This is a genomic window from Tenuifilum sp. 4138str (assembly GCF_041102575.1).
GTDB classification, from domain to species: domain Bacteria; phylum Bacteroidota; class Bacteroidia; order Bacteroidales; family Tenuifilaceae; genus Tenuifilum; species Tenuifilum osseticum.
Window position 1 is genome coordinate 288,357 of sequence record NZ_JBGCUE010000002.1, and the last position, 57,671, is coordinate 346,027.

Annotated in this window: 49 protein-coding genes (2 of these 49 cut by a window edge); 14 read left to right on the forward strand and 35 right to left on the reverse strand. The window is 42.7% G+C overall.

All coding sequences use genetic code 11. The features are described 5' to 3' along the window. The 3 genes in view from recJ to lipA are tightly spaced (at most 49 nt apart) and all read right to left on the reverse strand, a layout consistent with a single transcriptional unit that may run on beyond the window. A protein-coding gene (gene recJ, locus AB6811_RS03125; RefSeq protein WP_369488956.1) for a single-stranded-DNA-specific exonuclease RecJ crosses the window boundary here: on the reverse strand, positions 1 to 428 show its start. The gene continues 1,291 nt to the left of window position 1, outside the view; 428 of the gene's 1,719 nt are visible here — the first part of the coding sequence; it begins with the start codon at positions 426 to 428; the stop codon falls past the left edge of the window. 18 nt (positions 429 to 446) lie between these two features. Beyond that, entirely contained in the window at positions 447 to 1,139 is a 693-nt protein-coding gene (gene lipB, locus AB6811_RS03130; RefSeq protein ID WP_369488958.1) for a lipoyl(octanoyl) transferase LipB, read from the reverse strand. 49 nt (positions 1,140 to 1,188) lie between these two features. Then, positions 1,189 to 2,055, reverse strand: coding sequence for a lipoyl synthase (gene lipA / locus AB6811_RS03135; RefSeq protein ID WP_369488960.1), 867 nt, complete (start codon positions 2,053 to 2,055; stop codon positions 1,189 to 1,191). A 490-nt stretch (positions 2,056 to 2,545) separates the two neighbouring features. Between lipA and AB6811_RS03140 the strand changes: the two genes are divergently transcribed. Together AB6811_RS03140 and AB6811_RS03145 are read left to right on the forward strand one after the other, a co-directional pair. Next, positions 2,546 to 2,728 carry a hypothetical protein gene (locus AB6811_RS03140; RefSeq protein ID WP_369488962.1) on the forward strand — a complete coding sequence of 61 codons (183 nt, stop codon included), beginning with the start codon at positions 2,546 to 2,548 and terminating at the stop codon, positions 2,726 to 2,728. A gap of 367 nt (positions 2,729 to 3,095) precedes the next feature. Continuing rightward, positions 3,096 to 3,278: a hypothetical protein gene (locus AB6811_RS03145; RefSeq protein WP_369488964.1), complete on the forward strand. Its 183-nt coding sequence runs from the start codon at positions 3,096 to 3,098 to the stop codon at positions 3,276 to 3,278. A 403-nt stretch (positions 3,279 to 3,681) separates the two neighbouring features. Here AB6811_RS03145 and AB6811_RS03150 read toward each other — a convergent pair whose 3' ends face one another. Then, the gene (locus tag AB6811_RS03150) at positions 3,682 to 4,317 is read right to left on the reverse strand and encodes an RNA-binding domain-containing protein (RefSeq protein ID WP_369488966.1); all 636 of its coding nucleotides are present in this window, start codon (positions 4,315 to 4,317) and stop codon (positions 3,682 to 3,684) included. Between the two features lie 40 nt (positions 4,318 to 4,357). Next, positions 4,358 to 4,915, reverse strand: coding sequence for a UbiX family flavin prenyltransferase (locus AB6811_RS03155; protein WP_369488968.1), 558 nt, complete (start codon positions 4,913 to 4,915; stop codon positions 4,358 to 4,360). A gap of 294 nt (positions 4,916 to 5,209) precedes the next feature. On the opposite strand from AB6811_RS03155, the gene rnr reads away from it, so the two are divergent. Together rnr and AB6811_RS03165 are read left to right on the forward strand one after the other, a co-directional pair. Beyond that, positions 5,210 to 7,492: a ribonuclease R gene (rnr, locus tag AB6811_RS03160; protein ID WP_369488970.1), complete on the forward strand. Its 2,283-nt coding sequence runs from the start codon at positions 5,210 to 5,212 to the stop codon at positions 7,490 to 7,492. A gap of 13 nt (positions 7,493 to 7,505) precedes the next feature. Further along, complete coding sequence (locus AB6811_RS03165; protein ID WP_369488972.1) at positions 7,506 to 8,732, forward strand: peroxiredoxin family protein; 1,227 nt, start codon at positions 7,506 to 7,508, stop codon at positions 8,730 to 8,732. A gap of 267 nt (positions 8,733 to 8,999) precedes the next feature. Here AB6811_RS03165 and AB6811_RS03170 read toward each other — a convergent pair whose 3' ends face one another. From AB6811_RS03170 to AB6811_RS03185, 4 genes are all read right to left on the reverse strand, one after another. Continuing rightward, on the reverse strand, positions 9,000 to 9,437 hold the full coding sequence (locus tag AB6811_RS03170; RefSeq protein WP_369488974.1) for a nuclear transport factor 2 family protein: 438 nt from the start codon (positions 9,435 to 9,437) through the stop codon (positions 9,000 to 9,002). Between the two features lie 222 nt (positions 9,438 to 9,659). After that, entirely contained in the window at positions 9,660 to 10,361 is a 702-nt protein-coding gene (locus AB6811_RS03175; RefSeq protein WP_369488976.1) for an Ea47 family protein, read from the reverse strand. Beyond that, positions 10,361 to 11,131 carry a DUF6602 domain-containing protein gene (locus AB6811_RS03180; RefSeq protein WP_369488978.1) on the reverse strand — a complete coding sequence of 257 codons (771 nt, stop codon included), beginning with the start codon at positions 11,129 to 11,131 and terminating at the stop codon, positions 10,361 to 10,363. Before AB6811_RS03180 ends, AB6811_RS03175 begins: the two co-directional genes overlap by 1 nt. 131 nt (positions 11,132 to 11,262) lie before the next feature. Next, the gene (locus tag AB6811_RS03185; protein WP_369489072.1) at positions 11,263 to 11,685 is read right to left on the reverse strand and encodes a tyrosine-type recombinase/integrase; all 423 of its coding nucleotides are present in this window, start codon (positions 11,683 to 11,685) and stop codon (positions 11,263 to 11,265) included. Between the two features lie 1,072 nt (positions 11,686 to 12,757). Between AB6811_RS03185 and leuS the strand changes: the two genes are divergently transcribed. From leuS to AB6811_RS03200, 3 genes are all read left to right on the forward strand, one after another. Continuing rightward, complete coding sequence (leuS, locus tag AB6811_RS03190; RefSeq protein ID WP_369488980.1) at positions 12,758 to 15,541, forward strand: leucine--tRNA ligase; 2,784 nt, start codon at positions 12,758 to 12,760, stop codon at positions 15,539 to 15,541. Positions 15,542 to 15,641: 100 nt separating this feature from the next. After that, complete coding sequence (locus AB6811_RS03195) at positions 15,642 to 16,061, forward strand: four helix bundle protein (protein ID WP_369488982.1); 420 nt, start codon at positions 15,642 to 15,644, stop codon at positions 16,059 to 16,061. A gap of 18 nt (positions 16,062 to 16,079) precedes the next feature. Further along, positions 16,080 to 16,958 carry a YitT family protein gene (locus tag AB6811_RS03200; protein WP_369488984.1) on the forward strand — a complete coding sequence of 293 codons (879 nt, stop codon included), beginning with the start codon at positions 16,080 to 16,082 and terminating at the stop codon, positions 16,956 to 16,958. On the opposite strand, the gene AB6811_RS03205 is transcribed toward AB6811_RS03200, so the two are convergent. The 5 genes from AB6811_RS03205 to AB6811_RS03225 are packed head-to-tail and all read right to left on the reverse strand — an operon-like array spanning position 16,955 to position 23,206. Further along, positions 16,955 to 18,493: a YifB family Mg chelatase-like AAA ATPase gene (locus tag AB6811_RS03205; RefSeq protein ID WP_369488986.1), complete on the reverse strand. Its 1,539-nt coding sequence runs from the start codon at positions 18,491 to 18,493 to the stop codon at positions 16,955 to 16,957. The genes AB6811_RS03200 and AB6811_RS03205 overlap by 4 nt on opposite strands. 46 nt (positions 18,494 to 18,539) lie before the next feature. Then, positions 18,540 to 18,908, reverse strand: a complete 369-nt coding sequence (locus AB6811_RS03210; protein WP_369488988.1) for a hypothetical protein — start codon at positions 18,906 to 18,908, stop codon at positions 18,540 to 18,542. A gap of 4 nt (positions 18,909 to 18,912) precedes the next feature. Next, complete coding sequence (locus AB6811_RS03215) at positions 18,913 to 19,554, reverse strand: DsbA family protein (RefSeq protein ID WP_369488990.1); 642 nt, start codon at positions 19,552 to 19,554, stop codon at positions 18,913 to 18,915. Then, entirely contained in the window at positions 19,529 to 22,642 is a 3,114-nt protein-coding gene (locus AB6811_RS03220) for an AsmA family protein (protein WP_369488992.1), read from the reverse strand. Before AB6811_RS03220 ends, AB6811_RS03215 begins: the two co-directional genes overlap by 26 nt. 18 nt (positions 22,643 to 22,660) lie before the next feature. Beyond that, positions 22,661 to 23,206 carry a peroxiredoxin family protein gene (locus AB6811_RS03225; RefSeq protein ID WP_369488994.1) on the reverse strand — a complete coding sequence of 182 codons (546 nt, stop codon included), beginning with the start codon at positions 23,204 to 23,206 and terminating at the stop codon, positions 22,661 to 22,663. A gap of 610 nt (positions 23,207 to 23,816) precedes the next feature. On the opposite strand from AB6811_RS03225, the gene AB6811_RS03230 reads away from it, so the two are divergent. Then, complete coding sequence (locus AB6811_RS03230; RefSeq protein ID WP_369488996.1) at positions 23,817 to 24,035, forward strand: hypothetical protein; 219 nt, start codon at positions 23,817 to 23,819, stop codon at positions 24,033 to 24,035. 367 nt (positions 24,036 to 24,402) lie between these two features. On the opposite strand, the gene AB6811_RS03235 is transcribed toward AB6811_RS03230, so the two are convergent. The 8 genes from AB6811_RS03235 to AB6811_RS03270 form a co-directional block, all read right to left on the reverse strand. Further along, the gene (locus AB6811_RS03235; RefSeq protein WP_369488998.1) at positions 24,403 to 25,890 is read right to left on the reverse strand and encodes a methyl-accepting chemotaxis protein; all 1,488 of its coding nucleotides are present in this window, start codon (positions 25,888 to 25,890) and stop codon (positions 24,403 to 24,405) included. Positions 25,891 to 25,894: 4 nt separating this feature from the next. Then, positions 25,895 to 26,314 (reverse strand): hypothetical protein, encoded by a 420-nt coding sequence (locus AB6811_RS03240; RefSeq protein ID WP_369489000.1) that lies wholly within the window; start codon positions 26,312 to 26,314, stop codon positions 25,895 to 25,897. A gap of 42 nt (positions 26,315 to 26,356) precedes the next feature. After that, entirely contained in the window at positions 26,357 to 27,505 is a 1,149-nt protein-coding gene (locus AB6811_RS03245) for a hypothetical protein (protein WP_369489002.1), read from the reverse strand. Between the two features lie 807 nt (positions 27,506 to 28,312). Beyond that, positions 28,313 to 29,308, reverse strand: coding sequence for a PorP/SprF family type IX secretion system membrane protein (locus AB6811_RS03250; RefSeq protein ID WP_369489004.1), 996 nt, complete (start codon positions 29,306 to 29,308; stop codon positions 28,313 to 28,315). A gap of 169 nt (positions 29,309 to 29,477) precedes the next feature. Further along, entirely contained in the window at positions 29,478 to 30,563 is a 1,086-nt protein-coding gene (locus tag AB6811_RS03255) for a T9SS type B sorting domain-containing protein (protein ID WP_369489006.1), read from the reverse strand. 100 nt (positions 30,564 to 30,663) lie between these two features. Next, a complete protein-coding gene (locus tag AB6811_RS03260; RefSeq protein WP_369489008.1) occupies positions 30,664 to 31,581 on the reverse strand; it encodes a hypothetical protein in 918 nt (305 codons plus the stop codon). An 847-nt stretch (positions 31,582 to 32,428) separates the two neighbouring features. Continuing rightward, positions 32,429 to 32,647: a hypothetical protein gene (locus AB6811_RS03265; RefSeq protein WP_369489010.1), complete on the reverse strand. Its 219-nt coding sequence runs from the start codon at positions 32,645 to 32,647 to the stop codon at positions 32,429 to 32,431. Positions 32,648 to 33,412: 765 nt separating this feature from the next. Then, a complete protein-coding gene (locus AB6811_RS03270; protein WP_369489012.1) occupies positions 33,413 to 34,504 on the reverse strand; it encodes a DUF1573 domain-containing protein in 1,092 nt (363 codons plus the stop codon). Positions 34,505 to 34,641: 137 nt separating this feature from the next. Here AB6811_RS03270 and AB6811_RS03275 point away from each other — a divergent pair, with 137 nt between their 5' ends. From AB6811_RS03275 to AB6811_RS03285, 3 genes are read left to right on the forward strand one after another with little or no spacing between them, the layout of a single operon-like run. Continuing rightward, entirely contained in the window at positions 34,642 to 35,010 is a 369-nt protein-coding gene (locus AB6811_RS03275) for a sulfite exporter TauE/SafE family protein (protein WP_369489013.1), read from the forward strand. Beyond that, positions 35,007 to 36,167: a M20 metallopeptidase family protein gene (locus AB6811_RS03280; protein WP_369489014.1), complete on the forward strand. Its 1,161-nt coding sequence runs from the start codon at positions 35,007 to 35,009 to the stop codon at positions 36,165 to 36,167. Before AB6811_RS03275 ends, AB6811_RS03280 begins: the two co-directional genes overlap by 4 nt. 4 nt (positions 36,168 to 36,171) lie before the next feature. Then, a complete protein-coding gene (locus AB6811_RS03285) occupies positions 36,172 to 40,407 on the forward strand; it encodes a two-component regulator propeller domain-containing protein (RefSeq protein WP_369489015.1) in 4,236 nt (1,411 codons plus the stop codon). Positions 40,408 to 40,459: 52 nt separating this feature from the next. Here the strand turns inward: AB6811_RS03285 and AB6811_RS03290 are convergent, their stop codons facing one another. The 4 genes from AB6811_RS03290 to sqr are packed head-to-tail and all read right to left on the reverse strand — an operon-like array spanning position 40,460 to position 43,230. After that, positions 40,460 to 40,963: a DsrE/DsrF/DrsH-like family protein gene (locus AB6811_RS03290; RefSeq protein WP_369489016.1), complete on the reverse strand. Its 504-nt coding sequence runs from the start codon at positions 40,961 to 40,963 to the stop codon at positions 40,460 to 40,462. 18 nt (positions 40,964 to 40,981) lie between these two features. After that, positions 40,982 to 41,293: a TusE/DsrC/DsvC family sulfur relay protein gene (locus tag AB6811_RS03295; protein WP_369489017.1), complete on the reverse strand. Its 312-nt coding sequence runs from the start codon at positions 41,291 to 41,293 to the stop codon at positions 40,982 to 40,984. 25 nt (positions 41,294 to 41,318) lie between these two features. After that, positions 41,319 to 41,987 (reverse strand): helical membrane plugin domain-containing protein, encoded by a 669-nt coding sequence (locus AB6811_RS03300; RefSeq protein WP_369489018.1) that lies wholly within the window; start codon positions 41,985 to 41,987, stop codon positions 41,319 to 41,321. A gap of 13 nt (positions 41,988 to 42,000) precedes the next feature. Then, complete coding sequence (gene sqr, locus AB6811_RS03305) at positions 42,001 to 43,230, reverse strand: type III sulfide quinone reductase, selenoprotein subtype (protein WP_369489019.1); 1,230 nt, start codon at positions 43,228 to 43,230, stop codon at positions 42,001 to 42,003. Between the two features lie 128 nt (positions 43,231 to 43,358). Here sqr and AB6811_RS03310 point away from each other — a divergent pair, with 128 nt between their 5' ends. After that, a complete protein-coding gene (locus tag AB6811_RS03310) occupies positions 43,359 to 44,057 on the forward strand; it encodes a Crp/Fnr family transcriptional regulator (RefSeq protein WP_369489020.1) in 699 nt (232 codons plus the stop codon). A 1-nt stretch (position 44,058) separates the two neighbouring features. Here the strand turns inward: AB6811_RS03310 and AB6811_RS03315 are convergent, their stop codons facing one another. Next, complete coding sequence (locus AB6811_RS03315; RefSeq protein WP_369489021.1) at positions 44,059 to 44,808, reverse strand: ABC transporter ATP-binding protein; 750 nt, start codon at positions 44,806 to 44,808, stop codon at positions 44,059 to 44,061. After that, entirely contained in the window at positions 44,805 to 45,554 is a 750-nt protein-coding gene (locus AB6811_RS03320; RefSeq protein ID WP_369489022.1) for an MlaE family ABC transporter permease, read from the reverse strand. The genes AB6811_RS03315 and AB6811_RS03320 overlap by 4 nt, the downstream gene beginning before the upstream one ends. Before the next feature lie 285 nt (positions 45,555 to 45,839). On the opposite strand from AB6811_RS03320, the gene AB6811_RS03325 reads away from it, so the two are divergent. Further along, positions 45,840 to 46,928, forward strand: coding sequence for a mannose-1-phosphate guanylyltransferase (locus tag AB6811_RS03325; RefSeq protein ID WP_369489023.1), 1,089 nt, complete (start codon positions 45,840 to 45,842; stop codon positions 46,926 to 46,928). A 71-nt stretch (positions 46,929 to 46,999) separates the two neighbouring features. On the opposite strand, the gene porN is transcribed toward AB6811_RS03325, so the two are convergent. The 7 genes from porN to topA all read right to left on the reverse strand — a co-directional run bounded on the left by porN (position 47,000) and on the right by topA (position 56,885). Continuing rightward, positions 47,000 to 47,872, reverse strand: coding sequence for a type IX secretion system ring subunit PorN/GldN (gene porN, locus AB6811_RS03330; RefSeq protein WP_369489024.1), 873 nt, complete (start codon positions 47,870 to 47,872; stop codon positions 47,000 to 47,002). A gap of 9 nt (positions 47,873 to 47,881) precedes the next feature. Beyond that, on the reverse strand, positions 47,882 to 49,522 hold the full coding sequence (gene porM / locus AB6811_RS03335; RefSeq protein ID WP_369489025.1) for a type IX secretion system motor protein PorM/GldM: 1,641 nt from the start codon (positions 49,520 to 49,522) through the stop codon (positions 47,882 to 47,884). 32 nt (positions 49,523 to 49,554) lie between these two features. After that, positions 49,555 to 50,796: a type IX secretion system motor protein PorL/GldL gene (gene porL, locus AB6811_RS03340; RefSeq protein ID WP_369489026.1), complete on the reverse strand. Its 1,242-nt coding sequence runs from the start codon at positions 50,794 to 50,796 to the stop codon at positions 49,555 to 49,557. 36 nt (positions 50,797 to 50,832) lie between these two features. Then, the gene (gene porK / locus AB6811_RS03345) at positions 50,833 to 52,161 is read right to left on the reverse strand and encodes a T9SS ring complex lipoprotein PorK/GldK (protein ID WP_369489027.1); all 1,329 of its coding nucleotides are present in this window, start codon (positions 52,159 to 52,161) and stop codon (positions 50,833 to 50,835) included. Positions 52,162 to 52,218: 57 nt separating this feature from the next. After that, positions 52,219 to 53,166, reverse strand: coding sequence for a PorP/SprF family type IX secretion system membrane protein (locus tag AB6811_RS03350; protein ID WP_369489028.1), 948 nt, complete (start codon positions 53,164 to 53,166; stop codon positions 52,219 to 52,221). Positions 53,167 to 53,391: 225 nt separating this feature from the next. After that, positions 53,392 to 54,549 (reverse strand): arginase family protein, encoded by a 1,158-nt coding sequence (locus AB6811_RS03355; RefSeq protein ID WP_369489029.1) that lies wholly within the window; start codon positions 54,547 to 54,549, stop codon positions 53,392 to 53,394. Between the two features lie 8 nt (positions 54,550 to 54,557). Beyond that, a complete protein-coding gene (gene topA / locus AB6811_RS03360) occupies positions 54,558 to 56,885 on the reverse strand; it encodes a type I DNA topoisomerase (RefSeq protein WP_369489030.1) in 2,328 nt (775 codons plus the stop codon). Positions 56,886 to 57,189: 304 nt separating this feature from the next. Here topA and AB6811_RS03365 point away from each other — a divergent pair, with 304 nt between their 5' ends. After that, positions 57,190 to 57,671, forward strand: the beginning of a protein-coding gene (locus tag AB6811_RS03365; RefSeq protein WP_369489031.1) for a penicillin-binding protein 1A. The gene runs 1,861 nt beyond the window's last position; only the first 482 of its 2,343 coding nucleotides appear in the window; its start codon is at positions 57,190 to 57,192; its stop codon lies beyond the right edge, outside the window.

Below are 57,671 nucleotides of genomic sequence, written 5' to 3' on the forward strand. Positions count from 1 at the left end.
TCCAGGGCAATAATGAGCGAGTAACCATTCTCAAAGGCAAAATCGATACCTTTGAACGAGATTCCGTATCCCTCATTGTACCTATCGGGAATGTAGTAACCAATTTTTGAGTACCTCTTGCGGAAAAAAGAGTACATTAGGGCAACGGCGGTAGTGCCGTCAACGTCGTAATCGCCGTAAAACAGTATTGATTCACCTCTACGAATAGCCTGCTCAATACGCTCAACCGCCTCGGCCATATCCTTCATCAGGAATGGGTCGTACAGGTCGGCAAGCGATGGCCTGAAAAAGCGTTTAGCTTTTTCAAAGGTATCAACACCACGCTGAACCAGTAGCGAAGCAATAGTTTCGGTAACGTTTATTTGCTTAGCAAGGGAACTTACCAATACAGGATCGCCCGGATCCTTTAGAACCCATCGTTTTTCCATTTCTGCATGTTTTAAAAGTTAAACAGTACCTACGCGGTTACATGCGAAATGAAACCGATGAGTAAAGTGGTTAAGGAGTTTAGCCTTAACCTCTTCCATATCAAGCTGGCGGTTAAGTTCCACCTGCATGGAGGTTACCCCCTTATCAATAAACCCGCAAGGGTTTATGTAGCGGAAGTAGTCCAAGTTGGTGTTTACGTTAAAAGCTAAGCCGTGCATGGTTACAAATCGGCTTGCCCTAACACCAATAGCGCAGATTTTGCGTTCGCGACCCTTTACGCCAGGGTCGAGCCAAACGCCGGTTGCTCCTTCGAGCCTATCGGCTACAATACCATACTCCTGAAGGCAATCGATTACTACCTGCTCCAGCAGGTGAATGTACGATTTCAATGTTAATCCAAATGCCTCCAGGTTAAATATGGGGTAGGCAACAATTTGTCCGGGGCCATGATAGGTTATATCGCCCCCTCGGTTGATGTGGTAGAACGATGCATTAATTCTTTTAAGCATCTCTTCGGGGATCAGCAGGTTGGCGTTCTCGCCACTTTTGCCAAGGGTATAAACATGCGGATGTTCGCAAAATAGCAAGTAGTGCAACTTGCCATCGCCGTTCAGCTTACGTTTGGTTACCTCGTCAAATAGTTTTTCCTGATAATCCCATGCCTCCTTGTAATCAACCGTTCCAAGATCATGAAACTTTACGTTTTGCATTATATATTGTTTTTCCTATTTGCATAGCAAGTCAACCCATTAAGGTTGATTACTTACAACACCCCTTAACCAGGTGTTGTGCCTTATCGGCGTGGTACGATGAACGCACCAGTGGGCCGCTTTCGGCAAATTCAAACCCCTTAGCTAGGGCAATCTGCTTATACTCTTCAAACTCCTCGGGGGTAACATAGCGTTGAACGGGTAAATTTGTGGGGCGTGGTTGCAAGTACTGGCCAATGGTAACCATTTTGCATCCCATAGCAAGCAAATCGTCAAGGGTTTGAATTACCTCATCGCGGGTTTCACCCAAACCGAGCATTATACCTGATTTTGCCCTAAAACCGCGCTTAGCAATGTGCTCCAGCACTTTCAAGCTCCGCCTGTAGCTTGCCTTTGTTCTAACAAGCGGGGTAAGGCGCTCCACGGTTTCAAGGTTATGACCTACTACATCGGGTTCCGATTCCAGGAAAAGGTCAATAAGTTCAGGCCTACCGTCAAAATCGGGTATTAAAACCTCTATGGTGGTGTTGGGGTTAACCCTTCGAATCTCCATAACAGTACTGCGCCAATGTCCAGCTCCATGGTCGGGCAAATCGTCGCGGTCAACCGATGTAATTACGCAGTAACTAAGACCCATTAGGCTTACCGTACGGGCAACCTTAGTGGGTTCATTAGGATCGGGAGGAAGCGGTTTTCCGGTTGCAGTAGCACAAAATTTACACGAACGGGTACATATATCGCCTAGGATCATTAAAGTTGCAACCCCATTCCCCCAGCACTCGCCAATATTCGGGCACATTCCACTGCTGCAAATTGTATGCAACCCATGTTTCTTAACAATGGAATTCACCTGGGCATACCCTTCGCCTCCGGGTAACTTTATCTTTAGCCATTCCGGCTTCCGTTCATTTCCCATCCCAAAAAATTTTTACAAAATAACTAAAAAAAATGCTCTTAAACGATTATTTAGTCATAAAAGTGATTGGTTAACAGTGAGTGGTTTGAAAAGGTTCGTAACTTGTTAGACGTTAAACGAAAGTATTCAGAAAATGAATATGTTAGAGGAATTTAAATTTTGAACCGTGTGACGTGAACCGTGAACCGTTAAACGAGAATAAAATACAGTAGGAGATGGGGTTATAGGGAGTTAGATGAAGTTAAAGGAAGTTAGATGAAGTTAGATGAATTTTAAACGCCCTGAAAGGGCAAATCACATTAGCCCTGGGTTTTAACCCAGGGGATTGAGGTATTCCAAATATTTGGCGAAGCAAGCTATCGCATTCCAAAGAGCAATACCGAAACGTTGCATCGCAAAGGAAAAGTATAGCAAAGAGCCATTTTTACGTTCTTTCTTGTCTTGATACAAGAAAGAACCAAAGAAAATCAAGGCTGAAAAGCCCGACCCGATGGGTACCCCGTGGGTGAAACTGCAACGCGATTCTATTCGCCACGCCTGCGCCGTGACTCATGTGGTATCGCTTACTATACCCACCGCCACGTTCCACCCCCGACCCATTGCCGGGTCATGCTTTTATGCCTCTGCTTGCTTCTTCCGATCCATTCCCTATCAGGAATATGGCTTAGGGTAAGGTCGTATCCACATTCAACCTAGATGACCCCTCTAAATCTCCCCTGAGAGGGGAGACTTTAGCCCTGCAATAAGGTTTCCTAATTGCTTCTCCCCTCTCCTGTCAGGAGAGGGGCGGGGGTGAGGTCAATTTCATGAACCAAGGAGCAACGAACAACGAACATTGCTTCCAGCCCCGTAGGGGCGTAATATTTGTAACCCAATGGCTCCCTCCTCCATGTATTGCGATGCACGCAATGTAAAGCCCAAAGAGCAAGGAGGAAACGTTGCATCGCAAAAAAAATCATTACAAAGAACGATTTACACGTTCTTTCTTGTCTTGATACAAGAAAGAACCAAAGAAAATCAAGGCTGAAAAGCCCGACCCGATGGGTACCCCGTGGGTGGAACTGCCACGCGATACTATTCGCCAAGCCTGCGCCGTGACTCATGTGGTATCGCTTACTATACCCACCGCCACGTTCCACCCCCGACCCATTATCGGGTCAGGCTTTTATGCCATTGCTTGCTTCTTACACTCCGTTCCCTCTCAGGGAAAAGGGCTGGGGTAAGGTTGTTTCCCATATTCAACCTAGATGACCCCTCTAAATCTCCCCTGAGAGGGGAGACTTTAGCCCTGCAACAAGGTTTCCTAATTGCTTCTCCCCTCTCCTGTCAGGAGAGGGGCTTGGGGTGAGGTCAATTACACGAACAACGCTTCCAGCCCCTTAGGGACGCAATATTTGTAACCCTATGAATACTCCCATATGTAAAGCGATGCACGCAATGCAAAGCCCAAAGAGCAAGGAGGAAACGTTGCATCGCAACAGAAAAGCATGGCAAAGAGCCATTGCCAGATAACCAATCAAAAGGGGATGAAGGAATATTGAGATGCTTCGACTGGGCTCAACATGACAATACTGCCTAACCCTGAAATTTACTGGTGTACAAAAGATATTGCCAATCAGCAGCAAACTACTCAGGGCTCCTAAGCGAAAAGTGATCCTCGTTGTTCAAGTTGCTGTATTCAATTAAACCCATTGCGGTTAGGTTAATAAGTATTTTTTCCGCTTCGGATACTGAGATAAAACCCAACCTGCTGAAATGTTCAATGGTGATTGTTTGGTGCGATTTTAGGTAATCTATTAATGCGTTTTCGGGCTCTCCGAATAGTATGTTAATGGGTTTACGGTATTTTTCTGCCTTCCAGATCTTAATTTGAACAGGCGAAGCCACTACGTTCTCGTCGTTTACACGTATATACGCTTTATAAACTCCTGTTTTATCAGGTGCTTTATGGGGCTTGCGTCTTGAGGGTTTTACCTTTACCTCCAACAAGGTTTTTCCATTTATTTCCCACTTAACCACTTCAAAAGGCACCTCGGGTTTACAGTATAGCTGCGAGGCCGCCTCAACCATGTAGTACTCCTCATCGGTATTCACACCGGTTATGTTGCCATTATCCTTAACGCCAATAAGCAATGTGCCACCCGCAGTATTAGCAAATGCCACCAACGACCGTGCAATTTTGCGCGAATCGGTTATAGAGTGTTTAAAATCGAGTGTAAGCCCCTCGCCCTGCGATATCAAACCTGCAATATAACGGCTCACAACTTTAGGTTTTATTGGTTAAAAGGCAAAATTAACTCTTTTAGTGACCCCACCTGTAATGTTCAATGGTAAAGCCAAGCATCTCAACAATTCTGTCGGAAACGGTATCAATCAGTTCATCCATGGTTGAAGGCCTACTGTAAAACGATGGGCTTGCAGGCAAAACTACGGCCCCGGCCTGGGTAACGGTAACCATATTTTGCAGGTGTATAAGGTTGTATGGGAGTTCGCGCGGCACCAGTACTAGCTTTCGTCGTTCCTTAAGCATTACATCGGCTGCTCGAACAATTAAATCGTTACTTGTGCCTGAGGCTATTCGTCCTAACGTTCCCATAGTACAAGGAACTACAACCATAGCATTGTAGCCGGCTGAACCCGATGCCATGGGGGCAAACATATCGTTATTATCGTATAGCTTTACAGGAAATCCGAAAGTGATTTCGCGATTTAGCTCATATTCCCAAACCCTTTTCCCGTTTTCGGAAAAAACTACGGCTACCTCATCGACCCTAGCCGATAATTCAATTAGCTTTTCAATAACCCTCGCCGCATATACAGCACCACTGGCACCGGTAACAGCTACAATCACCTTTTGCATCTATTAGAATAATTAGTCTAGGTTAGAACAAAGGTAACGAAAAAAGGTTGGAAGTTGACATTATTCAAGTGTATTCACCCTTTTTAAAGTAGCCATTTTCGGCTGTTATTATTATACATTCAGGGTTACTTATTTTGCCTTTTCAAATTGGTGTTCATTTACTTTACTATTTTGCTTAAAGCTAAAAGCTGAGTTAATTTAAATAAAACTAAGCTATTAGGACTAAACGTTTTTCTACCGGTTAAATTGGGTTTAAATTTCCACTATCTTTGAAAGTAATTTAGGCAATAAACAATGACAAAAAAGAAGAATAAAACCGATGCCGGTTCCAAACCAAATCGTATAGCCAAAAAGGAGTTAAAGAAGCTGGTTACCGATTTACTGCTGGCCAATCCTACCAACATCTATAACTACAAGCAGGTATCGAATAAAATTGGGGTTAGCGATGATTATACCCGTCGTATGGTTAATGAAATTCTCTATGAGCTTGCGCACGATGGGTATGCTGAGGAACTTCAGCGTGGCAAGTTCCGGGCTGTTATGCAGAACGCTTTGGCTGTTGGCATACTGGAGATGAACCCCGACGGGTCAGCTGATGTTATAACCGATGACAACCGTGAGATATTTGTTCCCGACTTTAGGTTGAATCACGCACTGCATGGCGATAAGGTTCAGATATCAATTTACCGCCAACGCCGTAGGGGTTTACTTGAGGGTGAGGTGGTGCGCGTGATTGAGCGTGCCAAACGCAACTTTGTTGGAACCATCAACTTTGTTGGTAAAAACGCATTTGTTGTACCTGATAACAAGCTTATGCCCTACGATATCTTCATCCCAAAGGTTGAGCTGAAGGATGTCCGAAACGGGCAAAAGGTGATTGTTCAGATTACTGATTGGCCGGCACGGGAAAAGAATCCCAATGGAAAAATTGTAGAGGTTCTTGGCGATCCTGGAGTTCACGAGGTGGAGATGCACGCCATTCTGGCCGAGTATGAGCTACCATACCGTTTCCCCGAAGAGCTGGACATATTAGCCGAAAAGATTAGCGATAAAATAACCGAAGCCGATTACCGTGAGCGACGCGATTTCCGAAACGTACCCACTTTTACTATCGATCCCTTTGATGCTAAGGATTTTGACGATGCTCTATCGGTGCAAACCCTACCCAACGGCAACTTTGAGGTGGGGGTACACATTGCCGATGTTACCCACTACGTTAAGCCTAATACCCCAATTGACAACGAGGCCATTGAGCGCGGCACATCGGTTTACCTGGTGGATAGGTGTGTGCCCATGCTGCCCGAAAGGCTATCGAACTATATCTGCTCATTACGTCCTAACGAGGAAAAGCTTTGCTTTTCGGCTGTGTTTGAGCTGAACGAGAATGCCGAGGTGCTTAACCAGTGGTTTGGCCGCACTGTTATTCTTTCAAAGCGTAGGTTTACTTACGAAGAGGCCCAACAGGTTATTGAAACCGGCAAGGGCGATATGAGTGAACAAATCCTGCTACTCCACAAGTTGGCTCAAAAACTCAGGGCGGAGCGATTCAAAAAGGGGGCCATCGCTTTTGAACGCGTTGAGGTAAAGTTCGACCTTGATACCAAGGGAAAACCCCTTGGGGTTTACTTCAAGGAGAATAAGGAATCGAATCAGCTCATTGAGGAGTTCATGCTGCTTGCAAACCGCAGGGTAGCTGAATTTATTGGAATGCGAAAGGATGGACGCAAAGAGCTGCCTTTTGTTTACCGCATACACGACAAACCCAACGAGGAGAAACTGAATGCTTTCCGTTCCTTTATCACCCGTTTTGGTTACAGCATTTCCGGCACTACCGATAAGCAGGTTAGCAAATCGTTAAACCAGCTGATGGAAAAGGTGAAGGGACGCCCAGAGCAAAATCTTATTGAAACCCTGGCCTTACGCTCCATGGCCAAAGCGCGTTACTCTACCGATAACATTGGCCACTACGGATTGGCCTTTAGGTATTACACCCACTTCACATCGCCAATACGCCGCTATCCCGATATGATGGTGCATCGCCTGTTGGCACACTACCTAAACAATGGTAAGCCAAAGGATAGGGAGCAAATTGAAATGCTTTGTAAGCACTCCACCAACATGGAGATCAAAGCAACTGAGGCTGAAAGGGCTTCAATTAAGTACAAGCAGGTGGAGTTCATGCAGGATAAGCTGGGCGAAACCTTTACAGGTGTTATATCGGGCGTAACCAACTTTGGAATATTCGTTGAGCTAACCGATTCTCAGTGCGAGGGATTAGTTTCCATTCGCGATTTAGACGACGATTACTACCGTTTCGATGAGGAGGAGTACGCCCTGGTTGGTCAACGTACAGGCCGCAAGTTCACCTTAGGCGATGAGGTGGAGGTGGAGGTATGGCGCACTAACCTTGCCAAAAAACAGCTCGATTTTAAGCTGGTGGGCATGGCTGGTAGGAGTAATAAACCATTGAAACCTCGTAGGAGTCAAACGAAAAGTAGTCCTAAAAAGCCAAAAGTGGCATCAAGCAGAAAGGGACAACAAAAGGCCAAGAAAAAGGAGAAACGTCGTAAACGCTAAAACATCAAAATAGATGAAACGATTTATCTTTATTGCATTGGCTTGGGCAGCATTTGCCTGCTCAACCAAAAATGAGTTAACACCCGGTTCATGGCTTGGAGTAATCCAAATGGACTCAATTCCTGGCAGGCTGGATGTTCCCTTTAACTTTGAGGTTAAGGCTGATAATGACAAGGTTCAGCTTACCGTTCGTAATGCCGATGAACTTATTGAAATAACCGAGGTTGAACGCATTGGCGATTCGCTTTACGCCAAGTTCCCAACCTTTACCAGCGAGCTGGTAATGGCCGTAAACGATTCGCTGAGCGGCTACTACTATCCCAAAGGGGTAAAGGATGGCCGCAGGTATAAGTTTTACGGAATTAAAGGGGAAACTGACCGTTTCCCATGGTTTACCGAACAACCTAAGTTCGATATTACAGGACGTTGGTGGTTCATTGAGAATCCGGGTACGCCTGACTCAACCGTAATGGTTGCTGAACTCAAACAGGAAGGTTCAAGGGTTACTGGAACCATACTCAGCACTACCGGCGATTACCGCTACCTTGAGGGTAAGGTTGCAGGGAACATATTCTACTTCTCAAAGTGCGATGGCGCTCAATCCATTATAGTAAGAGGCGAAATTACCGATTCTGCCACCATGGCAAACGGTCTCATATCGGGTAGTCCACGCTGGGTATCGAGTTGGCGCGCTGTGCGCGACGATAATGCCGAACTTCCCAAAGCAGAATCATTGGTAAGGGTACGTAAAGGATTCTCAACCTTTAAATTTGCCGGAACCGATTTGAATGGCATCCGCATTACTTCCGATGATGAGCGTTTTAAGGGTAAGGTTTTGGCTGTTCTTGCTGGTGGTAGCTGGTGCCCTAATTGCTTAGATGAGGGTAGGTTCTATAAAACCATGTATGAGAAGTATCGTGATAAGGGATTCGAGGTGGTATCGCTCTGCTTTGAGGACAAAACCTTTGAAGCAGCAAAACCCAAGATTAAACGTTTTGCCCAGAGCATTGGTGCCGATTACACCTTTTTATATGTTGCTCCCCGTGGCCGCGAACAGCGCGACTCAGTGCTTTACTCACTGGAGGGTAAAATGGCTTACCCCACCAGCATGATACTCGACCGCAACGGCAAAATACGCCGGGTTGAAACTGGCTTTTCTGGCCCTGGAACAGGCGAACACTTCAAAAAGTTTGCCCGCGAAACCGAAGAGCTCATTATGGAATTGCTGAACGAAAAGTAAAGCGTTAAAATAAACGAACATGGGTTGAGCCCATGTTCGTTATTGATATAGAATTAGATTTGCTAACGGTCGGTGGTATGGTTAGTTGCCGATTTCGAAGCACTTACCTGTCAATTTGCACTGAGCCAAATTTGCATTTTGACACAAATTTAAAATATTAGACAAATCCGACAAATCGCAGATTTGGCGGAGCTGATTAAATGCCCAACGGTTTCGTAAACCACTGAACCACTTATGTTTTTTATACATTGTTGTTTGCTGCAGTTTTTACTTCCTAACACTTGAATGCAAAAAATTCATTTTCCATTCGTTATCTTTCTTAACAAATGTTGCACATTCTATCCAGTCAAAAACCATATTTATTGTATCATTAATAACCATATCGGCATGGTTGAAATAATACATATATCCAATAGAATTGTCTATTTGAATATTAAAATTGTCAAACTTGTAATCAATCTTGTATGGGGGAAATGTTTTGATGAAATTAATTAAACTATCATTGTTCCATACTTTTCCAACTTCATAAAGTGTAAAGTCATCTGTTGTTACATCTTTCATTTTATTAAAATCCATGTTTTTTATCCCATCGAAATAGTCATTCAATACTTGTTTTAATTCCTCTGGCGAGTCTTTGGTGGTATTCTGCTGGCAACTAATCATTAGTCCAATTAGAATAATTAAAAAAATGCTTTGTGTTTTCATAATATTTAGTTTTAAAATTAATAATCTAATTTACGGCAATATTTAATAATATCTCACATTTTTTATCATTTACTCTGTTGAACACAACGGTAAATTGTATGAGTAGTGGCAGATAGCGTGGTAGTTTCCTGTCAAACCGCTACGCAGTTTGAGCGGGCTACAAACCTTGATATTTAGCACTTTCCCTGCCATTACTTATACAAAATGTTGGCGTTTCGTTATTTATTTTTCAGTCTTTATATATTTATCAAGATAGACTTGAAATGTTTCATCTCCACCGTATCGTCTCAATGAATTTAGCCTAATCTCAACATTACTTAATTTATCATCCTTATAATCTATGTCTGTATAACCTCTTGGAAATCCAACACATTCTTCAACATCCTCTACAGTCCAATTCAAAATATTTAATGCTCTTTCTGTAAAAAATGTCCTCGGGTCAATATATACATCAAAATCTTTATAGCACTCGTTAACAACTGATAAAACTTCAATTAAACATTTTTCGGAAAGGTCAACCACATTGCCGTCTGGTACTTCTTTTATTTCCGAATTGGTTGAAACATAAAATTGCGTGTCTTCATAAAATATGCCCTCAAAAATACTATTGGGTGTTGCTATTGGTATAATTCCAGTCTTCTGTGCGTGGTTTCTAAATTCGACAAAGTATTTTGCTAATTTACTTTTCCTTAATTTGTCCTGTCTAATCTTGTACCACTCATTAAATCCAGGATATTTTGACATTACAAACTGCAAAGTAAAAGTGATACTTCTTGTCGCTGAAACAAAGGCACTAAAAATGTAGTTAAACTCTTTATCAATTGGCTCAGCATTTTTTAACTTTTCAAGGAAATAATCAGCTTCTCCTACTTTCTGGGCTACAATGTGAATACCTGCATTAGGAAAAATAAATTTCTCACCCATTAGTTTCTATCCTCCATTTCTATAACCTTTTTTCTACTCACCTCTTTTGTTCCTGCAATTGGAAATGAAAATTGATATCTATCATCCAATTCTTGCATAGAAGAAATATGAATTAAGTTTGAAATGAAATAGGAAAAGGACAAGTCATTAATCTTATATAAACTATAAAAGGGATTATTTGCATTAACAGGAGGATGAATGTTTAAATTATTCCTCCAATACCTTACAAAATAGTTTTTCCCAATAGTAATGTGATTAATATTTCCTCTTGAATTTCTCAATTCTCGTTCGAAATTATTATTGGTTTCAATGTTGGCAATTCCATTTTCATATGCAAACAATCCTTTAAATACACGATTATCTCCATTGTCTGCAATAAATGGGAACTGATTAAGGTTATTAAAATCAGTTATAACTTTTCTCAAATTTGTAATGTTCAATTTTGATTTGACTTCAATTATCGCTCTTACATTTTTTTCGGTTGTTATAATGAAATCACCTTCTCTAAATAACACTGGAATAGAATTATCATAAATAATTAAGTCTATTTGATTTGATATAATAGATTCATTTATTCCTCGCTCTCCTGCAATAAAACCTGTTCCAATTGATAAATTATTTGGCAAGAATCGATTAATCACCGTTTTCAAAACCGCCTCTTTATATCGACCTTCTTCTCCCCAATTAGCATTTCCAATCAGACTGCGAACACGATTCTTAACGATGTCCAATTCTCTTGTTATACTTTTTTGAAATTCAAGGTTATTCATTTGCAGTATGGTTTTTTATAATGAACGCCAACTAGTTTATATGCGCTACAATATTGCGCCTTATTTCCATTTTTGGATGTATAGGCGCTATAAAATTGCGTTCTATTTCCACAAACTATTATAATAAATTTTTACAAATAATCAAATGAACTTTTAATTTTTTGTAAACATTTTTGCGATACATGTGTATATATTTCTGTTGTCTTCGAACCTCTGTGTCCGAGCAATGCCTGTATATATCGCAAATCAGCTCCTGATTCTAACAAATGTGTCGCATAACTATATCGTAACCAGCGAAGTGTAACAGGTATTCTGATATTCGCTTTGTTTGCAGCATGTTTTAAAACTTTTGCTAAACTTTTTTCTGAATACCTTTCCCTACTTTTCTGTCCTTCAAACAACCATACATTTGGTCTATACATTTTATAGTATTCTCTGAGCATCTCAATGGTTTTGTCTGAAATTGGCACTTGTCTGTCCTTGTAGCCCTTCGCGTTTCGAATAATGAGCATGTGGCGTTTTGAGTTAACGTCTCCAATTTTTAGGTTCAGCAGCTCGCTTCGATGGAGTCTATCCTAATATATCGGGACCCGGAATGACAGAATGCGTTGATCGTTGTTCGTAAAATTGACCTCACTCCCAGCCCCTCTCCTGATATGAGAGGGATAAGCAATTAGGAAACTTTTTTGCAGAGTTAAAGTCTCCCCTTTCAGGGGAGATTTAGAGGGGTCAACTAGGTTGAATATGGGTAACGACTTCACCCCAGCCCTTTTCCCTGAGAATGGATGGATCAGAAGAAGCAAGTAGTGGTATTTCAGCCTTGATTTTCTTTGGTTCTTTCTTGTATCAAGACAAGAAAGAACGTGTAAATAATTCTTTGTAATAATTTTTCTTTTGCGATGCAACTTTTCAGGATCGCTCTTCGGATTATGTATTGCGTGCATCGCAATACAGGGAGTAGTTATGGAGTTACAAATGTAATGCCCCTATGGGGCTGGTCGCGCTAAACTTAAAGGAGATTCCTCGACTAGCTCGGAATGACAATACCATTGGCTCCCTCTCTCACTTTGTCATGCTGAGACTCGTCGAAGCATCTTTTTTATCCTTTAATCCCTCTTGAATGGTTTTATTGCAATCGCTCTTTGCCATGCTTTCCTGTTGCGATGCAACGCTTCGTCCTTGCTCTTTGGATTATACAATACGTGCATCGCAAAATAATTTGAATACCTCAATCCCCTGGGTTAAAACCCAGGGCTAATGTGATTTGCCCTTTCAGGGCGAATAAAATTCTTCTAACTTCTTTTAACTTCCTCTAACTTCCTTACCTCCTGTTCTTTAACGTTTAACGGTTCACGTCTCACGGTTCACGGTTCACGCCTCACGGTTCACGCTAAATACCTCGCATTCCTTTAAATTCATCTAACTTCTTCTAACTCCCTATAACTTCCTCTAACTTCCTCTAACCTCCTTACCTCCTATTTTTAACGTTAGACGTCTCACGGTTCACGCTTAACGCACACTTATCCTTATTCAATTCTAACTATTCCCCGTTTCCCCCTCTTACTTTAACCTCTTTTTTTCTATCTTTGCAGGCTGAAATCAACTTTAACAAAATCAGGCTTTTATATGGACTACAATTTTAAAGAGATTGAACAGAAATGGCAGGATTACTGGCGTAAAAACAAGACATATAGGGTTGATGTTGACCCCTCAAAGCCCAAGTACTACGTACTTGATATGTTCCCGTACCCCTCCGGAGCCGGATTACATGTAGGTCATCCGCTGGGATACATTGCATCCGATATTTACTCCCGCTACAAAAGGCTTAACGGCTTTAATGTGCTTCACCCCATGGGCTACGATGCCTTTGGCCTACCGGCAGAGCAGTATGCCATTCAAACCGGTCAACATCCTGCCATTACCACCGATAACAATATTAAGCGCTACCGCGAGCAGCTCGATAAGATTGGCTTTAGCTACGACTGGGATCGCGAATTCCGCACCTGCGACCCCAAGTACTACAAGTGGACCCAGTGGGCTTTTATTAAGATGTTCAAGCACTGGTACAACAACAAAACCCAAAAGGCTGAGCCCATTGAGAACCTTATTGCTGAGTTTGAGCAAAACGGTAATATTAATGTTGATGCGGCCTGTAGCGAGGTTCGTACCTTTAGCGCCTCGGAATGGAAAGCCATGAGCGAAAAGGAACAGCAGGAGATTTTGCTTGCTTACCGCCTGGCCTACCTTGCCGATGTTATGGTAAACTGGTGCCCTGCACTGGGAACAGTACTGGCAAACGACGAAGTTAAGGAGGGTGTCTCCATTCGTGGCGGCCATCCGGTTGAACAACGCAAAATGCGTCAGTGGTGTCTCAGGATATCGGCTTACGCCGAGCGACTACTCAACGATCTCGACCAACTCGACTGGACTGACTCGCTTAAGGATATTCAACGCAACTGGATTGGCAAATCCGAGGGTGCCGAGGTTTGGTTCCGAATTGATGGTACCGACCGTAAAATACTAATTTTCACCACCCGTCCCGATACCATTTACGGCGCAACCTTTATGGTGTTGGCACCCGAAAGCGAACTGGTTGATGAGCTTACTACCCCCGAGTATGCTGAGAAAATGGAGCAATACCGTCAGGAGGTTAAGCGAAAAACCGAGCGTGAGCGCATGGCAGAAGCCCGCAAGGTAACCGGTCAATTTACCGGTAGCTACGCCATTAACCCATTCACCAACGAGCGTATACCTATTTGGGTAAGCGAATACGTTTTAGCTGGCTATGGAACTGGCGCCATTATGGCGGTTCCTGCCCACGATAGCCGCGATTTTGCCTTTGCCAAAACCTTTGGGCTACCTATTATCCAAACCGTTATTCGCCCAGGCGAGCAACCCACCAACCCTGAGTCGTGGACAGAATCGTACGATTCAAAGGAGGGTGTTGTTATCAATAGCCCACTTATCAATGGCTTAGAGGTAAAAGATGCCATTTCAAAGATATGTGAGGTGATTGAATCGCGCGGGCTGGGCAAGCGTAAGGTAAACTATCGCCTACGCGATGCCATTTTCAGCCGCCAGCGATACTGGGGTGAGCCATTCCCTATTTTCTACAAGGACGGAATGCCTTACCCGCTGCCCGAGGAAAAATTACCCCTTGAACTCCCCGAGATTGATGCCTACCTACCCACTGAAAAGGGCGAACCACCCCTTGGACGTGCCAAAAACTGGCATACCCCTGAGGGTTACCCCTATGAGCTTAGCACCATGCCTGGCTTTGCAGGCTCCTCGGCATACTACCTACGTTACATGGACCCCCATAACGATAATGCTCTTGTTTCGGCCGAAGCCAATAAGTACTGGGAAAACGTTGACCTTTACATTGGCGGAACCGAACATGCCGTGGGACATCTTATTTACTCAAGGTACTGGAATAAATTCCTATACGACCTTGGTTACGTTTGCAAGCAGGAGCCCTTTAAAAAGCTGATAAACCAAGGAATGATTCAGGGCCGATCAAACTTTGTTTACCGTGTTAAGGGAACAAACCAATTTGTATCGCACAACCTGAAGGATAAGTACGATGTAACCCCAATACACGTTGATGTTAACATTGTAAGCAACGATATACTTGATATTGAGGCATTCCGTAAGTGGCGTCCGGAGTTCGAGAATGCTGAGTTCATTCTGGAAGATGGGAAATACGTATGCGGATGGGCAGTGGAAAAGATGAGCAAGAGTATGTGGAATGTGGTTAACCCCGATACCATTGTTGAGCGCTATGGTGCCGATACCCTCCGCATGTACGAGATGTTCCTTGGCCCCCTAGAGCAAAGCAAACCTTGGGATACAAATGGTATTGATGGCGTACATAAGTTTCTCCGAAAGTTCTGGAGGTTATTCCATAACAATGCCAATGAGTTTGAGGTATCAGGCAACGAACCTACTGCACAAGAGCTCAAGGTTCTTCATAAAACCATTAAAAAGGTTACTGAGGATATTGAGAAGTTTAGCTTTAATACCGGAGTATCGGCCTTTATGATTTGCGTGAACGAGCTCTCCGATTTGAAATGTAACAAGCGCGCCATACTTGAACCGCTAACCGTTTTAATTGCTCCCTATGCTCCACATATTGCCGAGGAGTTATGGCATCTGCTTGGACATGAAACATCGGTAAATACTGCCGCTTGGCCTAAGTTCAACGAGGAGTACATTAAGGAATCGACCTTTACCTGTCCTATTTCGTTTAATGGTAAAACGCGTTTTACCCTTGAACTACCGTTAAACCTTAAGGCCGATGAGGTGGAAAAAATTGTTTTAGCCGATGAAAACACGCTAAAATACCTGGATGGCAAGCAACCCAAAAAGGTAATTGTGGTTCCAAACAAAATTGTAAATATTGTTGTTTAGTCAAATAATATTTTTGCAGATTTCAAAAAAGTAGTATCTTTAGTAAACCCTTATTAATCATTATTATACTTACAAAACATTCAATAGAAAGGAGTGCGATATGGACAAATCGGACAACAAAACCAAATCGTTCAAGGACTTGGTAGTATGGCAAAAAGCCCACGCTTTTGTGCTTAATATTTACCAGCAGGTAAAAATTTTTTCCGACGATTATCAAGCCATTGTGGGCGACATGCTTTGTGAAAGCGCCACTGCCATTGCAACCAACATTGTTGGAGGCTACAAGAAGAAGGATCGCGAGGACAAGCTACTCTTTTTAACCACCGCTCAGGAAGCCCTTGAGGAGTGCCGTTACTACATTACCCTTGCCACTGATTTACACCTCTTGGATTCATTCCAAGCCGACGAGCTAGAGAATAACCTCAACGAGGTTAGCTACCTGCTTAACTCTTACGCACGTTCCATCAAACGTCGTAAGGAAGGTGATTACAAAAAAGATGATGATTTAAAAGACGAGTAGTAGGAATTTGTTTAGAGAATGACTACAGCCAATATTTTTAAAACAGTCCGATCCTATGCCATCATAGTGTTCGGGCTGTTGCTTTATGCGCTATCGTGGACAGCCTTTTTGATTCCACATAAAATTACTGGCGGAGGTGTTTCGGGTATAGGTGCGCTTGTTTACTATGCTACTGGCATTCCAATGGGTTACACCTACTTTTTAATAAATGTAGGGCTCATCCTTTTAGCCATTAAAATGCTGGGAGCCAACTTTGGGGTGAAAACCATTTTTGGTGTTACTGTTGGCGCTTTTCTACTATCGCTGCTCCAAATGACAATAAAGGTTGCAGTGGTTGAGGACAAGTTTATGTCCACAATCATTGGCGGTGCGCTTGCAGGTGTTGGGCTTGGGGTTGTGTTCACTCAGGGTGGCAGTACTGGTGGTACCGATATCATTGCCATGATAATCAATAAGTACCGCAACATTAGCCCAGGCCGTATAATAATGCTTTGCGATGTTTTCATCATTGGCTCATCGTTTTTGGTTCTACTCGACCTTGAGCCCGCCAAGCGTATCGAAACCATTGTTTATGGCTATGTGGCCATGGCCATCACGGCTTACTCGCTCGATGCAGTTCTTTCGGGTACAAAACAATCCGTTCAGGTATTTGTCTTCTCAAAGCGATACCAGGAAATTGCCGATAGGATTACATCTGAGATTAACCGTGGAGTAACCGTGGTTGATGGAATGGGCTGGTACACAAAAGAATCGCAAAAGGTGCTAATCTCACTTGTGCGTAAGCACGAGGTTAGCGATGTGTATAAAATAATTAAGGAGGTTGACCCCGAAGCGTTTATTTCGGTTGCAACGGTTACCGGGGTTTACGGAAGGGGGTTTGAACGCATCAGGCACTAGCCTGCCCAGTTTTCCCTATCCAAGCTACGATACTGAATTGCCTCAGCCACATGCTGGGGCAATATTTTTTCGGATTGCTCAAGGTCGGCAATGGTACGGGAAACCTTTAGAATTCGATCGTATGCCCTTGCTGAAAGGTTTAGCCGTTCCATGGCTGTTTTCAGGATGGCCGTTCCGGCCTCATCAAGTACGCAGAACTGCCGTATCAGCTTGGAGGTCATTTGAGCATTACAGTGCACATCGGCCCAGGGGACAAAACGCTCCTCCTGAATCTGTCGGGCTTTTACCACCCGCTCCCTGATTTGGGCGCTACTCTCGGCTGGTGGAGCCGACGCAAGCTTATCGAATGGGACCGGGATCACCTCAACATGGATATCAATACGGTCGAGCAGCGGTCCTGAAATGCGATTTAGGTACTTTTGCACAACTCCGGGCGAACACACGCATTCCTTTTCAGGATGATTGTAGTAACCGCATGGGCAGGGATTCATTGAGGCAACTAACATGAAGCTGGCGGGATACTCAACCGTAAACTTTGCCCGCGATATGGTTATAACCCTGTCCTCAAGGGGTTGGCGCATAACCTCTAAAACAGTTCTTTTAAACTCGGGTAACTCATCGAGAAAAAGTACGCCGTTATGGGCGAGCGATATTTCACCGGGCTGTGGAAACTGTCCACCACCAACAAGAGCAATGTCGGAGATGGTATGGTGAGGACTACGGAATGGCCTACGGGTCATCAATGATGTATTCCGGTCAATCTTACCTGCAACGGAATGAATTTTGGTGGTCTCAAGCGCCTCGCGCAATGTTAAGGGGGGAATAATTGTTGGTATCCGCTTGGCAAGCATTGTTTTTCCGGCACCAGGCGGGCCTATCATAATGATGTTGTGTCCTCCTGCAGCAGCCACCTCAAGCGCCCGCTTAACGTTTTCCTGCCCCTTAACATCGGAAAAATCAACATCGTAGTTGTTGGCGTGGGCAAAAAACTCCTCGCGGGTGTTCACAATGGTTGGCTCAAGAGTGCTATTGCCATTAAAAAAGTCAACCACCTGTTTGATATGCTCAACCCCGTAAACGTCGAGGTTGTTTACCACGGCAGCCTCACGGGCATTCTGCGAGGGAACAATAAAACCTTTAAAACCCTCCTCGCGGGCCTGAATGGCTATGGGCAAAACCCCTTTAATGGGCTGTATAGCGCCGTCGAGCGAAAGCTCACCCATGATAACGTAATCCGGCAGCAAATCGGGTTTAATCTGTTCCGATGCAGCCATAATGCCAATGGCCAGTGGTAAATCGTAAGCCGAGCCCTCCTTGCGGATGTCGGCCGGAGCCATGTTGATTACGATTCTCTTTTTGGGAAACTTGTAGCCATTAGTCTCTAGTGCCGACATAACACGCTGTTGGCTCTCCTTAACAGCGCTATCGGGTAACCCAACAAGGAAAAAGTTTACCCCTTGCCCAACACTTACCTCAATGGTAATTGTTGTTGCTTTGATGCCATGAACCGCACTACCAAAGGTCTTTACAAGCATAACTCGATAAAAAACCGGAATAGTTTGGCCTATTCCGGTGATTTCATTAATGGCATACCGATAAGGTTCTTGCCTCTTGCATCAGCTTACGGGTTAATTTGCTTAGCTCAACCTTTGCGGCCATAAGTTCGTCAGGACTTGCAGCTGCACAAAGAACCTCAATGGCTTGATTTTCGGCATCATTGCATCCATCGGGGTCATCTGAAGTAGCTTTTTCCTTATCGCAGTAATATTTGCTATCGCCTACCTCGTAGTAACAGTCCCCTCCATCGGTTGGGCAACAAACGTTGGCGATTTCACACTGGGGTGGCTCAAATTTCTGGCAAACATCCTCTTCTTCCTTTTCGCAACCCCAGGTTAGGAATGCCAGCACTGCTCCTAGAATAATTGGGGCAACCAGTAACTTCTTTCGCATAACTTTATTGGTTTAAGTGTTTAACTATGATAGATTTGAACTGCTCAAAGGGCATATAACCCCGAAAAACTCTACCCTCAATAACAAATGTAGGTGTTCCGGTAAATCCAAATTTATCAAATTCGTTCCGGATTTGCAAAATATAATCCATCGATTCATTCCCTAGAATGCACTCAGCAACCAGTGGGTCGCTATCAATGAAATGGTTGACCATTTCACGGAACTCGTCACTATATATCACGCTACTATTTGTAACTAGCAGCTCATGCAACTTCCCATAATACCCGTATCGGTTAATACATACTGCTGTTTTCACCTCATTTATCCGGTCAGTGTTATTTGAGTGCTCCACTATTTTCAAAACCAAGCGTACCTTTCCGTTGGAAATGAATTCCCTTTCAAGCTCAGGATAAACCTCAGTAAAAAAAAGCCTGCAGTAACCGCAATGGTAACTTATGTACGCGTAAATGGTAAGCTGAGCCGAATCGCTTCCAAACGTTATATCTAGAGGATTGGATGAAATAGGTGCGACTAGCTTACTAGTCCTATTTTGGACCAATTGCCACGCTTTTATGCCAATTAAAACGATAAGTACAATGGAAATCGCTACTGCAATCCACTCAATTGGTCTTAACTTCCTTCCCATCCTTATTTTCATCAGCTGGTTTCCGTTTGGGTTCCTTTCTGTCCAATTCGGTACTAAAGTTCATTACATGGGGGTGAAAAACCAAATTAAGCCCGCGTTCCTGAACGCGAATGGTGGCCTTCATGATAGCCTGTAACTCCTTAGTATCAAACCCATATTTTGATTCTTTTCCTCTTTCAAACGCTACAAGGTATAGCCCTGAGCGTTTAGCCTTGTTTGGCCCTTCAAATCCCTCGTCCTTCAAACCCTGTTTTTTCAAAAGCTTTTTGGATTTTCCAAGCATTACATCACCGGGGTAAACCACAAAGTGATACTCGTAGTCATCGGCAAAGCTTTGCATACCGTAAACCGACATATCCATGGCGGTACTTACGATGTTGGTTTTTGGGAAGTAAATCTGGTTGTTGTAAATAAACACGCTTGTTTCCAGGGTATTAAAGACAATATTGTTTAACTCATTAAGGTTAGTAAACTTTGACAGCTCCATGGCAGGCTCAAAGTTGTATATACCTCCATTTTCAAGCTTAAAGTTGCCTAAAAGGTTCATCTTGTCATATAGCAGGTTGGTGTCCTGCATCACAATTCGCCCAAAAACCGTACCTGTAACTATTCCATCGATATTTTTATGGGTGATATAATCCTGCTCAAAATCGTCGTTTTGTTCTAGCAGCTGCTTGATATTTACCCTATTCGATTCATTCTTGAACTCAATGATTTCCAGTGGATACTTGCGGGTGTCGTAAACCAACGAGGTAACTAAACTACCCCCAAAAGCATTCATTCGTAGTTCATCAAGTACATAGAGGCTATCGTCAATTCTAAATTTTGTAGATAGGTTATCAAGAATTACCTTCCCGTATTTTATTCTGTCAACCTTAGCAATACCCCTAACAATGTATTGAGGCATGTAGGATGATGATGTATCAGATGGAATGGAATCGGAAATGGTTGGAATCGAATCGTTTTGGGATAGGTTTGTTGAATCTTCTTCCATAAATGGAAGGAACATGTCGTAATCTATCTTGTTAGCCCAAAGCGACGTGTTAACAATCAGCTTTTTGTCTTTTTCCTCTTTGAGAAATGCCTTGTATACATTCCAAATTGATGTGGAATCGGATTTGAATTCAAGGTCTTTGTAATTTCCTAACAGATTACTAATTCTAATCGTATCGTTTGCCATTGAAAGGGTAAGCGATAGCCTATCGATGCCAATCAGGCTATCGTTGGGCAATGAAAAACCAAAATCATTGATTTGCGCAGCAAACATGCTGTTCTCAAATAGGATTGGCATTATCTGCTTATCAATTGAATCGGGGTTAATTGTTCCCGATGTGCTAAATCCAAAATCTATCTTACCGGTAACAAGGCTAACAAGCGTATCGGGAATAAATTGCTGCACCTCATCCAAATCGACATACAAACGGCCTTCGGCTTTGAAAACGGGGCTTTTCAAGTTTTTGAACTTCATCTTACTGCTAAAACTACTATTGCCCATGGCAATATGAAGCGTATCGACCCTTACATCAATTTTATCGAGCTCCGATATCCGTCCTATGACCTTTACTTTAAGTAAACCATCCTTTAAACCTACCTTATAGGCAGGCAAACGTAATGAGAGGTTGTTTACCGTTAGTTCCTTGCCAGGGCTATATGTTACCTCGGCATTTAATTCCTTTACAACATTAACCGTATCTACCCCAGCATTGATATTGCTAAAAGTTAAGGAAAATCCTGTGTTGTCCATAAAGTAATCGGAGCTGTTCACATCAAGGTATTCGGGCATTTTACCCCTGGTAAAAAATTTAGCATCAATCAAACCGGAAAGTTCTGTCAGAATGCTATCGGGTAGCAATGGGGCAAACTCGTCGAGGACAAGATGCATATCGCCTTGAATGTTGTAAAGCGGTTTGCTTGGATTTTTCAGCCTAAGAGTTAGGTTAGCCCTGCTTTGCTGAGTTTCAAGATTGAATTTTTTAATATTTACTGCTGATGTGGCAAGGTAGTTCGGGTTAGGGATTGAAACGCTTCCCTCGAAGTCAAGCTTATTTACTTTTGGGTATTGTTTTGTTTCAACTACACCTTTCCTCAAGTCAAAATCAACAAAAACGCTTGGAAGCATTAGGGTATCGTATAAATACCCCCTAACAATTGTGTTAAACTTAAGGGTTCCTCCAAGCTTCGATAATCCATACTCCTTAATCATACCCTCAGGAACAAAGCCATAAAGCTCGGCAAGGTTAAGTTTTGGCAAAGCAAGGCTAAAATCCATCCAGATTGAATCCGATAGGGTTGCGTTACCAGTGGCTTTAAGTTCAATGCCATTTACATCAAGCTTGGCAAAGTCGAGTAAAAGGTTTCCATTATCGTAATCAACACTGTACGAAAAGTTGAGGTTTGTAACCTTCTCCAGTGGTAAATCGGCAAACCGGGTATTGGTTACAACAATTTCGCCTTTACTTTTTCCCCAGATACTATCGCCCGAAACCCTTCCCTCAAGGTGAAGTTCAGGAATAACAATATCCGCTGCAGCCTTTAGCTTTTGGTCGGAATATGTTAAGTGAATATCGCTAAGGGTAAGATTCTTTAAAAGAATGTTTAGAATGGTTTGGGTAACTGTATCTACAGGAGTTTCAACTGTATCGGGAGGTATTAAAAAATCAAAATTCGATTTCCCAGTAGAGTCAACAAGGTAATTTACTCTAAATCCATTCAGCTCAACCCCGTTAATTATTACCTTATCTTTGAGTAGTGGGTATGCCTTTACGGAAACAAAAACGTTTTTAAACCCAACCAGTGTATCAGGTAAACTCCCTATACCAATTACGCGCACCGAGTCGGCCTGCTGACCTAACTTAAAGTCAGATATGCGAACTGTAAGATTTGGAAATTCCCGAAAAGGAACTAACGAAACCTCCCCGTAGGAGATAGGTGCTTTTAGACTTGATTCAATCTCCTTAACCGCAAGACGAATAATGCTTCCCTCAAACAGCTTTGCAATCCCAATAATAATGAATACCAGTAGGTGTAGAAAGATAATAGTTAGGCCAAAATACTTTAACAACCTTACAACAAAACGCTTTGTCTTCATACCCTGTAATCGGAATTATTAGTTTTTGCAATCGGAGTTACTAAAGAACTTCCATTTACGGTACTTACGTAATGTATTGTTGAGCTCTGAACCTCGGAGGTTCTTTGCAATAACTACGCCCGAACTGTCCACCAGAAAGTTCATCGGTATAGCATTGATACTGTACGCTTTTGCAGCCTCGCTCCGCCAACCCTTTAGGTCGCTTACATGGTAAGGCCATACTAATTTATCGTCGGCTATTGCGTTTACCCAGTTATTGCGTTTCAGGTCAAGCGATACGCTGAATATCGCAAATCCATTTCCATTGGTAAAGCATGCATCCTTGTACTTATTGTAAACCTCTGCAAGTACAGGGTTTTCCTTTCTACAGGGCGAGCACCACGATGCCCAAAAATCGACCAGCACCAGTTTCCCCCTTAACGACGAAAGCTTAAACTCCTCACCATTGGGACCATTCCCAGTGATATCAGGGACTATCTGCCCAACAGTAATCTCCTGCGAATAACCACTTTGGCATAAAGCCATTGCGCTGATTACCAAAAGGTGTATTAGGTTAATTCTCATGCTTGGAATTTTATTCTTTTCAACTCAAATTTCATGCAATTTATGGAATTTTAAACAGATTTTGGGTGAAATGAGAAAATAAAAATTGGGGGAATTTTTTTTGGATAGTTGTTAGTGTTTTGTGTTTCGTGTTTTGTGAAATGCTTTTTTTTCTCTTTCAACTATCAACCATCAACTGTAAACTCTGCTCGTCAACCTGAGCGGCCTGTCCCGCCCTAGCGGGGAGCGAAGGATCTCTACCTTTGGTCAGTATTGATATGGTTCGGCAAAGCTCAGCATGACAACCTTCTTATGAACAACGAGCAACAGTGAGTATCACAGAGTTACACAATGCCACACTATGTTACACAAAGTATGTGACGTGCTATTCACGAATAACGATCAACGAACAACGAGCAACGAAGACTGCTTCCAGCCCCGTAGGGGCTAAATGTTTGTAACCCCATGGCTACTCCCGCATTTAAAACGATGCACACAATACATATTCCAAAGAGTAACTCTAATGCGTTGCATCACAATGGGAAAGCATGGCAAAGAGCGATTTACACGTTCTTTCTTGTCTTGATACAAGAAAGAACCAAAGAAAATCAAGGCTGAAAAGCCCGACCCGATGGGTACCCCGTGGGTGGAACTGCCACGCGATACTATTCGCCACGCCTGCGGCGTGACTCATGTGGTATCGCTTACTAAGCCCACCACCACGTTCCACCCCCGACCCATTAGCGGGTTAGGCTTTTATGCCAATGCTTATATCGCTCCTTATTGGTTGAGGAAACACGTTAATAGAGAGTTGCAGGTTCTAAGAGATGCTTCGACTAGCTCAGCATGACAATAGTTTCACGAACAACGATCCACGAACAACGCTTACAGCCCCGTAGGGGCGTAATATTTGTAACACAATAACTACTCCCAACTTTTGCGTTGCACGTAATACTTTTTCCAAAGAACAATACTGAAAGGTTGCATCGCAATGTGAAAGTATGACAAAGAGCAATTGCAAGAAAATCAATCAAAAATGGATTAAGGAATGCAGGTATAAAGAGATGCTTCGGCGAGCTTAGCAGGACAAAAACATTAACCACATTGAAATATGAATTTGAGAGCTGAAAATTTTAACCGGACTCAACATGGTCATTTTTTATCCATTCTATTAAAATAAAAAAACCGGTCCACGCAGGACCGGCTTTGAAATAACCTTACAGCTTAAAAAACTCAATTTGCTCACTTAACCGTTGAGCCTCATAGGCCAATTGGGATGCATTCTGTGACATCGACTCAGCCGCCGAGGCGTTTTGCTGGGTAAGCTGGTTTAACTGCTGAATGGCGTTATTTACCTGGTTAGCCCCATTGGCTTGCTCAACGCTAGCGGCAATAATTTCCTGTACTAGGGTAGTGGTTTTGTCCACAATCGGGATGGTGTCCTGCATAATCTTTCCCGCTTCGGACGAGAGGGTATAGCTCTGGTTTGCAAGCCTAACAATTTCCTCAGCGGCAGCCCTACTCTTTTCTGCCAGCTTTCGAACTTCGCCTGCCACAACCGCAAAACCTTTCCCGTGCTCTCCAGCCCTGGCAGCCTCCACTGCTGCATTTAAAGCTAATATGTTGGTTTGGAAGGCAATCTCATTAATTATGTTTATTTTTTCCATAATTGCCCGGTTTGCCTCCACTACCTGTATCGACTTGTCAGAAACATGCTTAATGCTTCTGTTAGCCTCTTCAAAGATAGCACCCGTACTTTTTGCATTATCGCTGTTCTGAGCAATATTTGCCGATATCTGTTCAATGGTTGAGGCAATTTCCTCCACTGACGAGGCTTGCTCGTTGGCGCTCTCAGCCATTCGTTCCGATGTTTCACTGGTAACAGCACCAGAGTCGTTTATGGTCTCGATGCTCGATTGAACATCGGCTATGACTCCGCGAAGCTTTTTAATAACTTGCTCAGTGGCCAAAAGCATTTCCCCTATCTCATCGTTGGCTCTCTTCAAATTCTCTAATTCATGGGTATTAAGCTTGCCATCGGAAAGGTTAAAAATAACCCTCTGCATCTGTTTTATGGAAAGGTTCATGGAGCGCCCAATTGCAAATGATATTGCAATAAAAAGGGTTAAGCTGATTACCAGTATTACAATGGTACTGGCAAAAGAACTATTAAACCCACTTATTGTTGAATCAAACGCTTTGTTAGCCTGCTCCTTGCTGTGCTTTACAAGCCCTTCAAGTTGGTCCCTAAGGGTGTTAAAACTTGTTACCATCCGGTTGATATCATTGGTAACCGACTCGGAGAAAGCACCCTTAATCATGGCATCGGAGGTTTTAAAAGCAAGGCTGTAGTAATCCTTAACCTGCTTTTCAATACCAATTACATCTAACTCTTTACCCACCTGATTCTTCTTAATGGAATCAAGCTGACTAAGTATGGTCTGATAACGAGTGTTTGTTTCATTTAACTTCTCGTTATCGGCAGCAGCTACAGCGTCCTGAAATTCGCGTTGAAGGTTTATAAGCTCAAAGTTTAGGGCATTTGTCAACTCCACAAAAGGCATGTATCCATATTCGATTTTTGAAATCGACCTTTTGCTGGTTACGCTAAGAATTTGAAATAAAATTATTACCACAAGAAAAATAAGCACAAAGAGAGCAGGGAAAAGCATCAGCTTATGTCGTATTTTAAGATTTTGTAGCATAGCACTACTTGTTTACCGTTAACACTTTAACCCCTGACACATCGGCATTTGCCGATACATAGCCAATGGCTCCTGCATTTCGTTTAACAAAATCAACCACTTCGGCATCGGTGTTTTTTTCAATGGGCGGAGTGCCCTTACCTGCAAAAACATACTGTTGCCAGTAACTCTTTATGGCCGATACCGATTTGCCATGGATGTTATTTGAAAAATCTTCCCTTACGCCTGATTTTGCCGATAAGTCAACAGGAACAACAGCATCACCATTTGTCCACTTGGTTTCCTTTTTCAGGAAGTAATCCGAGATCTCCTTGGCTGTAAGCGAACTTACAGTATTTGACTGATTTACAATCACCTTAAATGATTGTGCCTGTAAGGTAAGGCCTATGCATACCAGTACAGCAAGTATTGCTAATCGTTTCATGGTGTTGTCATTTAACATTCGTTCCGATTTTGCTGCTTATTCCTAAAATGAAACTACAAGCGACATTTGGGCATAGTTGTAATCGTAATCCTTCCAAAGCCTATTGGCAATGTCAGTTATCTGTCGGCCAAATACTCGTTTGTACTCCAACTTTAGTAAGGTTTCGAATCGTGGGCGTATTGCAATACCCAGCGTGGCTGCTGTTGTAGGTAAACCTACCTTATTAACATTTACATCCTCAATAAAATCGTAACGTAGGAATGGTTTATAAACATCGCCATCCCATATTAGTTCGCCATAATAAGCTTTGTACTCGTTAACAATATGCTCGCCAAGAATAGCGTCGGTTTTGGGAGTTGTTTCCTGTTTACCTGCCCAGTACTCGGCATTTAGCTTAAGGTTGCTTACCTGAAGATGCGCGTCAAAGCCATAGGTGTACTTGGTTGAGGGGTAGTAGATAAAATCGCCCTGATTATTTTGGGTAACCTGTTGGGCATCGGCTTTAAAGTAGTTAGCGCCAAGGGTAAAGGCGTTGTTCAGTGTGGCATAAACCCTTGCAGTACCACACATGTACTTATTAATTTTATCGTTCTCAGTATCGTAGAATCCAAACGATGGGTATGAATCCTCCTGAGCCTGAATGCTCAATACGCCCGACTCAAAGTGATTGATATACGGATATGTACCTAAGGTAAAATTATAGCCAAACTTAAGGCTACCTCCACTACCCAAATTTCCATGTAAATGTAAGCCGCTTATACTTTGAGGAAATAAAAAGTGGTGCGAAACCAACATGGGAACAACTCCACTAGGGTTAAGCGGAGCATAAAAGTAAAGGTTAACCGGGCTCAGCGGTGTAAGAAAACGACCTGCCCCTAACTTTAGGGCATCGCTAAAATTATACTGGGCATAAGCCTCAACAAATATTTGGCTTACATGGAAAGTGAAATGGGTGTAAACAAGGGTAGTTTTAAACTCTAATTTATCAACTGGTTTATAGTTGGCCAAAAAACCAACCTCCGAAAGCCCAACAGCCCAATCCTTTTTTAGGTTTATACAGTCCGAGTACTCTGCAACGGCGTTAATATAACCCGTTACATGTATACGTTGCTCAGTTTCGTCCTGCGCCATACCACCATAGCACAAAAACGAGAGTGAGGCTAAAACTGGTAGTAAATGCTTTGTTTTCATAGGCAACTTGGTTTTTTGTTTAACTGATATTTAGTTTATCAAACAAACTGAGAGCTTGTTATTATTAAGTTTTTGTTAAATTTAGAAAATTTTTAAAGTAATTCAAATAACCGCTTATCAATATTCTATTGTCAGTAAAATATAATTGCCATTAAATTGATTTACTGAATAATACAAAATATTGATTTTTGTCATCTTTTTTAAAACTATAACCGATTTTTTATTCGAGATCTTAGATCTTTATGAAAAGCCGATTGTCCAAAAAAATCCAGATGCAAGAAATAGTAAATCGGGCAATAGGGCTTATACTTATTTCCCTCCTGAGCAGGCTGCTGCCATGACTTTCTCTGTCAAGGACAAAAGTGCTATAAGAGCAATGAGATACTTCGGCAAACTCAGCATGACAAAGTGGGTAAGGGAGCCAATGGTGTTGTCATTCAGAGCTAGTCGAGGAATCTCATTAAAGGGATGAAAGAACAAAGGGATGCTTCGACTAGCTCAGCATGACAATAGTTTCACGAACAACGAGCAACGAACAACGAACAACACTTCCCGCCCCGTAGGGGCGTAATATTTGTAACCCTATGGCTACTCCCGCATGTAAAGTTTGATTTGTCCCAATAGGGCGATTAATACAGCACTCTTCTGGAGGTGAGTGCACAAGCGAAAGTTCTCCTTCGTTTCGCTTAGAATGACAAGGTAGATTCTTATTATTGAATCCTGTTTAACGGTTCACGGTTCACGTTTAACAGAGGTCAATACAAATCCTACGTCCTTTAACTTTTATCTTTTAACTTTTAACTTTAACTAGAACCTATTCAACCAGCGGTAGCGGCGGGCGCTGTCGCCAAGCTTCATGCCTAGCATAAGTTCATGCGAACCTGCCTTGGAAAAGGTTGATACATCGGTAAAGTTATAGTCAAAGGCGTAGCCAAAGTAGAACTGCTGGTACTTAACCCCAACCATGGTAATAACAGCTCCAGTAGAACGTATTGATACACCTGCCCAGTAATCGTTCTTGTAGTATCCCTTGATGTTTAGATCAGCACCAAACTGGAAACGCTCATTGGTTGTTAAAAGAAACGATGGCTCAATGGCAAAATCGCTTCGGTAGGGTTGATACCTGTACCCTCCCACAAGATAATACTGCCTTAGCAGCCGGTATGCCACCTCAGAGCTACCTCCTCCAAATTGAATGAAGCTCTGGAAAAGCGAAGTAGCCGAAAATCCAACATAGTACTTTTGTGTGCTAAGCAATACCCCAAAGTTGGCATCGGGAGCAAACTTTGATGTTTTACCCATCAACAGGGGGTCGTTGGTTTGATCGTACCCATCAATGGCATTAACATTAGCTTTAAACTGAAAGCTGGTAAGCGATGCCCCAAGGCTAAGCTGGTAATCGCGCATGTAAATATGGTAGGCATACGTAGCCTGAAATCCGGTACGATGTATTCGGCCATTGTTATCGTTGAAAACAAATGCTCCAAGGCCAACCCTACCGCTAGGGCGACGCCTGCGTACACGGGTTTTTATAAGACGGCTCCTGTTGCGGAAGCTGGTTTTCAGTATACGGGTCTGAGCGCTTAAGGCATAGGTACTAGGAGCCTCAGAGTAGCCAATCCATTGCTGACGTGCTGTTAGGTTAACAGCGGTTACCCCCTCGGCTCCTGCCACGGCAGGATTTACCAGGAAGGGATCGAGCATGTACTGGCTGTATAGGGGTTGCTGCTGGCCTTTTACCGCACCTGCCACTCCCATCAGAGCCATAACAGCAACTATTCCTATGTGTTTGTTTTTTCTCATTAATACTTGTTTATATTCCAGATTCAAGATTTCAAATTTCCAAAATTGCTCCGCTTGAAGTTAAAGGTTTAAGGTTCAAGGTTAAAGGTTAAAATATGTGTCGTAAATTTATTATTTTTACTATCAACCATCAACTAACAACTAACGACCATCAACCATCAACCATCAACTACCTAATAACCGTTACGCTACCCTTGTACTCGTACTTCTTTTCGCCAACAGTGAATACAATGATGTAGTGATACGAATCCATGGGTAACTCCTTGCCGTTCAAATCCTTTCCATCCCAGGGTTTGTATGTACCCTTGCTGCTCCATACCATTTTCCCCCAACGGTTGAAAACCTTTACGTCAACATCGGTTATATAACCTCGCAGGTCTTGCCCCTTGTAGGGTGCTGGGAACTCCCACATGTCGTTTACGCCATCCTTGTTGGGCGTAAAGGCTGCAGGAATGCGCAGGTTGCTGTAATCGGCAGCCGAAACCTGAATGGTATCGGAGTTGGAACATCCATAGTTATCGGTTACCTTTACCCAAATGGTTTGGTCTCCACTTTGGCCATCAACCGTAATGCTTGGAGTAATGGCACCGGTGCTCCAGTCGTAAACCGTAAAATCGGGGTTGTACACATCGAGCAGTAGGGTTTGGTTGGCAAACAGGGTGGTATCGTTACCTAAATCAACCACAGGAAGTGGCCTAACGGTTACCTCGGTTATATCGTAGGAACAGCTGTAGTTTGAGTTAACCAGCCTAACGGTGTAGGTTCCGCTCTCGCCGGTATAGTAAACCTGGTTAGTATTTCCATCCTGCCACAGGTAATGGATAAACCCACTACCGGGGTCAAGCGCAGCAATGTTACCAATACAAACATTAAGCTCATCGGGGATGTTGTTGGTAATGGGTATAAATATCTCAGGGGTATTCAGTACCACATTAACGGTGTAGGGGTTTCCGGTGCAGCCATAATCGGTATGTTCAACCACCGTAAGGGTGTAAATGCCACCCTTCATTCCCTCGCGCCAGAGGATATCAATTGAATCGCCTCGCGCCAGGAGGTTGTAATCGGTTCCCTGCTGCAGGATATTGCCATCGGGGTCGGTTATAGTCCACTGGAAATCTGATATGCCATTAAAGCCCTTAACACCGTAACGCTCAGTATGGCCAACACAGGCCATGGGTAAATCGGGTTGTTGAGCCTGTACTGCTATACCCGCAAGGGTAAAAAGAAGGGGTAGTATGTAGCGTAACCTTTTCAAAACTAAAACTTTCTGTTTGTTACTAACACATTATATGTAACCAGAGTGCTTTTTAAAAAACCCGGCCAGGCCAAGCCCGGCCGGGAAAATTTTATTAATCCTAGTAATTGAAAGCGTTAGGAATATGGTAAACAGGACCGGTAACAGGAGTTGGGTTAACAATAAATACTACCTGGTTATCGGTGAAAGCGTAGCTGGTCAAACCATCTATATAATCAGACTTTTGGCTGATAGCTGAAATAATACCATCGGCAACAGCACCAGCGTCAGAAGCTTTCTTAAAGGTGTAGGTGTAACGGGTTCTATTGTTATTGCTAATGGTAAGTGCAGATGAATTGAAAGTATAAGTAAAGTTGGGAGTTGCTGCGGTAAAACCAACGGTTCCAGATTTTGCCTTGGCAGCAAGAGTAAAGTCAACAAATGTTGAATTGGTTGAAACGGTTGCTAGCACGGCACCTGAGCCATCAATCTCCTCAACAAGTTCTTCCACTGAAAAAGCATAGGCGGCAAGTGCATCAGGAACGTTTTCAGTGATGTTTAATGTAATTGTCTGAGCAGCTTGGTCGCCGCAAAAAGCAGTAGCGTCAGCTGTTGAACAGGTTGCGGCTGGGGCAGCAACAACGTTAATAGTGGTTGTGCGGGGTGTAGCATCCTCGCATCCAATAAGGGTGTTACGCTCAGTTACATCTACAGTGTAAACACCCACTGCGGGGTTGGTGAACTCAACCCAGTTCTGGGCAACATAAGTGTTCGATACCACAGGAGCTGTTGCAGTTAATCCAGAAAATACAAAACGCCATTCAGAATTTGCTCCAAGGTTTGAGTTTGTAGCAGCTACATACGATGGGCTATAGATAGGATCAGGCATAACGTACAAACGGAAAGTACGACCAGCAGTTTGGTACATTGCAGTTGCCTCATCTTCGCTATAGTCAGTAAGGATTTGCGCGAAAGCGCCCGAAAACATGAACAATGCTATTACAAGCAGTGCCATTCTCATGAGTGTTGATCTTTTCATAGTTCTAAAATTTAGTGGTTTATAATTAAATGAATTCAAAATTTGTTTCGTGTTTAAAATTTCTGTAGTAAAACCCCCATGCGGGGTGGTAAGCTCATTAGCCCGCATGGCCGGCTACGGTGACCGGTTGCTGCGGGGGGTCAGTTTCTCCTTATTTCGGTTATGCCTGCGCATATACTCTCCGTTTTAATCACTGTGGCTATTTACGGTTCTGCTCCCAAAAGGTTCCAATACATTGGTGGTTTGTTGCTAATTTTTGACCAACAGCATTATAGCTTTGGTAAGCAACTTTTCCATAACTCCACAGAACGTTTTATCGTAATAAACAATATTGATGCCATTGTTTTTATTTATCTGTTTTTGTGCTTATTACAAAATGTATATTATAATTTTTGTCCGCAAATATGTTTTAGTGTTGTTTTTTTACTGTCCGAAAATGGGAGAGGTTGGCAGTTGTTGGTTGATGGTAAACAGTAAAAGCGAACAGGCGTAAAAACTACTTCTTTGTCATGCTGAGCTTGCCGAAGCAACCCTTTGTACCTCCATTTACTAAATCCCATTTAGATTGGTTTTACAGCAATCGCTCTTTACCATGTTTTTCCGTTGCGATGCAAAGCTTCACCCTTGCTCTTTGGCTAAGTATTGCGTGCATCGCAAGACATACGGGAGTAGTCATGGAGTTACAAATGTTTAGCCCCTACGGGGCTGGAGACGTTGTTCGTTGCTCGTGAATCGTTGATCGTTGTTTGTGGAAAATGACCTCACCCCAAACCCCTCTCCTGACAGGAGAGGGGAGCGAAATAAGGAAGCTTTATCGTGGGTTAAAGTCTCCCCTCTCAGGGGAGATTTAGAGGGGTCGTCTAGGTTGAATGTAGAAAACGACTTCATCCCAGCCCTTTTCCCTGAGAGGGAATAGAGCGGAAGAAGCAGGCAGTGGCATAAAACCTGACCCGTAAATGGGTCGGGGGTGGAACGTGGCGGTGGGCTTAGTAAGCGATACCATATGAGTCAAGCCGCAGGCGTGGCGAATTGTATCGCGTGGCAGTTCCACCCACGGGGCACCCATCGGGTCTGGCTTTTCAGCCTTGATTTTCTTTGGTTCTTTCTTGTATCAAGACAAGAAAGAACGTGTGAAAGGTCCTTTGCCATGTTTTTAAGTTGCGATGCAAAGTTTCACCCTTGCTCTTTGACTTAACAATTGTGTGCATCGCAAAACATAGGGGAGTAGTCATGGAGTTACAAATGTTTAGCCCCTACAGGGCTGAAGGCGGTCTTCGTTGCTCGTTATTCGTGAATAGCACGTCACATACTCTGTGTAACACAGTGTAGCATTGTGTAACTCTGTGATACTCGCTGTTGCTCGTTGCTCATGAGATGGTTGTCATGCTGAGCTTGCCGAGGCATCTCATTGTTCTTTCACTCCTTTAATCCCTTTTTTTTAATTTTAAGGCATTCGCTCTTTGCAATGCTTTACTTTTGCGATGCAAAGCTTCACCCTTACTCTTTGGCTTAAGTATTGCGTGCATCGCTATACGTGTGGGAGTTGTCATGGGGTTACAAATGTTTCGCCCCTACGGGGCTGGAGGAGTTGTCCGTGTAATTGACCTCACCCCATGCCCCTCTCCTGACAGGAGAGGGGAAAAGCAATTAGGAAACCTTATTGCAGGGCTAAAGTCTCCCCTCTCAGGGGAGATTTAGAGGGGTCAGGGCGCAATGTCAATAAATCCTAAGACTATACACCACCACGCTGCACACTGAACACTGTACACGGTAAACCATAAACAAACCTCTGCTACCCCCAAAAAAGCCGGCTTAGATGCCGGCTTTTGAGTTACTGTGCCTTATTAACATTCCCTGTTAGGCGGAGTATTAATGTTGAGTTACGGGGATCGTTGGTAATAACTGTAATGGTTTTTCCCTGTCGGCCGGAGTATCCAGCTGTTCGGAACGAAGCTGATATCTCAGTGGATTCACCTGGCTTAAGCACACTCTTAGATGGGGTTGCGGTTGTACAACCACAGCTTGCCTTAATCTTGCGGATAATTAAATCGGTTTTGCCTGTATTCTTGAGAACAAAATCGTAGTTTACGGGGTCGCCCGATTTAACCGTTCCAAAATCGTACTGTAGGGTATTGAACTCAGCCTTGGGCGCATTTTCCAAATCCTTCTGCGTAAGCTTTGAAAAATCCTCCTCAATGCTTGCGGTAATGGTTATTGGACTGGTGTTCATAGCTTTATCGTTAACGGAAATTGTAAACCTATCAACAATAAAGCCCCACTCCTCCCGCTTATCGGGGTTATAGGTAAGCACAATGGCGCCAAACTGGTTTGGTTTAACCACCTCGGGTACCACTTTCACCTGCATAAAGTTCATTCCCTGTGTGTTGGCCTTAACTGTTACAGGTGCACTTGATTTATTAATGAACTTTATGGTATCGGTATAGGTACGGCCTAAGAATATTCTACCCAAGGCAAAATGTATTTTTTCGAACTTAAGCTCGTCGCCAATAGGGGTTACATAGATTTCGTCAATGGTTTTAACATGCGGAATAACCTCGCCCTTAATCTGGAGAATTACCGTTGGTGTTTCGGCGTTGGAGTATATGGTTACGGTTTTTGCAAATGGACCTGGACGTCCGGCTGGATTGTAACCTACTTTTATTTTTCCTCCCTTCCCGGGTGCTATGGGTTCCTTAGGCCATTCAGGGGTTGTGCATCCACACGATGTAGCCACGCGCTGAATGATTAGTGGGGCATTCCCTGTATTGGTAAACTCAAAGGAATAGTATGCTACCCCATCATCTTCCTTTATTTTGCCGTAATCGTAGGTACTTGTTTTAAAGTTGATTTTTGGAACTGCATTCTGCGCTGCAACTGAAAATGCAAAAGCAGCTAAAACTGAAATTGTCAATAACTTCTTCATGATCAATATGTTTGAAACGTTTACAATTCTCTACTTACAAATTTATAAAACAGATTTCTAAAATCGCATAAATGTAAATGTTTTATCATCAACATATATTCCAAAAACATTACTAAATTTGTTAAAAATGTTTTAAAATGAGTATTGCACACCTTGTTTTGCTTTTGTTTATTGGGCTAACCGCAGGTTTTGTGGGTGGTGCTTTAGGCCTTGGCGGAGGGATAATTATTGTTCCAGCTTTAATCTATCTGCTAAATTTTACCCAGCACGAGGCGCAGGGAACCAGCCTAATGGTTTTGCTCTTTCCTGTGGGAATTTTTGCTGTTGTAAACTACTACCGTGCTGGATTTATCGATTGGAAACTTGCACTGATTCTAATGGTAGGTGTTGTAATTGGCAGCTACTTTGGCTCAATGGTATCCATTAACATCCCGGCCGAAACACTCCGGAAGATTTTCGGGTTTTTCATTGTTTTAGTTGGCATTAAGATGATTTTAGGGCGATGATTTCAAAAAGCGATAGTGAAAACATACTGGTGGAATACCGCCGCCACCTTCACAAACACCCAGAACTCTCGTTTCAGGAGGTAAAAACATCAAGCTACATCAAACAGATTTTTGCAACCGAAGGTGTGAGGGTTGAGGATTTTGGTACACATCACAGCTTTGCAGCAATAGTTGAAGGCAAATTGCCTGGGAAAACATACGGGCTAAGGGCGGAACTCGATGCGCTACCAATTACAGAGACCAGCGGTGTTGCTTTTGCTTCGGTTAACCCCAACGTAATGCATGCTTGCGGCCACGATATGCACATGGCTATTGCCATAGGTGTTACGTTAAGCCTTTATAGGCAAAGGGATAAACTAAAAGGACGTTTTGTCGCAATTTTTGAATCGGGCGAGGAGGTTTTGCCCGGCGGAGCGCAAACCATAATTCAAACTAAGCTATACAATGAACTTAAACCCGACGCCATGTTCGGCGTTCATGTACTTCCAGAACTTGAAGTTGGGAAAATAGGTGTTTGCCCCGGAAAATACATGGCCTCGGGCGACGAGGTGTACATTACTGTAAAAGGGAAGGGAGGGCATGCTGCCCTACCCCACCTGCTTATCGACCCAATTATATGTGCTGCAGAAATTGTCCTTGGCTTGCAAACACTGGTTAGCCGAAAGGCTCCAACGCTTATACCTACTGTGCTATCGTTTGGCCGTATTGAGGCCAATGGCGCTACAAATATTATACCCGACGATGTTAGCATTTCCGGAACCTTCCGTACAATGGACGAGCAATGGCGCGAGGAAGCTCATAACCTCATACAACAAACCGCAACCGGAATAGCGGCATCACATGGTGCAAAGTGCGAGGTTGAAATCCGTAAGGGCTATCCATCAATATTCAACAACCCCGAACTAACACAGCTTGTTAAGCAGACTGCTACTGAACTGCTTGGAAATGATAAAGTGGTTGACCTTGAGCCCCGCATGACCACCGACGATTTTGCATACTTCAGCAACCTTACACCATCGGTATTCATTAGGCTTGGTGCTGGTTTTCCTGGTTCTGATAATCCACAGCTTCATAGGCCCAACTTTAATCCCTCCGAGGGGGCCATTGGCATAGCCCATAGCTTGCTCACAAAAATTTTACTAACCCTAATGAAGTAGTTCTATGACTTTAGGTAGGAATTTTTTGTTAGCTCTGTTTTTTATCCTCTTACAAGTTAAAACGCTTTACTCACAATCGGAATTCAGCAAGGTAGAGACAGACTACTACACCAGTTTTATCAACTACTACCAGTCCGATGGAATATGCTCGTACGAATTTACTGATATTATCCAGGACGGAATGGGGCTGATGTGGTTTGCCACACAGGATGGACTAATGCGATTTGATGGTAACAATTTTAAAACCTACCGGGGAGGAAAAACAAAAGGTCAATTACCGCACAGCGTTGTAAGTTCACTTGCTCTGGATAAGCAGAAAAACCTTTGGGTTGGCACTAAAGGCGGACTATGTGTTTACCATCCAGAATCCGACACCTTTGAACGGGTTGATTCCCTATTTGGTAAACCGCTGCAGGGACACCGCTGGGTAAGTGATATCTATGTGGATAGTAAAGGAAGGTTATGGGTAGATAGGCACAATGGAACGCTCAACTGCATTGACTTTGACGCTAAAACTGTTGAAACCTTTCAGCACGAATATGTCTACAATGAAATATACTACTTCCACGCCATAACCGAACTTGGCGATGGTGTAATGCTGGGAGGTGGTTCTGCTCATCTTACCTGGTTAACCCGAAATCCCGATAAATGGAATACTTACCCTAGTGTTGAAACCATTATAAACAACGAAAAAATTACTATTGCAGGAACTGCAAATTTTTACGACGATGGCTCCGATTATATCTGGGTAGCAAACTTTGCCGATAATGCGTACCGAATCCACAAGAAAACCATGGAGCGAACCCCACTTCCCCTACCATCGGTTTACACCATTTGCCCTAACGGCGATGGAAAGGTATGGATGGGTGGCTACCACTTTGGGGCTGTACTTTACAACCCATCGACAAACACGGCTACCCGCTACATTAGGTTGGAGGGTAATCCTCAATCGCTGGCAGGTAACATGATCCTGGTAATTTACCGCGATAATCAGGGGAACACATGGTTTGGCACCAACAATGGTTTATCGCTACTAACAACCTTTGCCCGAAAATCGACTCATCTCCGAAAAATTGCCGACGTTAACAGTCTGCCATCAAACCAAATTACCTGTATGTTGCCTGAATACCCAAAAGGTTTATGGTTGGGTACCCAAAACAAGGGACTCGTTTTCGTTGATTTTAACACCAAAAATGTTACGCGGTTCGGGTATTTTAACCAACCCGATAGCCTTGCATCAAACTGGGTTACATCCATTGCCAGAACAACCGATAACTCAATGCTTGTTACCCTTTGGAATGGATATGGTGGGGCGTTAAACCGGTTTTGGCCCGAAAAGAAACGATTTAAACGATACAATCCAGATGGCTACTACTGGTACTCCAACGTAATAACAACATCCGATGGCAAAGCGCTTTTTTCACCATGGGGAGGAGGAGTTAATGAATTTGACCCAAGAACCAATTGGGTAACATCTAGAATGTATTTCTTTAGTGAACATCTCTGCGCCAACGCTTCAGGAAATATCAATAAAATAAGTGCTTTCAACAACGGGTGGATTTTATTTGACGATGAAACAATATTAAATGTTTTAAACCCCGACACACTCACCCTGGTTCCTTTTAAACTTAGTAATGTAGATATTGGTATTCCTAAGCAAAAGCAGGTCACGTTCAATATTCAGGCAAAGAAAATGCTATTATTCAATAGCAACTTAATGATTTTAGGTAACGATAATAAAATATACCCTTTTAGCTTACCTACCCGTAAAATTGAGCCCCCGCTTCCATCGGATTTCATTTTTACAAATATTTTTGCCGATAATTATTTATATGCCCTAACCGATAGTGCATTATTCCGTTGGAACCAAGAGCGAGGGAGATTTGACCAGTTAACCTCTACCAAGCAATTTCCGGTAATAAAATCGATTGCCGATGGCAACGATACAGTTTTTCTTGGCACATCGGAAGGTGTATATGTAATGACAGAACATACTAAAACTCTCACCAAACTATTCGATGCCGATGTTCAGGCGATTACTTTCTACAAAGGATTTGCTTTGGGAGCAAGTAACAAGGGACTTTTGATGTTTAATGGCAAAGGATTAGTAAAAAGATACCTGAGCGAACAGAGTATAACCAACTTCACAATTGATAGTAGCGGAAATGTTTGGGCAACCAACTCGGAGGAGCTGTTCAGAATATCGCTTAAAACCAATAGCATTGAAACCATTGGGGCGTATCCACAAAGTAAGGATAGCTTGCCATCGGTTCAAGTGAAATCAATTGCTACCGACGCATTGGGCAATGTTTGGATTTTATCGGATGTTTGTATATCAAAATATCTACCTAAACAGAAACGATACGAGAGTTACTATGTTCCGGGAAAAAGCGCACTTCAGTCGAGCCTTGTTTACAGGATGTATGAGGACTCCAAAGGGTACATTTGGGTTGGATACACAAGGAATGGTGTAGGAGTCGATAGGATTGACCGAAGAACACATACCGTTGATCATTTCCCATACCTTCCCTACGATTCAACATCGTACCCAGCCACGAGTATGACCCACTGTATATTTGAAGATGCCAATGGAAATATGCTCTTTGGAACCGATGCTGGGTTAGCCATTCTTCAACCGGAAAGCAAGGCTTTTCGGATGATAGACACCCGACATGGGCTTCCATCATCAGTTGTTACTGCCATTTACCAGGATAGACTCGGGAATTACTGGATTGGAACCGATAAGGGCATTGCCCGTTTTAGCAAGAAGCTCAAAAGGGTCGACATAACAGGCAAAAACCTGAATTTCAGTGAGGGTTTAGTTACTGACATTGAACAATGGGGGTTCGACTCGTTAGTAGTGAGTGGTAACTTTGGCCTGTATATTTTTAATCCTTATGTACAAGGAAACGAAATACCCATGCAGGATATTAAAATTTTATCGTGCGAAACTGACTACGATACATTAACTCGCTTTCCTGCTAACAATTCAAAAATTTTTGTAAAAGCAAACCACAAATGGCTTAAAATCCATTTTACTGCATCGGACTACACTTCACCCGGAGCATTAGAGTACACATACTGGCTTCAGGGCTTTGAGGATTCTACAAGAGCCAAAAAAACTCATTCGCCTTTGGCTGAATACACAAATCTCCCCTATGGTAAATACACCTTCAAGGTTTACTATACCCGGCCCGACGGCACTAAATCAAAAAACGTTTTTGCAATCAATGTGGTTGTTGGAATGCCATTTTACCTTAGGCCATGGTTCTTCCTAATCTTTCTATTACTCTTAGCCTTATCGGTTTACATTCATGAAATACTCCGGGTTCGAAGAGTGAAAAGAAAAAAGGACGAACTTGAGCAAGCCGTAATGGAGAAAACAAAGGCGATTTTAGCACAAAACGAAGAGCTAAAAGCGCAAGCGGATCTGATTAAACAGCAAAGCAACAATTTAAAACTAAAAACATACCAGATAAACGAGAGCCTTGAGTTTTCAAAGTTACTGCAATCTAACTTAATGCCAAGCCCCGAGATTTTGTCAACCATTTTAGGTGAACACCTACTCTTTTATAAACCTAAGGATGTGGTAAGCGGCGATTTTTACTGGCTAAAAGGAAACTCCGATGAATTCATTATAGCTGTTGCCGATTGTACTGGTCATGGAGTACATGGTGGGTTTGTTAGCATGATGGATATAACACTTTTAAACGAGGTTTATACCCATTACAAAATTAATAATCCGGTTGAACTGATTATTGAAACCCACATTCACTTTAACCAGACCATTGGTGCCCAGCTACAGCTAAACGCTTCCAGCGCTCCCGTTGAAATGGATATTGCTGTATGCTATGTAAATAGAAAAAATAAAACCGCACTCTTCGCAAGCACTCATAACCCCCTGTATCACATTCAGAGGAATTTCGAAAATCCTGAGCTGAAAATTTACAAGTCGGGCGGCAAAGCAGTAGGAAACCGATGGTTCACGCCGAGCATTCCACTGGTTGAATTAAAACTAGAAAGTGGCGATATTTTAGTACTTACTACCGATGGCCTTTTCGATCAGCTATCGAAATCCGAAAAGAAGCGATTTGGTCGTAAACAGTTTGAAAGCATACTCCTGGAAAATGCCAATGGCAACCTTGATACAATCAACAAAAAGATTGAACAATGCTTTAATGACTGGCGAGGCGATAGCCAGCAAACCGATGATATTACAATAATTGGTTTTAGGATATAGCAAAAGAGCCCCCTTGTTGGAGGCTCTTAACTTTGGATGGATTCAGATATTCTTACACAAAAATTATTTGCGTTCCTTCGCCAGCTGCTAACTCGTAGAATTGGCCAATGGTGATTATATCTTTAACATGCTCGCTGAAGTCTTCCTTCTTAAGGCCAAACATTTCAACAGCAAGCTTGCAGGCATATATCTCGCCACCGCCAGCGGTAATGAGCTCAAGAAACTCATCTACTGGAGGGATATCCAGTTTTTCCATTTGGCTCTTCATCATAGCCGAAACGCCAGCTTCAACTCCGGGAAGCATTCCCAGTAAAGTAGGGAAGGGCAAACCGCCAGGCATCCGTAAACCCGGATTGCCCACAGTAGCGGTGTGTAACCTCTTCATCTGCTTTTTGGTGATAGCATCGAGGCCGAAAAAGGTGAAAAACACCTTAGCCTCAATGCCCTCCATAACTGCACCGTTTGCCATAACCAAGGCTGCATAAACATCCTCCAGGTTTGCCTTGGCGCATATTATCATCACCTTCTTAATGGGGTGATCCTGTGCATTTGCCATATTTAACTGTTTTTAGGGTTATACACAACTTGATGGTTTTGCAATTCCTGCAATACGGCTGGCCTTTTTCAGGGGTGCACCGGGAAAGAGTTCATAAAAACCTTTTGTATCAACCAACCCCGATTTGCCAATCGTGCGAATGGTGAGAGCCTCGCCCTTGAGAGTTTTCTCCCTAATAAACTCAATTACAGCAAAGTGCTTATCGGTAAGTTCTATACCTTCCTCCTTTGCTATTTCAATAGCAACCTCTTTTGTCCATTGATTTGGATCGGTCAGGTAACCATCGTCGGTTACGCTAACGGATTTGCCTGCATAAACTTTTTCTGCCATAGCTTTATTTGTTTTTGGTGATTAATTAATTTTTAGTTTTCCCAAGTTCGCCCATTACCCTTAACATAAACGAGAGAGTACGACGAACTTCGGGTTTGCTTAGTTGACGGGCAATGCCAATCAACGATTTATTGTCAATCTTTTCGTCCATTTCTATGCTGGAAAGGGTTTGGGTTACCTCAGCCAAGGCATTCATTACCTTGGGTTGAGTTAAACTACGTAACATCAACCCTACTGCTGGCATGCTCTCACGAAGGCGAACTATATCCTCCTCGGTAACGTGCTCCTTGAACTCGGCAGCGAGTAGGCCTAACTGTCTAAAGTAGTCGAAGTATCCCTTCCTGTCTAGGTCATCCAACGCCTTTGTAAAGGCAATACCGGCATCGTGAACCACAGGCGCAATATCGTGGAGGAAATCCATTAAGCTCTCGAGCATATCCATGAGCTCGCCAAAGGTCTTCACATTGCGAAGCAATTTGAAAACCAAATACCGAACATCTTCCCCATCAATCTTAATATTCTGAACAGCCAGCTCATCCACAGCAGTCTGGAAAGCGTCCTTTACTACAATGTTCAGATCCTCCACCAAATCCTCAACCACCTCGCTGCGCTGCTGCTGCTTGGCCAGCAACTCCAGCACAAGATCCATCTTGCGGTTAAGGTCATCAATTTGTTGTTGCAAATTATTCTCCATGGCTAAACAGTTATTAAAGTTCCTTACCAGCCATAGTCATTTGCGATTCAAGCGGTAGCTCTTTACCTTTCAAGAGCAGATGCCAGTATATCCAACGGAACATAACCTTTCCGTAATGATTAATCCGGGTGTTTTTAAGTAAGCCAAACGGGCCAATTCCGGGTAAGGGGTATGTTCCGGGAAGCGGCTCGGTTTCATAGTTAAAGTCGATCAGCGAACCCTTACCGAATCCTGTTTCGATGTAACAGTTGGAGTGACCATCGAACTTGGCAATTAGGGGACGACCCTCAATGGCAGCCATAAGATTCTCGAAAAGCACATCCGAAGCAAAGTGAACCACGGATCCTGCCTTTGATGTAGGGATGTTGCTGGCATCGCCAAGCACAAAAACATTCTCCCATTTCTCGGAACGTAGGGTGTACTTGTCGGTGGCAATGTAGTTCATGTCATCGCCCATACCACTGCGAGCCACCCAATCGGCGCCCATGTTAACAGGGATTATGGTTAGCAGGTCAAATTTAACCTCCCGCCCATCGTATGAAATAATCTTTTTATTTTCATCATCAACCCTTTCAAGGTAAAAGTCGGGTATGATTTGAATGTTCTTCTCCTTAAGGAGTTCCCCAAGCATTTTCGAGGATTTTGGCTTGGTAAAAGCACCTGAAAGGGGTGTGGTATAGTAAATGTTTACCTTATCGCGAATACCTTTCTTCACAAAGAACTCATCGGCAAGGAATGCAAACTCAAGCGGTGCCACCGGACACTTAAAGGGCAATTCGGCTATATTGATTACCATATCGCCACCTTCCCAAGTTTTTAGGAATGTGCTTAAGGCAACTGCTCCCTCGTGGGTATAAAAGTCGAAAATACTCTTACGCCATTCCCTACCAAGCAAACCGGGTGTCTCTGCGGGATTAATATGCGTGCCTGTGGCAACTATTAAAAAATCGTACTCCAGAATTTGCCCGTTGGTCAGGTAAACTGTGTTCTTGTCGGGTTCAACACGGTCAATATCGTTTACAATAAACTTTACGCCGGCAGGAATAAAGCTAGCCTTAGGTTTAACCACGTCGTGCTTACTGTATATCCCAAAAGGTATAAACAGGAAACCGGGCTGGTAGTAATGATTCGGGTCCTTATCCACCACAGTAATACTCCACTCATCGCGTTCCAAAACCTTACGGAGCTTATTGGCCATAATGGTTCCACCTGTACCTGCTCCTAGAATCACAATCTTCTTCATATGTCAATTATTAAATTTTGCTTAATTGTTAAAATTTTATCAATTCAAAGTACGTAAATAGTAACAAAAGTTTTAGATTTACAGCTGTTGATAAAAATCAATTCTGATATATATCAATATATGTAGATATGAATCAAAATTTTTGTCCGGGCAATATATGTGCTGAATGTGGTTTCCGTTCTTCGGTTTTTTCAAAACTGTCCGATGAGCAGCTAAATCAGCTTACCGCAAATAAAACCTTCCACTATGCTAAAAAGGGCGAAACAATAGCCAAGCAGGATAGCCCGATAAAAGGATTCATTTTCTTGCGTGTAGGGCTAGCAAAGCTAACCCGTGTAAACCCCGATGGACGTGAGCAAATCATAGGTATTGCAACTCCAAACGACTTTGTGGGCTTACTTAGCATTTTTTCATCAAAAAACTACCAGTACAACATAATAGCCATTGAGGATTGCGAGTATTGCTGTGTTGACTACAACCTGGTTATAAACTTAATTAGCACCAATGGCGATTTTGCAAAAACGCTTCTGGAAAAGATATCGCAGGTGGCCGATCTGATGATGGGAACCCGATTGGATTTGGAGCTTCGTCAGCTCCGTGGCAGGGTTGCCTTTATTATTTGCTACTTTGGGAATGAGGTTTACAAATCGCATAAATTTAGCCTTCCCATCTCCCGACGCGAGATTGCTGAACTAATTGATATGCGGGTTGAGAATGTTGTGAGGATTCTGTCGGAGTTTAGGCGCGATAACATTATTCGTATTGAGGGAACCACCATTGAAATTGTTGACCCCGAAAAGTTGCGCTGGATAAAAATGCACGGTTAAACTATAACCCTTTGATTTTTCGGGTTAGCTCTGTGGAAAAGACAAAATCGTTCAGTTCCTTATTATCACTGTCAAGAATATTTTCCTTGCTACCCTCCCACCACTTTTTCCCATTGTGGATAAAAATTACTTTATCGCCAATACCCATAACCGAGTTCATATCGTGGGTATTTATGATGGTAGTAATATTAAACTCCTCAGTAATTTCCTTAATGAGCTGATCGATAACCACTGCTGTTTTAGGATCTAAACCCGAGTTAGGCTCGTCGCAAAAAAGAAATTCAGGGTTAAGAGCAATGGCTCGAGCAATAGCAACTCGTTTCTTCATTCCTCCGCTAATCTCAGCAGGGTAAAGGTGATTTGAATTGATAATATTAACACGGTTAAGGCAAAAGTTTACCCTATCGAGTTTTTCCTCGTGGCTCATGGTTGTGAACATATCCAAGGGGAACATAACATTTTCCTCCACAGTAGCGGAATCGAAAAGGGCTGAACCCTGAAAAAGCATACCAATTGTTTGGCGTATCTTTTTCTTGTCTCTAAAATTCAGATTGTCGAATCGGGTATCGTTATAGTAGATTTCGCCGGAATCAACCTCATGCAGCCCAACAATACATTTTAGCAAAACGGTTTTACCCGATCCGCTCTGCCCAATAATCAGGTTGGTTTTTCCTTTCTCAAAGGTGGCGTTTATACCTTCTAAAACCAAACGCCCATCGAACGATTTATTTAGATTTTTAACGGTTATCACGAGAGTAAGAGTTGGGTTAGGATAAGGTTAAACAGAAGAATAAAAATACTACTCATTACTACAGCTTGGGTACTTGCCTTACCCACCTCCAGTGAGCCGCCTTGAACCCTATAGCCATAAAAGGCAGAGATCGTGGTAATCAGAAAAGCAAATACTACTGTTTTAATAAGCGAATAGGTGATGTAATACGGAATAAAGGCGTACTGAACCCCATCGATATACTCCTGGGTTGAAACAACGCCTGTAAAAACCCCAACCAACCATCCACCGGCAATCCCAACTATCATACTTAAAACGGTAAGGAAGGGGTTGAATATAATTGTGGCAATAATCTTAGGAAGTATAAGAAAGCTTGCTGAGTTGATACCCATAATCTCCAGGGCATCAATCTGCTCCGTAACCTTCATTGTTCCTATTTCTGAAGCAATATTAGAACCAACCTTTCCTGCCAGTATCAATCCAATAATTGTTGATGAGAACTCAAGCAGCATGCTATCGCGGGTACCAAGTCCTATAAGATAATTAGGAATAAAGGGATTCTCCATGTTGTATGCTGTTTGAAGGGTAATTACAGCACCCATGAAAACCGAAATAATTGTAACTATACCAATTGACTGTAGCCCTAGCTTATCAATTTCCTTAATGGTTTGCTGAAGGTAAACTCTCCGTTTTTCTGGTTTTGAAAAAACCTTTTTCAGAAGGAGTATATACTCCCCAAACATATCAATTGCAATAAGCAATTTCATAGGTGGTAATTTTATTTAATCAAACTGAAACTCCTCCAACAAAGTTAATGGTATATCCAAAAATAAGTAGCATTTAGCAACTAATATTTCAGGCTATAACTCAAAATATTGTGTTTTGAATCATTTAACAGATGATTTTATTAAATTTTAAGCAACGCAGAAAATATTCGTTAAACTTTACGGATTGCGTTAATGACTCTCTACCATATCGGGTTGCATTCAAATTCTTAGCAGTTTTTTTGTGCCAAAAAATGAACTACTTTTGCAATTTAATTTGTAAAAACAATGATTGAAAGGAAAAACCTATACTGCGTTATCATGGCAGGTGGCATTGGAAGTCGCTTTTGGCCGCTTAGCCGAGTTGATAAACCAAAGCAATTTATCGATATACTAGGCACCGGAAAATCGCTCCTACAGCAGACTTTTGAAAGGATGAGCCGGGTTTGCCCCCGCGAAAATATACTGATTGTTACCAGTAGCGCATACAGTTCATTGGTTAACGAACAAATACCCAATCTATCACCGAATCAGGTTTTGCTTGAACCCCTAAGAAGAAACACAGCACCCTGTATTGCATACGCCACATACAAAATCAAGCAACAAAACCCAAATGCCATAGCCATTGTAGCTCCTAGCGATCATCTAATTCTCAATGAAGATATTTTTCTCGATACCATTTTAAAAGCCGCCGAATTTGCCTCGAACAGCAATGCTCTGATTACTCTGGGCATTCGGCCAAGTAGGCCTGAAACCGGTTACGGATATATTCAGGTAGGTAAGCCTGTAAAGGAAGTTCCCTCGCTATTCAAGGTTAAAACATTTACCGAGAAACCAAACCTGGAGCTTGCACAAAAGTTTTTGGAAAGTGGTGAGTTTTACTGGAATTCAGGCTTGTTTATTTGGAGCATTGCCTCCATTTCAGCGGCACTCGAAAGCCACCTACCTGAGGTAAACAGCTTATTTAAGGAGTTACTACCCATTTATGGTACCGACAAAGAAACCGAAACAATTGCTTCAGCATACTCCGAGTGCAGGAATATTTCCATTGACTATGGAGTTATGGAAAAAGCTGATAATGTTTACGTTTTTTGTTCCGAGTTCGGATGGTCCGATTTGGGAACTTGGGGTTCACTATACACTCACCTACCCCATGACCCCAATGGTAATGCGGCCATAGCCCAGCAACTTATGCTTTACCAAACCAGCAATTCCATTTTCAACATCCCAAAAAATAAGCTTGCAGTTATTCAGGGTTTGGACGACTATATTGTGGTTGATACCAAGGACGTTCTGCTTATATGTAAAAAGCAGGATGAGCAGCAGATACGAAATTTTGTGAACGATGTTTTAATGAACAATAAGGATTTTGCTTAAACCAATACTTGTTTGCATACGAAAAAGGCCGTAGGTTAAACCCACGGCCTTAAGTATTTTAGATAATATCCCTAGTACTCCCACAAATCGTGCTCAAAGTTGAAGAGCTCTGTTTTAATCTTTTCGGACTCAAGTAATGTTTGCAAACCAGTGAAAGTGTACTCGTAAATTGCCCTGTTATCCCATACGTTCGATATTCTGATAATGTATGAATCGAAATTACGTTTCCAGAAAAGATCGTCGTAGGTAATACGCTGAGCATCGTTAAAGTTATTATAGGCATCGGTATTGGCCAAAACGCTTCTGGCTTCAGGGAAATAAATCCAAAACGTTTGAATTCTGCTTAGGGTTCCTTCCTGCTCCTCTTCATTTCCGGTATTACGGTAATCCATACGGTGAAGAATGGGACAAATTCCAATAATCCTCACCTCCATAACTGAGCGCTGCTTGTCAAAGAACCAGTCTTCCTTTACAAGGAGTTCCTTTATATCGCCCCAGCGAATTTGACCTTTTACAGTTACCTTTACCTCCTGTCCGTTCTCATCGATTTGAGTTTGTTCCTTATCCTCAGCGCCAAGCTGTTTAACAACTTGCTCATAGGATAAACGGGTAGTAAACTCGTCATCTATAGGGTCGTAAGCATTAATTTCATTATACTTGATAGCTCTAACTAATCGCTGAACTAGACTTTCCCTATCCTGCATCAGTTCAGTAGGGTAGTAAAGCGGATAGTTCATCTTTTGCCTTAGGTCAATAATTCTCCAAACTCGCTTTGACCATAAAACATCCGATTCTCTAACAAATTGATAGGGAATAGGAACACGGGCGGGTGTTGTTTCACGGGTGTAAAAGCCATCGCGTTCTAAACTCTCTTTTCTGTCCTGAGCATTTGATGCAAAGGATGTTAACAATATTACGACAGAGAACAGTATAATCCTTTTCATGGCAGTATATTATCTTATCTTTAATACCAAATCGTTCAATTCAACCACATCGCCACTGGGCCCAACTGCCTTAACATCAGTTATGGCAATCTGGCTTCCAGAACGAATAGATGCTATAATACGCTTTTGTTCATCGGTAAAACGTGAACTAGTTGACTCCTTTTCCTGTAGGAACCCGCCCACAGTAGCAGAGAGTTTAAAACTAACCACTTTGAATTTCAGGTCAAAGTCAAAGTCCTGAGGCATCTCAGCCACAACCCCTAGCGAGGCTTCAAGTTCGTTTTTGTTAACAACCTTGCCAGTTACGCCAAGAACCTTTGGCGTTGGGGGGGGAACTTTCTTTACCCTAAAGGTCTTTTTTCCCATGGAAACTTTTCGCTTGCCTTCCGTTTCAGCAAAAACTGTAATTTCAACAGTAGGTGCACCTGCTCCTGGTTGGGCTATGTAACTTCCCATTCCAACAGGCTTGATGCTACCACGGCTAATAGTGGCCGACACCTTATCGGGGGCAAATCCTGGAACTGAAATATCTATTGGGTTTTCAACACCCAAGTAAAGCACATTCATCTTGGTTGGAGCAATAACCACGTTGGGTGGCATTACTGTGTAGGAATGCTTGAATGGACGTCGAACAATTGTTCCATCTGGTGCTTTCATTTCAATTAATCCTTGCCAGTTTACAACACCAGTTGATGAGGCTTTACGGGTTAGTACGGCTCTACCGGTTTTGTTTACTGGTACTTCCTCAGTATTTCCAATAGGACGGTAGTCATATCCATTGATTGCGCTATTGAAAACCGAGTCGTAACGACAAAGGTAAACTTTGGGTACCTGAGTGGTATCGGAAGCGGCAAGAAATATCTCAGCTCGGAATTCGCTACCCTGGAAAATAATGTTGGAGTTAGGGATTACTGTGGCTGAGAGCTTATTAAATTTAAACTCTGTTGCACCAATGCTACCCATCAGATAGTTAATAACTTCAGCTTCAACGTTAAGAATATCAACCTGTACCTTTGTAAGCTGAGGTATTACTGCAATTAATGGAATATGTTCAAATCGTGCACTCTCCCAGGTGTTGTGTGTGCCATCTTCCTTTATTGGGGGATCGTCAGTATTAAGAATTTTCTTGATTGATTCAACAAGTTCTGGGGCCCTATCCTTATCAATTATGCTAACTATATACTCCCTGAATTCTTCTAATTTTTGTTTTAAGACCTTTGCCTTACCATTACCCTCAAACCCTATCAGGATAGTAGCAGCTTTATCAAGGTCGCTTTTACCCTGAATGAGCTCACCAATAATTTCACCATTCTGGATTGCTGGGGTTTCCTCACCCTCCGATGCTTTTACCACCTCTATTTTAAGGTCCTGAACGTACTGTAGAATTTCAGTGGCTTTCTTTTGAATTTCGTCGGCTTTTTGTTTATAGGGCCCAACCTTTACAGGATTTATGCTGTAAGCAGCAGCAAATTCATCGTAAAGTTTCTTGTTTTTAAGCCGGTAACTTTCTGTAGTTCTTGATAGGCCATTGTCAACTAAAACAAAAGCTTCAAGAACCTCAGACGATACATTAAGCGCAAGCATAGCTGTCAGCACGAGGTACATCATGCCGATCATCTTTTGCCTGGGAGTCTCTTTTCCGTGTGCCATAAAGCTATCTTAAGCTGTAATATGCAAAACTGCTACTTTCCGTTTGATAGGGCATTGATTGCTGTAAGCATGTTGCCGTAAACATTATTGAGAGCAGCCACATTGCTATTCAACTTCTCAACTGCCAACCTGAACTTTTCGGTCTCTTCAATAGTGAAGTTAAGTTTCTTTACCATTCCATCAACTCCCTGGTAAACCTTTTCGGCTTCTTTAAGCCTTTGGCTGGTTTCCTGCAGATGAAGTTCATGCGCTGCATTTAGTGCAGCCATATTCTTGTTCAGTCGTTCAAGCTGTTCCTTATAGCTTGTACTTCCGTTTGTAATAACGTTTCCGTTAAGTTGCATTGCTTCAGCTAACTGCTGGTAGGTAGTAGCTACCTGCGATGCTGTTTGCTTGTAGGCGTTTGCAAGTCCATCGGCTGAGACTTTAAGATTATCGGCAACCGATTCGGCGGAACCAACTATTCGTTCGCTTACCTTTTGTCCGGCATTGGTAAGTTCGGCCTCCAGGTTCTTAACCGATTGGTTAACACCATCCATGAAGTTTTTGCCACTTTCGGACATTACACCTGCAGCCTGCTGTATGTTTTGGTTTAAAACATTTATTGACTCATTGAGTGCTTGTCCGCTTTGAGAGTAATTTTGGGTAAAAGTACCAACACTCTCCGATGCTTTTGTCAATTTCTCGTTGAACTCCTTTACAACTGTTGCTGAATTGGTAATGTCGGCAATTTTGCTCGATGCATCACCCAGTTTATTAAGCCCAGCGCTAACCTTATCGAAAAGGGCAGGACTAATCTCTGCGTTTTCAAGCATCTTGTTGAACTTTTCGGTAAAGATTAGGGCACCGGGAACTCCTACCGCAGCTGGTTGTGAAGCCGGTGCAGCGGATACAGGAGCGGCTGCAGCAACTCCAGCAGACCCTGCGGGCAAGGATGCCAGCACAGAAGTAATAATTTGTTGAACATCCTCAGCAGAAAGGCCTTGGTTCCTGGAGCGGCGGTATCCTGAAATTTCCTCTTCATCGGACATTCCGGTTAATTCAGGATATACTAGAGTCCAGTCTACCTCTTCGTGAATTGGCTCAAAAGCGGAGAAGAAGAATATTATTGATTCCGTACCCATACCTAGGAAAAGCATGGTACCAGCACCTTTCAGGTGAAGAATTTTGAAAAGTGCACCAAGAATTACCACTGAAGCACCCCATCCGTAAAGGTACTTCATGAAGGTTTTCCATTTCTTGGATGTTACAATTTCTTCTATGCTGATCTTCATAACTGTAATGTTTTCAATTAGTAAAATTCATCACTTCTACTTAGCTCCGAGGTAAGAACGAACGCAACGGAATCCAATATAAGACTTGGCTGAGTCCTGATACTCGTAGGTACGTGAACCAACCTGAAGGAAGAAGCTAATATCTTTCCACGAACCGCCACGAACCACCTTACGCTTTAGCGCTGGTAGATCGGATGGTTTAGTGTTGTACTTATAATCGGGATTCATATCGTGCATAAAAGAGTATGCACTTTCATCGTAGGCGTTGGCTGTCCACTCAGCAACGTTTCCAGCCATATCGTATAGTCCATAATCATTTGGTTCATAAGTGCCAACGGGGATTGGTATTAAACCACCGTCGTCAACATAGTTACCACGGAGGGGTTTGAAGTTGGCCAGGAAGCATCCCTCCATATTACGGGTGTAAGGTCCGCCCCAAGGATACATGCTGTGGTTCAAATTACCACGGGCAGCATACTCCCATTCAGTTTCGGTAGGTAAGCGGTAATCCTGAATGGTAATACCTTCAGGGGCAAGAAACTTATTGAGTGTTTGGGTTCTCCAAATACAGAAAGCAGTTGCCTGTTTCCATGTAACGCCAACAACAGGGTAATTGTCGAATGCAGGATGCCAGAAGTAACTATTGGTGTAAGGTTCATTGAACGCATAGGTAAAATCGGCTACCCAACAAAGAGTATCGGGGTAAACGTTTACCTTATCGCGCATGATAAAACTCTGGCGGTTATCAACCTTAACCTTCTCTCCTAGGCTGTTTATAACCTCACCCTGGTCGTAACTGAGGGTTTCGTAGTTATAGCGGTTGCGTTTTTGAGCTGCTTGCTTAATATCAATCCAGTAATACTCAAAGAATAGTTTACGGGTATCAATCTCCTTACGACCAAAAAGTTCATCCTCTTTGGAATAGTATAGGGCATTTAGGACTTCGCGTTGCTCCTCATCTTCCATATCAATTGGAACTTCCCAGTTGAGAACAGGAGGATCCAGAGGGTTCCCGAACTGGTCCTCTGTGATTAGGAACTCATCGTTTATTTCACCAAGTAGGCGACGTGCAATGGAGTCGCGAACATAGTAAACAAACTGCCGGTACTGGTTATTAGTAATTTCAGTTTGATCCATCCAGAAAGCATCAACCGAAACCGTTTTGGTAGGAGCATTAATTGCCCAGGCAACATCCTGATCATTGCTACCCAGAGTAAATGAACCCATGGGAATGAACACCATTCCCAGCGGTGTTGGCTCGCTGAAACTTCTACGTCCTGGAACACCCGTTAACTCGCCAGTATTGCCAGGTCCACAACCATAAAGTAGGGACGCCAAAATACCTATGGAGAGAAATTTTTTCATAAGGCATCGTTTATTAAGCAAATAACGTAATTTTTTTCGTTCAATTGTAAAAATATGTTACAAAAATCTCAAACTTTTATACTGTTGGGGTGGCTTTTCCTTATTTAGCTGGAAGTTATACCCCATGTAAAACTCGTGAGAACCGTTGTTGTACTTACTTATTTTACTGGTACTAAATTCATAAGCATACCCAAACTTAATACCATTAAAAAGTTCAAAACCAACCAAGCCAGTAATCGCCTCGCCCACACGGTAAGAAACGCCACCCCATACCTTTTTATTGTACCGAACAATTGTATTAAGCGATAATTTACTCGATTTTAAATCGCTGTGAACAATTACTGAAGGCTCAAACTGCCATGTGGGGTTTGGAAAATTAACAATATATCCACCAGTTAAGTAGTACTGACGGGTATACCGTGCAGGTAATGCTGCCTTATTAGTTTTGGTTTCGTTCAGGTGTAGCGCTGAGAACCCAAAAAACATGTACTCCGTATTGAAGTATAACCCTGCGCTGAGGTCAAAGTTGATTGAACTTTCCTTTTGATCAGGAATTGCCTCATCGCCACCACCAACGGGGTAATTCCATTTTGGGTCGAGCTTATTATTTACAAACCCAGCACCAACCCCAAATCCTAAATCGCCATTAATCAATTTAAATTTAAAACGGGCAGCATAGGCAATGTTAATGCCAAGGTCATTATTAAATCCATAGCTATCGTTCAGGATACTCAACCCAACTCCGCTCTTGAATCCAAAGGGCGATATTGGGGCATTTATGCCTAATGTATTGCTTAAGGGTGCACCATCGCCAAAACCTGCCCACTGGATGCGGCTGATGGCCCCAACCCCTATCATGTTGTTCTGACTTCCAGCGTATCCTGGATTTATAGTTAACGGGTTAAAGAGTATTTGATTGAACTGAGGGTCTTGCTGTCCGAAAGCATGGGACGACAGCAAAACGCTTAGTGTAGTGGCAAATACAAGTTTTCCAAATACTCTCATTGGTAGCTTTTAAAAATTAGTTTGCCTATATGAACCGAAAAGTAAAGTAAGTAAAAATTTTAAATTCATACAAATTTATTAACAAAATATGTTAACAAAAGTAACAGTAATGCTTTATACCTGCTTTTGCCTGTAGGGGTTACCTTTTAAGCAGATTTTTTTTTGAACGTTCCAAAATATTGGATTTAGTGCTAAAAAATGTTAACCAATGAGCTCCTGGTTAAATTAGATTTTTTGAGCTTTTTTATACCAACGCAACCAACGTTGAGGGATCTCGCCATTACTTGCCTGTGAATAATCCGATGCATTGCACCGCACTAATAATTTTCCTCGCAAAAGTTTCTTTTTACTATTTACAGGTAGCTCAAACCACCAATTCCCGGAAAGTTCACTTCTAAAAAAGATCATTTCAACATTTTGAACCTCGGTACTTACTACATACTTTTTATTATGGGGTAAATTTTTAATGGGATTTTCAACCCTGCGATGGGAAACACCCTCAATGTAGTGCCAAAGTACCTGTGCGGCAAGCATAATGGTTTGTTCGGGTGCATTAGTTTTTAATCCGCAAATTCCAATAAATTTACTACTCTGTCCAATGCCGGCATAACGGGAAAGCATACAAATCTCCTCAGCATAGAGTCCATTGGGATTATCAAATGCTTTTCCAGGGGCATCGGAAGCGCGAACGGCTGCCATATCAATGCTAACCAGACTTGCATCGGACAGTGTAGGTTCTGCCTCACGGATATTTCCGCGCAGGTTGCCTAACCTGATATAATCATGCTTACGGCGCAAAACCTTTTGTAGGGTATGCTGTGGAGTAAAGTATCCCTGAATGCCAATAAAACTTAAATCGAGCAACTTCTCGTAGGGCTCATCAATCAATGTGTTAACAAAGTTATCCTGATGAAAATCGTTGTTGTTTCCATCCCAATCAATTTTACTATCAATAATGGCCATCCGGATGAAGCTCTGGCTTTGCTTCCACCCAGCATAAGCCTTTGATAGGAATTCCTGTGGGCCACCTAAGAGAATGAGATGCGATTTTGATTCGGCAATAATTGCCGAGATTGACTCCACAACTTGATACTGCTGGGCTAACGTAAGAGTTGCAGAAATATTGCCAGCATCAAACACTTTCCCCTTTGAGTAAGGGATGGAGCTAAGCCCCCAAAGCAATTGACGAATATCGTTGGATATGGACTGTGAATCCAACGACTCAATCCCTACAATAAATATATCGCCAGGGCGGATTGGGGAATCGGGGTGGTCATGTAGGTTTATCACCTGGTTGCCAAAACAATACTTTTTTTCAGCAAAAGGGTAAAATCCCGTCACATCGGAAGGAACTAGGTATGCTATAAGCTCATTTGCTAGCATAGGGTACTCTATTTCTTTTTAGTGGTTTTTGTAGTTTTCTTGCCCGTAGTTTCCTTCTTTTCAGATTCTTCAATTATTTTGAGGCAGTCGTGGTAGGTTAACTCCGATGCGTTAGTCCCTTTGGGAATTTTATAGTTACTTTTTGCCTTTGAGATGTATGGTCCCCAACGGCCATTAAGCACCATAAGTTCGGGGTCCTCAGTAAAAGTCTTGATTACCCTTTGTTTTTCTTTCAACCTACCCTCTTCAATAATTTCAATGGCTCTACTTAAATCGATATCTAAAGGGTTATCATCCTTTTTGAGGGAGTAAAATTTCCCCTCGTGCCGAACGTATGGGCCAAACCGGCCAACTGCAACTACCACCTCTTTCCCCTCAAAGCTACCAAGTGTACGCGGGAGTTTAAATAAGGACAAAGCCTCCTCAAGGGTTATTGTTGAAACCAATTGCCCCTTTAGCAAGCTTGCATACTGAGGTTTTTCCTTACTATTGGGGTCGTTGTCGCCAAGCTGAACAATAGGGCCATACCGGCCAATCCGAACGCTAACAGTTTTTCCAGTTGCCGGGTCGGTTCCTAAAACCCTCTCCCCTTTTGTGTAATCCGACTCCTTTTCGGTTTTCTTAACGGTATCGTGGAACGGCTTATAGAACTCATCAATCATTTTGGTCCATTCCATCTTCCCCATCGCAATCTCATCGAACTTTTCCTCAACCTGTGCAGTGAAGTTATAGTTAACAATATTGGGAAAGTACTCCACCAGAAAATCGTTAACCACAATTCCAATATCGCTGGGAAAAAGCTTTGCCTTTTCAGCTCCAGTAACCTCAACCTTTTGGGTTTGGGTAATTTTACCCTGTTTAAGGGTAATGCTTTGGTATGGACGTTCAACCCCTGGCCTATCCTCCTTAATCACGTAACCTCTGGCAATTATAGTTGAAATGGTAGGAGCGTAGGTTGAAGGCCGTCCAATTCCGAGCTCTTCAAGTTTCTTTACCAAACTAGCCTCAGTATACCTAGCAGGACGTTGTGCGAATCGTTCCAGGGCGTTAATCTGCTTAGGTTGTAGGGCTTGACCAACCTTTACAAGGGGTAAAAGATCCCTGCTTGCCTCCTCGCTATCGTCGTCCGATGATTCGCTGTAAGCTTTAAGGAACCCATCGAAAATGATAACCTCGCCAGAGGCAACAAATTGGTACTTTGACCCGGAAACCTCAATGGTTATGGTGGTGCGCTCAAGTTGAGCATCGCTCATTTGCGAGGCAAGTGTTCGTTTCCTGATCAAATCGTACAGCTTTTGCTCTGCAGTAGTTCCAGGTACCTTTTCCTTATCGATATATGTGGGTCGGATTGCCTCATGTGCTTCCTGTGCTCCCTTGGTTTTGGTTTTGTACTGGCGGGTATGTGAGTATTTTTCGCCGAACTCCTTAAGTACTACCTCGCGGGAGGTGGCTAAGGCCAGGTCGGAAAGGTTTACTGAGTCGGTACGCATGTAGGTAATGTAACCGGCCTCATAGAGTTTCTGGGCAAGGGTCATGGTTTGGGAAACCGAAAAGCCGTATTTACGGCTAGCTTCCTGCTGAAGCGTTGATGTGGTAAATGGAGGAGGCGGCGATTTCTTGGCAGGTTTTTTAACTACATCGAGTACTTTAAAAGTTGCATCCTTACAATGCTCCAGGAATTTTCTTGCCTCATCAATGGTGTTTAACTTATCCGATAGCTCTGCTTTAAAGGGAGTTTGGGCATCGAAATCGGCAATAACCTTATAGAATGAAGTGCTCTTAAAATTGATGATTTCCCTCTCACGCTCCACAATGAGCCTAAGTGCAACCGATTGTACACGGCCTGCCGAGAGTGCAGGTTTTACCTTTTTCCAAAGTATAGGCGATATCTCAAACCCTACCAGTCTATCCAAAACCCTACGCGCTTGCTGGGAGTTGACAAGGTTCTCGTCAATGGAACGGGGGTTTTGAATGGCCTGCTGAATGGCGTTCTTGGTGATTTCATGAAAAACTATGCGTTTAGTTTTTTTAGGATCGAGCTTAAGCACCTCGGCCAGATGCCAGGCAATGGCTTCCCCTTCACGGTCTTCATCGGAGGCTAGCCATACCGTTTGGGCCTGTTCTGCAGCCTTTTTCAGCTCATCAACCACCTTTTTCTTATCGTCGCTAACAATGTACTGTGGCTTATAGTTCTTTTTTAAATCTACACCAAGCTTGTTCTTTGACAGGTCGCGTATATGGCCAAAACTCGACTTTACTACAAAATCTTTCCCCAAAAACTTTTCTATAGTTTTAGCTTTGGCGGGCGACTCTACTATAACCAGGTTAGGTATCATACCTTATATATATTACGTTAGGTTGGCACAAAGTAAAGAAATTGATACGGTTTGAACAAAATTATGTTAGTGAATTGAACTTTAAATTTTTCATTAACTGTTGGTTTACTAATTGAATTTATGGTGTTTACATTATCTCCATAAAAAAGTTGTACAATTTTGCATTCATATTTTACTAACTTTACGCCGAATTGCTATATGTTTGACTGACAAAAACCTGAACCCATAAAGTTCCCGATTATATTGAACTAAAGGTTAATCGCCTAAAAACTTTATCATTATTAACTCAAAATATTTTGTAAGGATGAAACTAAACGATCCTACAACGATTAAAAAATTCAAAACCTGGTTTTGGGGAGCATTGGCATTCGGCTTCCTTTTTGTTGTTACAATATTTATCCTGATTGGGTTGGAGTTCTTTGGACCATTGCCAACCTTTAGGGAACTCGAAAACCCTAAGAGCAACGTAGCCTCGGAGGTAATATCCGAGGATAACATAGTACTAGGCAACATTTACAAGGAATACCGAAGTTTTGTTGATTACAATGAGATTTCGCCCAATGTGATTAATGCACTGATTGCCACCGAAGATGTTCGATTCCATAACCATAGCGGAATCGACTTTAAGGGACTAGGTCGCGTAATGTTCAAAACCGTTCTTTTTGCCCAACGCTCAGCCGGAGGGGGCAGTACCATTACCCAACAGCTTGCCAAAAACCTTTTCCCTCGTGATATTTCTAGTAAACAGAACGTATTTGTAAGAACAACTAAACTGGTAATAACCAA

Bases quoted from the DNA above. Each gene is read 5' to 3' on its own strand.
- AB6811_RS03270 (WP_369489012.1), bottom strand. From the start codon at position 34,504: ATGAAGAAGTTATTGACAATTTCAGTTTTAGCTGCTTTTGCATTTTCA.
- AB6811_RS03140 (WP_369488962.1), top strand. From the start codon at position 2,546: ATGGGTACCCCGTGGGTGAAACTGCAACGCGATTCTATTCGCCACGCC.
- AB6811_RS03295 (WP_369489017.1), bottom strand. From the start codon at position 41,293: ATGGCAGAAAAAGTTTATGCAGGCAAATCCGTTAGCGTAACCGACGAT.
- AB6811_RS03235 (WP_369488998.1), bottom strand. From the start codon at position 25,890: ATGCTACAAAATCTTAAAATACGACATAAGCTGATGCTTTTCCCTGCT.
- AB6811_RS03180 (WP_369488978.1), bottom strand. From the start codon at position 11,131: ATGAATAACCTTGAATTTCAAAAAAGTATAACAAGAGAATTGGACATC.
- AB6811_RS03165 (WP_369488972.1), top strand. From the start codon at position 7,506: ATGAAACGATTTATCTTTATTGCATTGGCTTGGGCAGCATTTGCCTGC.
- topA (WP_369489030.1), bottom strand. From the start codon at position 56,885: ATGATACCTAACCTGGTTATAGTAGAGTCGCCCGCCAAAGCTAAAACT.
- AB6811_RS03320 (WP_369489022.1), bottom strand. From the start codon at position 45,554: ATGAAATTGCTTATTGCAATTGATATGTTTGGGGAGTATATACTCCTT.
- porN (WP_369489024.1), bottom strand. From the start codon at position 47,872: ATGAAAAGGATTATACTGTTCTCTGTCGTAATATTGTTAACATCCTTT.
- AB6811_RS03175 (WP_369488976.1), bottom strand. From the start codon at position 10,361: ATGGGTGAGAAATTTATTTTTCCTAATGCAGGTATTCACATTGTAGCC.
- AB6811_RS03350 (WP_369489028.1), bottom strand. From the start codon at position 53,166: ATGAGAGTATTTGGAAAACTTGTATTTGCCACTACACTAAGCGTTTTG.
- AB6811_RS03275 (WP_369489013.1), top strand. From the start codon at position 34,642: ATGAGTATTGCACACCTTGTTTTGCTTTTGTTTATTGGGCTAACCGCA.
- AB6811_RS03200 (WP_369488984.1), top strand. From the start codon at position 16,080: ATGACTACAGCCAATATTTTTAAAACAGTCCGATCCTATGCCATCATA.
- AB6811_RS03205 (WP_369488986.1), bottom strand. From the start codon at position 18,493: ATGCTTGTAAAGACCTTTGGTAGTGCGGTTCATGGCATCAAAGCAACA.
- AB6811_RS03230 (WP_369488996.1), top strand. From the start codon at position 23,817: ATGGGTACCCCGTGGGTGGAACTGCCACGCGATACTATTCGCCACGCC.
- AB6811_RS03265 (WP_369489010.1), bottom strand. From the start codon at position 32,647: ATGGGTGCCCCGTGGGTGGAACTGCCACGCGATACAATTCGCCACGCC.
- AB6811_RS03290 (WP_369489016.1), bottom strand. From the start codon at position 40,963: ATGGCAAATGCACAGGATCACCCCATTAAGAAGGTGATGATAATATGC.
- rnr (WP_369488970.1), top strand. From the start codon at position 5,210: ATGACAAAAAAGAAGAATAAAACCGATGCCGGTTCCAAACCAAATCGT.
- AB6811_RS03245 (WP_369489002.1), bottom strand. From the start codon at position 27,505: ATGAAAACAAAGCATTTACTACCAGTTTTAGCCTCACTCTCGTTTTTG.
- lipA (WP_369488960.1), bottom strand. From the start codon at position 2,055: ATGGGAAATGAACGGAAGCCGGAATGGCTAAAGATAAAGTTACCCGGA.
- AB6811_RS03240 (WP_369489000.1), bottom strand. From the start codon at position 26,314: ATGAAACGATTAGCAATACTTGCTGTACTGGTATGCATAGGCCTTACC.
- AB6811_RS03300 (WP_369489018.1), bottom strand. From the start codon at position 41,987: ATGGAGAATAATTTGCAACAACAAATTGATGACCTTAACCGCAAGATG.
- AB6811_RS03155 (WP_369488968.1), bottom strand. From the start codon at position 4,915: ATGCAAAAGGTGATTGTAGCTGTTACCGGTGCCAGTGGTGCTGTATAT.
- AB6811_RS03280 (WP_369489014.1), top strand. From the start codon at position 35,007: ATGATTTCAAAAAGCGATAGTGAAAACATACTGGTGGAATACCGCCGC.
- AB6811_RS03225 (WP_369488994.1), bottom strand. From the start codon at position 23,206: ATGAGAATTAACCTAATACACCTTTTGGTAATCAGCGCAATGGCTTTA.
- AB6811_RS03310 (WP_369489020.1), top strand. From the start codon at position 43,359: ATGAATCAAAATTTTTGTCCGGGCAATATATGTGCTGAATGTGGTTTC.
- sqr (WP_369489019.1), bottom strand. From the start codon at position 43,230: ATGAAGAAGATTGTGATTCTAGGAGCAGGTACAGGTGGAACCATTATG.
- AB6811_RS03325 (WP_369489023.1), top strand. From the start codon at position 45,840: ATGATTGAAAGGAAAAACCTATACTGCGTTATCATGGCAGGTGGCATT.
- AB6811_RS03145 (WP_369488964.1), top strand. From the start codon at position 3,096: ATGGGTACCCCGTGGGTGGAACTGCCACGCGATACTATTCGCCAAGCC.
- AB6811_RS03210 (WP_369488988.1), bottom strand. From the start codon at position 18,908: ATGCGAAAGAAGTTACTGGTTGCCCCAATTATTCTAGGAGCAGTGCTG.
- leuS (WP_369488980.1), top strand. From the start codon at position 12,758: ATGGACTACAATTTTAAAGAGATTGAACAGAAATGGCAGGATTACTGG.
- porL (WP_369489026.1), bottom strand. From the start codon at position 50,796: ATGAAGATCAGCATAGAAGAAATTGTAACATCCAAGAAATGGAAAACC.
- porM (WP_369489025.1), bottom strand. From the start codon at position 49,522: ATGGCACACGGAAAAGAGACTCCCAGGCAAAAGATGATCGGCATGATG.
- AB6811_RS03195 (WP_369488982.1), top strand. From the start codon at position 15,642: ATGGACAAATCGGACAACAAAACCAAATCGTTCAAGGACTTGGTAGTA.
- AB6811_RS03285 (WP_369489015.1), top strand. From the start codon at position 36,172: ATGACTTTAGGTAGGAATTTTTTGTTAGCTCTGTTTTTTATCCTCTTA.
- AB6811_RS03220 (WP_369488992.1), bottom strand. From the start codon at position 22,642: ATGAAGACAAAGCGTTTTGTTGTAAGGTTGTTAAAGTATTTTGGCCTA.
- porK (WP_369489027.1), bottom strand. From the start codon at position 52,161: ATGAAAAAATTTCTCTCCATAGGTATTTTGGCGTCCCTACTTTATGGT.
- AB6811_RS03170 (WP_369488974.1), bottom strand. From the start codon at position 9,437: ATGAAAACACAAAGCATTTTTTTAATTATTCTAATTGGACTAATGATT.
- AB6811_RS03355 (WP_369489029.1), bottom strand. From the start codon at position 54,549: ATGCTAGCAAATGAGCTTATAGCATACCTAGTTCCTTCCGATGTGACG.
- AB6811_RS03250 (WP_369489004.1), bottom strand. From the start codon at position 29,308: ATGAGAAAAAACAAACACATAGGAATAGTTGCTGTTATGGCTCTGATG.
- AB6811_RS03215 (WP_369488990.1), bottom strand. From the start codon at position 19,554: ATGGGAAGGAAGTTAAGACCAATTGAGTGGATTGCAGTAGCGATTTCC.
- lipB (WP_369488958.1), bottom strand. From the start codon at position 1,139: ATGCAAAACGTAAAGTTTCATGATCTTGGAACGGTTGATTACAAGGAG.
- AB6811_RS03260 (WP_369489008.1), bottom strand. From the start codon at position 31,581: ATGAAAAGATCAACACTCATGAGAATGGCACTGCTTGTAATAGCATTG.